Source organism: Hyunsoonleella flava (assembly GCF_004310325.1).
In the GTDB taxonomy this organism is placed as follows: Bacteria; Bacteroidota; Bacteroidia; order Flavobacteriales; family Flavobacteriaceae; genus Jejuia; species Jejuia flava.
Window position 1 is genome coordinate 1 of sequence record NZ_SIRT01000016.1, and the last position, 57,671, is coordinate 57,671.

Annotated in this window: 52 protein-coding genes and 1 tRNA gene (1 of these 53 running past the window's edge); 35 read left to right on the forward strand and 18 right to left on the reverse strand. The window is 35.6% G+C overall.

Annotated elements, in window-relative coordinates; genetic code table 11:
- Positions 1-304: 304 nt before the first annotated feature.
- A complete protein-coding gene (locus tag EYD45_RS15010) occupies positions 305-730 on the forward strand; it encodes a DUF2141 domain-containing protein (RefSeq protein ID WP_130965383.1) in 426 nt (141 codons plus the stop codon).
- 200 nt (positions 731-930) lie between these two features.
- Positions 931-1,869: a LysR substrate-binding domain-containing protein gene (locus EYD45_RS15015; RefSeq protein ID WP_130965384.1), complete on the forward strand. Its 939-nt coding sequence runs from the start codon at positions 931-933 to the stop codon at positions 1,867-1,869.
- 189 nt (positions 1,870-2,058) lie between these two features.
- Here EYD45_RS15015 and rpsT read toward each other — a convergent pair whose 3' ends face one another.
- The 3 genes from rpsT to proS all read right to left on the reverse strand — a co-directional run bounded on the left by rpsT (position 2,059) and on the right by proS (position 3,995).
- Entirely contained in the window at positions 2,059-2,310 is a 252-nt protein-coding gene (gene rpsT, locus EYD45_RS15020) for a 30S ribosomal protein S20 (RefSeq protein WP_130965385.1), read from the reverse strand.
- Between the two features lie 21 nt (positions 2,311-2,331).
- Positions 2,332-2,403 (reverse strand) — tRNA-Glu (locus EYD45_RS15025).
- Positions 2,404-2,516: 113 nt separating this feature from the next.
- Positions 2,517-3,995, reverse strand: coding sequence for a proline--tRNA ligase (proS, locus tag EYD45_RS15030; RefSeq protein WP_130965386.1), 1,479 nt, complete (start codon positions 3,993-3,995; stop codon positions 2,517-2,519).
- 100 nt (positions 3,996-4,095) lie between these two features.
- Here proS and EYD45_RS15035 point away from each other — a divergent pair, with 100 nt between their 5' ends.
- From EYD45_RS15035 to EYD45_RS15065, 7 genes are all read left to right on the forward strand, one after another.
- Positions 4,096-5,355 (forward strand): hypothetical protein, encoded by a 1,260-nt coding sequence (locus EYD45_RS15035; RefSeq protein WP_130965387.1) that lies wholly within the window; start codon positions 4,096-4,098, stop codon positions 5,353-5,355.
- Positions 5,356-5,483: 128 nt separating this feature from the next.
- Positions 5,484-7,085, forward strand: coding sequence for an OmpP1/FadL family transporter (locus EYD45_RS15040; RefSeq protein WP_130965388.1), 1,602 nt, complete (start codon positions 5,484-5,486; stop codon positions 7,083-7,085).
- A gap of 363 nt (positions 7,086-7,448) precedes the next feature.
- On the forward strand, positions 7,449-8,123 hold the full coding sequence (folE, locus tag EYD45_RS15045; RefSeq protein WP_130965389.1) for a GTP cyclohydrolase I FolE: 675 nt from the start codon (positions 7,449-7,451) through the stop codon (positions 8,121-8,123).
- Positions 8,124-8,193: 70 nt separating this feature from the next.
- Positions 8,194-9,675, forward strand: a complete 1,482-nt coding sequence (gene cysS / locus EYD45_RS15050) for a cysteine--tRNA ligase (protein ID WP_130965390.1) — start codon at positions 8,194-8,196, stop codon at positions 9,673-9,675.
- Positions 9,676-9,779: 104 nt separating this feature from the next.
- Complete coding sequence (yidD, locus tag EYD45_RS15055; RefSeq protein ID WP_130965391.1) at positions 9,780-10,004, forward strand: membrane protein insertion efficiency factor YidD; 225 nt, start codon at positions 9,780-9,782, stop codon at positions 10,002-10,004.
- A gap of 54 nt (positions 10,005-10,058) precedes the next feature.
- Positions 10,059-11,789, forward strand: a complete 1,731-nt coding sequence (locus EYD45_RS15060; RefSeq protein WP_233702669.1) for an amidohydrolase — start codon at positions 10,059-10,061, stop codon at positions 11,787-11,789.
- 138 nt (positions 11,790-11,927) lie between these two features.
- Positions 11,928-13,682, forward strand: coding sequence for a GmrSD restriction endonuclease domain-containing protein (locus EYD45_RS15065; protein ID WP_130965392.1), 1,755 nt, complete (start codon positions 11,928-11,930; stop codon positions 13,680-13,682).
- Between the two features lie 147 nt (positions 13,683-13,829).
- On the opposite strand, the gene EYD45_RS15070 is transcribed toward EYD45_RS15065, so the two are convergent.
- On the reverse strand, positions 13,830-15,290 hold the full coding sequence (locus EYD45_RS15070; RefSeq protein WP_130965393.1) for an aminoacyl-histidine dipeptidase: 1,461 nt from the start codon (positions 15,288-15,290) through the stop codon (positions 13,830-13,832).
- Positions 15,291-15,465: 175 nt separating this feature from the next.
- Between EYD45_RS15070 and EYD45_RS15075 the strand changes: the two genes are divergently transcribed.
- Positions 15,466-16,533: a DUF3810 domain-containing protein gene (locus EYD45_RS15075; protein ID WP_130965394.1), complete on the forward strand. Its 1,068-nt coding sequence runs from the start codon at positions 15,466-15,468 to the stop codon at positions 16,531-16,533.
- A gap of 62 nt (positions 16,534-16,595) precedes the next feature.
- On the opposite strand, the gene EYD45_RS15080 is transcribed toward EYD45_RS15075, so the two are convergent.
- Positions 16,596-17,384, reverse strand: coding sequence for a DUF6503 family protein (locus EYD45_RS15080; protein ID WP_130965395.1), 789 nt, complete (start codon positions 17,382-17,384; stop codon positions 16,596-16,598).
- Between the two features lie 83 nt (positions 17,385-17,467).
- On the opposite strand from EYD45_RS15080, the gene EYD45_RS15085 reads away from it, so the two are divergent.
- Together EYD45_RS15085 and EYD45_RS15090 are read left to right on the forward strand one after the other, a co-directional pair.
- Positions 17,468-18,262 carry a TrmH family RNA methyltransferase gene (locus EYD45_RS15085; RefSeq protein WP_130965481.1) on the forward strand — a complete coding sequence of 265 codons (795 nt, stop codon included), beginning with the start codon at positions 17,468-17,470 and terminating at the stop codon, positions 18,260-18,262.
- Positions 18,263-18,340: 78 nt separating this feature from the next.
- Complete coding sequence (locus tag EYD45_RS15090) at positions 18,341-19,573, forward strand: M48 family metallopeptidase (RefSeq protein WP_130965396.1); 1,233 nt, start codon at positions 18,341-18,343, stop codon at positions 19,571-19,573.
- Positions 19,574-19,579: 6 nt separating this feature from the next.
- On the opposite strand, the gene EYD45_RS15095 is transcribed toward EYD45_RS15090, so the two are convergent.
- Positions 19,580-21,190, reverse strand: coding sequence for a S41 family peptidase (locus tag EYD45_RS15095; RefSeq protein WP_130965397.1), 1,611 nt, complete (start codon positions 21,188-21,190; stop codon positions 19,580-19,582).
- A 166-nt stretch (positions 21,191-21,356) separates the two neighbouring features.
- Between EYD45_RS15095 and smpB the strand changes: the two genes are divergently transcribed.
- The 5 genes from smpB (at position 21,357) to EYD45_RS15120 (ending at position 25,472) form a co-directional block, all read left to right on the forward strand.
- Positions 21,357-21,815 carry an SsrA-binding protein SmpB gene (gene smpB, locus EYD45_RS15100; protein ID WP_130965398.1) on the forward strand — a complete coding sequence of 153 codons (459 nt, stop codon included), beginning with the start codon at positions 21,357-21,359 and terminating at the stop codon, positions 21,813-21,815.
- Positions 21,816-21,925: 110 nt separating this feature from the next.
- The gene (locus EYD45_RS15105; RefSeq protein WP_130965399.1) at positions 21,926-22,489 is read left to right on the forward strand and encodes a hypothetical protein; all 564 of its coding nucleotides are present in this window, start codon (positions 21,926-21,928) and stop codon (positions 22,487-22,489) included.
- An 8-nt stretch (positions 22,490-22,497) separates the two neighbouring features.
- Positions 22,498-24,315 (forward strand): Xaa-Pro dipeptidyl-peptidase, encoded by a 1,818-nt coding sequence (locus EYD45_RS15110; protein WP_130965400.1) that lies wholly within the window; start codon positions 22,498-22,500, stop codon positions 24,313-24,315.
- An 11-nt stretch (positions 24,316-24,326) separates the two neighbouring features.
- Positions 24,327-24,875: a pyridoxamine 5'-phosphate oxidase family protein gene (locus EYD45_RS15115; RefSeq protein ID WP_130965401.1), complete on the forward strand. Its 549-nt coding sequence runs from the start codon at positions 24,327-24,329 to the stop codon at positions 24,873-24,875.
- Positions 24,876-25,472, forward strand: coding sequence for a methyltransferase domain-containing protein (locus EYD45_RS15120; protein ID WP_130965402.1), 597 nt, complete (start codon positions 24,876-24,878; stop codon positions 25,470-25,472).
- A gap of 34 nt (positions 25,473-25,506) precedes the next feature.
- Here EYD45_RS15120 and EYD45_RS15125 read toward each other — a convergent pair whose 3' ends face one another.
- Together EYD45_RS15125 and EYD45_RS15130 are read right to left on the reverse strand one after the other, a co-directional pair.
- A complete protein-coding gene (locus tag EYD45_RS15125) occupies positions 25,507-25,734 on the reverse strand; it encodes a putative signal transducing protein (protein WP_130965403.1) in 228 nt (75 codons plus the stop codon).
- 101 nt (positions 25,735-25,835) lie between these two features.
- Positions 25,836-26,480 carry a protein-L-isoaspartate(D-aspartate) O-methyltransferase gene (locus EYD45_RS15130; protein WP_130965404.1) on the reverse strand — a complete coding sequence of 215 codons (645 nt, stop codon included), beginning with the start codon at positions 26,478-26,480 and terminating at the stop codon, positions 25,836-25,838.
- 176 nt (positions 26,481-26,656) lie between these two features.
- Between EYD45_RS15130 and EYD45_RS15135 the strand changes: the two genes are divergently transcribed.
- The 8 genes from EYD45_RS15135 (at position 26,657) to argE (ending at position 36,099) form a co-directional block, all read left to right on the forward strand.
- Positions 26,657-27,616, forward strand: coding sequence for a Gfo/Idh/MocA family protein (locus EYD45_RS15135; RefSeq protein WP_130965405.1), 960 nt, complete (start codon positions 26,657-26,659; stop codon positions 27,614-27,616).
- Between the two features lie 336 nt (positions 27,617-27,952).
- Complete coding sequence (locus tag EYD45_RS15140) at positions 27,953-28,843, forward strand: 3-hydroxyacyl-CoA dehydrogenase family protein (protein WP_130965406.1); 891 nt, start codon at positions 27,953-27,955, stop codon at positions 28,841-28,843.
- Between the two features lie 51 nt (positions 28,844-28,894).
- A complete protein-coding gene (locus EYD45_RS15145) occupies positions 28,895-29,557 on the forward strand; it encodes a YggS family pyridoxal phosphate-dependent enzyme (RefSeq protein ID WP_130965407.1) in 663 nt (220 codons plus the stop codon).
- Positions 29,558-29,631: 74 nt separating this feature from the next.
- Positions 29,632-30,999: an exonuclease domain-containing protein gene (locus EYD45_RS15150; RefSeq protein ID WP_130965408.1), complete on the forward strand. Its 1,368-nt coding sequence runs from the start codon at positions 29,632-29,634 to the stop codon at positions 30,997-30,999.
- Positions 30,999-32,963 (forward strand): DUF3857 domain-containing protein, encoded by a 1,965-nt coding sequence (locus tag EYD45_RS15155; RefSeq protein WP_130965409.1) that lies wholly within the window; start codon positions 30,999-31,001, stop codon positions 32,961-32,963. Before EYD45_RS15150 ends, EYD45_RS15155 begins: the two co-directional genes overlap by 1 nt.
- A gap of 24 nt (positions 32,964-32,987) precedes the next feature.
- Positions 32,988-33,836, forward strand: coding sequence for an ion transporter (locus tag EYD45_RS15160; protein WP_130965410.1), 849 nt, complete (start codon positions 32,988-32,990; stop codon positions 33,834-33,836).
- Positions 33,837-34,012: 176 nt separating this feature from the next.
- Positions 34,013-34,927 (forward strand): tRNA (adenosine(37)-N6)-dimethylallyltransferase MiaA, encoded by a 915-nt coding sequence (gene miaA, locus EYD45_RS15165; protein WP_130965411.1) that lies wholly within the window; start codon positions 34,013-34,015, stop codon positions 34,925-34,927.
- The gene (argE, locus tag EYD45_RS15170) at positions 34,924-36,099 is read left to right on the forward strand and encodes an acetylornithine deacetylase (RefSeq protein WP_130965412.1); all 1,176 of its coding nucleotides are present in this window, start codon (positions 34,924-34,926) and stop codon (positions 36,097-36,099) included. Before miaA ends, argE begins: the two co-directional genes overlap by 4 nt.
- A gap of 3 nt (positions 36,100-36,102) precedes the next feature.
- Here argE and EYD45_RS15175 read toward each other — a convergent pair whose 3' ends face one another.
- From EYD45_RS15175 to ychF, 6 genes are all read right to left on the reverse strand, one after another.
- On the reverse strand, positions 36,103-37,110 hold the full coding sequence (locus tag EYD45_RS15175) for an endonuclease/exonuclease/phosphatase family protein (RefSeq protein WP_130965413.1): 1,008 nt from the start codon (positions 37,108-37,110) through the stop codon (positions 36,103-36,105).
- On the reverse strand, positions 37,111-39,756 hold the full coding sequence (locus EYD45_RS15180; protein WP_130965414.1) for a DNA gyrase/topoisomerase IV subunit A: 2,646 nt from the start codon (positions 39,754-39,756) through the stop codon (positions 37,111-37,113). It abuts the gene before it with no gap.
- A 251-nt stretch (positions 39,757-40,007) separates the two neighbouring features.
- The gene (locus EYD45_RS15185; protein ID WP_130965415.1) at positions 40,008-41,858 is read right to left on the reverse strand and encodes a DNA topoisomerase IV subunit B; all 1,851 of its coding nucleotides are present in this window, start codon (positions 41,856-41,858) and stop codon (positions 40,008-40,010) included.
- Between the two features lie 280 nt (positions 41,859-42,138).
- On the reverse strand, positions 42,139-43,044 hold the full coding sequence (locus EYD45_RS15190; protein ID WP_130965416.1) for a DMT family transporter: 906 nt from the start codon (positions 43,042-43,044) through the stop codon (positions 42,139-42,141).
- A gap of 93 nt (positions 43,045-43,137) precedes the next feature.
- Positions 43,138-43,650, reverse strand: coding sequence for an SRPBCC family protein (locus EYD45_RS15195; protein ID WP_130965418.1), 513 nt, complete (start codon positions 43,648-43,650; stop codon positions 43,138-43,140).
- A gap of 77 nt (positions 43,651-43,727) precedes the next feature.
- Positions 43,728-44,822 (reverse strand): redox-regulated ATPase YchF, encoded by a 1,095-nt coding sequence (ychF, locus tag EYD45_RS15200; RefSeq protein ID WP_130965420.1) that lies wholly within the window; start codon positions 44,820-44,822, stop codon positions 43,728-43,730.
- A gap of 190 nt (positions 44,823-45,012) precedes the next feature.
- On the opposite strand from ychF, the gene EYD45_RS15205 reads away from it, so the two are divergent.
- Positions 45,013-46,485: a carboxypeptidase-like regulatory domain-containing protein gene (locus EYD45_RS15205; protein ID WP_130965422.1), complete on the forward strand. Its 1,473-nt coding sequence runs from the start codon at positions 45,013-45,015 to the stop codon at positions 46,483-46,485.
- Positions 46,486-46,563: 78 nt separating this feature from the next.
- Here the strand turns inward: EYD45_RS15205 and EYD45_RS15210 are convergent, their stop codons facing one another.
- The 4 genes from EYD45_RS15210 to EYD45_RS15225 all read right to left on the reverse strand — a co-directional run bounded on the left by EYD45_RS15210 (position 46,564) and on the right by EYD45_RS15225 (position 49,123).
- Positions 46,564-47,673 carry a glycoside hydrolase family 26 protein gene (locus tag EYD45_RS15210; RefSeq protein ID WP_165453951.1) on the reverse strand — a complete coding sequence of 370 codons (1,110 nt, stop codon included), beginning with the start codon at positions 47,671-47,673 and terminating at the stop codon, positions 46,564-46,566.
- Positions 47,674-47,830: 157 nt separating this feature from the next.
- On the reverse strand, positions 47,831-48,217 hold the full coding sequence (locus EYD45_RS15215; protein ID WP_130965426.1) for a polysaccharide lyase: 387 nt from the start codon (positions 48,215-48,217) through the stop codon (positions 47,831-47,833).
- Positions 48,198-48,716 (reverse strand): polysaccharide lyase, encoded by a 519-nt coding sequence (locus EYD45_RS15220; protein ID WP_130965427.1) that lies wholly within the window; start codon positions 48,714-48,716, stop codon positions 48,198-48,200. The genes EYD45_RS15215 and EYD45_RS15220 overlap by 20 nt, the downstream gene beginning before the upstream one ends.
- A gap of 53 nt (positions 48,717-48,769) precedes the next feature.
- Positions 48,770-49,123: a 4Fe-4S dicluster domain-containing protein gene (locus EYD45_RS15225; RefSeq protein WP_130965429.1), complete on the reverse strand. Its 354-nt coding sequence runs from the start codon at positions 49,121-49,123 to the stop codon at positions 48,770-48,772.
- 68 nt (positions 49,124-49,191) lie between these two features.
- Between EYD45_RS15225 and EYD45_RS15230 the strand changes: the two genes are divergently transcribed.
- The 9 genes from EYD45_RS15230 to EYD45_RS15270 form a co-directional block, all read left to right on the forward strand.
- A complete protein-coding gene (locus EYD45_RS15230; protein ID WP_130965430.1) occupies positions 49,192-50,250 on the forward strand; it encodes an acyl-CoA reductase in 1,059 nt (352 codons plus the stop codon).
- An 80-nt stretch (positions 50,251-50,330) separates the two neighbouring features.
- Positions 50,331-51,395 (forward strand): 3-phosphoserine/phosphohydroxythreonine transaminase, encoded by a 1,065-nt coding sequence (serC, locus tag EYD45_RS15235; protein WP_130965432.1) that lies wholly within the window; start codon positions 50,331-50,333, stop codon positions 51,393-51,395.
- 139 nt (positions 51,396-51,534) lie between these two features.
- Positions 51,535-52,485 (forward strand): D-2-hydroxyacid dehydrogenase, encoded by a 951-nt coding sequence (locus EYD45_RS15240; protein WP_130965434.1) that lies wholly within the window; start codon positions 51,535-51,537, stop codon positions 52,483-52,485.
- Between the two features lie 117 nt (positions 52,486-52,602).
- Entirely contained in the window at positions 52,603-53,238 is a 636-nt protein-coding gene (locus EYD45_RS15245) for a DUF937 domain-containing protein (RefSeq protein ID WP_130965435.1), read from the forward strand.
- Between the two features lie 213 nt (positions 53,239-53,451).
- On the forward strand, positions 53,452-53,895 hold the full coding sequence (locus EYD45_RS15250; RefSeq protein ID WP_130965437.1) for a DUF6146 family protein: 444 nt from the start codon (positions 53,452-53,454) through the stop codon (positions 53,893-53,895).
- 35 nt (positions 53,896-53,930) lie between these two features.
- Positions 53,931-54,425, forward strand: coding sequence for a DUF6787 family protein (locus EYD45_RS15255; RefSeq protein ID WP_130965439.1), 495 nt, complete (start codon positions 53,931-53,933; stop codon positions 54,423-54,425).
- The gene (locus EYD45_RS15260) at positions 54,425-54,757 is read left to right on the forward strand and encodes a hypothetical protein (protein WP_130965441.1); all 333 of its coding nucleotides are present in this window, start codon (positions 54,425-54,427) and stop codon (positions 54,755-54,757) included. Before EYD45_RS15255 ends, EYD45_RS15260 begins: the two co-directional genes overlap by 1 nt.
- 30 nt (positions 54,758-54,787) lie before the next feature.
- Complete coding sequence (locus EYD45_RS15265; protein ID WP_130965443.1) at positions 54,788-57,187, forward strand: TonB-dependent receptor; 2,400 nt, start codon at positions 54,788-54,790, stop codon at positions 57,185-57,187.
- A gap of 62 nt (positions 57,188-57,249) precedes the next feature.
- Positions 57,250-57,671 carry the 5' portion of a hypothetical protein gene (locus tag EYD45_RS15270; RefSeq protein WP_130965444.1) on the forward strand. Its footprint extends 157 nt past the window's final position, so 422 of the gene's 579 nt are visible here — the first part of the coding sequence; the start codon lies at positions 57,250-57,252; its stop codon lies off the right edge, out of view.

The following is a 57,671-nucleotide window of genomic DNA, read 5'->3' on the forward strand; positions in this document are numbered from 1 at the left end:
GACTAATACGCACGATAGCTCTTTTTAGCTAGTTAGGGATATAAGTTCACTCTGTCCTTTTTAAATGTAATAACAATTAATAGTATTTGCTAATCTAAAGGTTAGGGATTGTAGTGGCAGCTTTTGGCGAGGCGTGCATCGAGCCAAAACTACTAACGAAAAGCCCGACCCGCCAGGGTAACGCCCAAAAAATACAATTCATCATCCATAATTTACAATTCAGTCTATTACATTATAAAAACTTTTGGTTGTGTTGCATCTTTGAAGTGTTCAATAAAACATAACATCTAAAACACTATACATCATGAGAACACTAACAACATTATTTATCGCATTATTTTTAAGTATCAACTTTAGCAACGCACAAGAAGACACTACTGGACAAACAGTAACCGTTACAATCAACAACATTACTAATAATAATGGTCATGTTTTACTATCTCTACACACCAAAGATACGTTTATGAAAGGTCCTGGTATAAAAAGTGTAAAAAGCGAAATTGTTGATGGAAAGATTACAGCAACTTTTGAAAATATATCTCCAGGTACCTATGCTGTTATGGCATTGCATGATGAAAACGATAATAACACAATGGATTTTGAAGATAACGGTATGCCAAAAGAATCTTATGGAATGTCTAACAACCCAATGAGCTATGGCCCTCCACAATTTGCAACTGCCAAGTTTGATTTAGCCACGGAGGATTTAGAAATGAATATTAGATTCTAATTCATAACACTTTAGAATGCAAAAAGACGACCTTACAGTCGTCTTTTTTCTTTTAACTAAACTAAACTTAAACAAACTAAACTACTTTTTGTAGTAATACATCAATGTACTTTAGTACAACAAAAATACTTTATAATAATTCACTATTTCCATAAATATAATTGATAGTTTTTATATTTTTATAGCCTAAACTTATTCAAATGACTATCACCCAATTATACTATGTTCTGGCTGTTGCTGAACATCAAAATTTCACAAAAGCTGCAGAAAAATGTTTTGTTACGCAACCTACATTGAGTATGCAGATTCAGAAATTAGAAGATGAACTTGATATTTTGATTTTCGATCGAAGCAAAAAGCCTATAGAATTAACTGATGTTGGTAGAAAAATAGTTACCCAAGCTAAAAATATAGTAAACGAGTCCTACCGAATTAAAGATATTGTAGACCAACAAAAAGGATACATTGGCGGAGAGTTTAAGTTAGGCATTATACCAACGATAATGCCAACATTATTACCTATGTTTTTAAAAACATTTATAAAAAAGTACCCTAAAATTAAGCTTAAAATTGAAGAGCTGACTACAGAAGAAATTATTCATCGTATTAACGAGGGGCATTTAGATGCTGCTATTGCTGCAACACCACTTGAAAATGAAAATATAAAAGAACGTGTATTGTTCTTTGAACCTTTTGTTGCCTATATACCAAAGGGACATAAATTACATACTCAAGATAAAATTAAAGCCGATGAATTAGTGATTGAAGATATTTTGCTTTTAGAAGACGGACACTGTTTCAGGGATGGCGTTATCAATTTATGTAAAGCTTTTAAAAACCATGAAGAAGATAAATTTCAATTGGAAAGTGGTAGTATTGAGACATTAATTAAACTATCAAACGAAGGCTTAGGTATGACGCTTCTCCCATATTTACATACTTTGGACGTAAACGATAAGGCCAAAGAAAACCTACATTATTTTGAAGAGCCAAGTCCTGCAAGAGAAGTAAGTATTATTTACCATAAAAGCGAATTAAAAATGCAAATTATAGAAGCGATGCAGTCCGTTATTGCTGGAATTGTTCGTGGTGCAATTAAGTTTCAAGATGTAAAAATTGTAAGTCCATTACCAAAGTAAATCATTAACTCTAAAATATGGGGGTTAATGAACCAGTCAGTATTTAGTTTTTAAGATTCTAAAATAAATTCTATTCAAAAAAATCCAGTGGAAAGAATTCGCGCACAGATGTGAATTCCTTGCATTTTTAAACAAAAAAACCACTCTAAAAAGAGTGGTTTCAATATTATATAACTATTCTGCTACCTTTTATAGTGCAGCTATATGTTTTGCTAAACCAGATTTTATATTAGCCGCTTTATTAGCATGAATAATATTTTTCTTAGCTAATTTATCTAACATTGAAACAACCGAAGGAAACATCGCTTCTGCTTCTTTTTTATCAGTTAATTCACGTAACTTTTTGATTGCACTACGCGTTGTTTTGTGTTGGTATCTATTTAACACACGCTTAGCCTCGTTACTTCTAATTCTTTTTAAAGCTGACTTATGATTTGCCATTTATTTTTTCTTATTTAATTGTAGCCCGTAGGGGAATCGAACCCCTCTTACCAGGATGAAAACCTGGCGTCCTAGCCGATAGACGAACGGGCCATTTTTATTATTCAGTTTTTAGATGAACAACAATGTTTCCATTGCGGATGCAAAAATACAACTATTTTTAAATGATGCAACAGTAGATGAAACTTTTTTAAAAAAAAATTGATCTAATAAGCTTTAGCAAACAAAACACGCTTATTTGAAGGTTTCCCCGTGAAAACACATTTCCCTTCTTCCTCCTTAAAATCTAATGGAATGCAACGAATTGTGGCCTTTGTTAACTCTTTTATTTTGTCTTCGGTTTCATTGGTTCCATCCCAATGCGCCGAAACAAATCCTCCTTTGGTTTCAAGCACTTCTTTAAACTCTTCAAATGTATCTACCGCTGTGGTATGAGAATCTCTAAACTTTAGAGCTTTATCAAAAAGGTTTTCTTGAATCTCTTCTAATAAATCCTCTATTACAACAGTTATTCTATCTAAAATTACCGACTGTTTTGTTAAAGTATCTCTCCTTGCCACTTCAACCGTTTCATCTTCCAAATCTTTCGGTCCAATAGCGATACGCAAAGGCACACCTTGCAATTCATGTTGTGCAAATTTTGCTCCTGGACGAAGTGTGTCCCGCTTATCAAACTTAACGGAAATCCCTCTATCTCTTAAATCTTTCATGATGTCTTCAGCAACTTTAGCTATAGCATCAAACTGTTCCTCATTCTTGTAAATGGGTACAATTACTACCTGATAAGGTGCTAAGTTTGGTGGTAAAACCAATCCGTTATCATCACTATGCGTCATAATAAGTGCTCCCATCAAACGTGTTGAAACGCCCCATGACGTGGCCCAAACATAATCTTGTTTTCCTTCCTTATTAGCAAATTTAACATCAAAGGCCTTTGCAAAATTCTGACCTAAAAAATGTGATGTTCCCGCTTGTAACGCTTTTCCATCCTGCATCAAGGCTTCGATACAATAAGTGTCCTCTGCTCCTGCAAAACGTTCACTTTCAGTTTTTACGCCTTGAATAACTGGAATAGCCATAAAATTCTCAACAAACTTTGCATATACGCCATTCATCAATTTTGTTTCGGCAATCGCTTCTGCCTTAGTTGCATGTGCCGTATGCCCTTCTTGCCATAAAAATTCTGCTGTACGTAAAAACAAACGCGTGCGCATTTCCCATCGCACCACATTAGCCCATTGGTTTATTAACAAAGGTAAATCCCTGTAGGATTGGATCCAATTTCTGTATGTGTTCCAAATAATAGCCTCACTTGTTGGGCGAACCACTAACTCTTCCTCTAGTTTTGCTTGTGGATCTACTCTTAGTTTTCCTTCTTTATCAGGGTCAGATTGTAGTCTATAATGTGTAACCACAGCACACTCCTTAGCAAAACCTTCGGCATTTTTTTCTTCAGCTTCAAACAGGCTTTTGGGAACAAAAAGCGGAAAATATGCATTTTGATGGCCCGTTTCCTTAAACATTCTATCTAATTCTGCTTGCATTTTTTCCCAAATAGCATAGCCATAGGGTTTGATGACCATACAACCTCTTACTGCAGAATTCTCCGCTAAATTAGCCCTAACAACCAATTCGTTATACCATTTAGAATAATCTTCCGCCCTACTCGTCAATTTTTTTCCCATATCGCTTTTTTGGCACAGATATTGTGTCTATGTTAAATAAAAAAATAGTTGCGCAAAACTAACTATTTTTGCTATGTTCAACAATTAAATTATAAGAGATATGCAAATTAATAACTATTTAAAATCGAAAATGCAATTCGCGGCAATCCTTGGATTGTTTTTCGGATTAGTATCTTGCGGTTCCTATCAGTATGTAGGTGTTGACAATGATGGGATTTACGGCGGAACTACCGACAATACGCAAAATCAAGAAAGAGTTGTTGATGCAAGCAGAAATGCAGAAGGTAATGACTACTACGAAAATTACTTTAGAAATAAAGCGCAAGAATATGAAATAGCCACGGATAACGGGGCAATCTTCACAGATATAGATAGCTACAGCAGTGGTGAGGAAAACCTTGCGGTAAATGATACCATATACAATGATTATCAAGGATTTGCTGGATGGGGGCAGACGAATGACAATGTTACCATAAACTACATCGACAACGGTTGGAACAACTGGGGTTGGGGATGGGACCCATGGTTTAACGCTGGATGGGGCTGGGGCGGAGGCTTCGGTTGGGGCTGGAATAACTGGGGTTGGAACAATTGGGGCTGGAATAGATGGAACCGCTGGGGTGCTGGCTGGGGCTGGGGCGGAGGCTTCGGCTGGGGCTGGAACAACTGGGGCTGGGGAGGCTGGAATGCTTGGTGCCCTCCGGGATTCTATGGTAATGGCTTTTATGCAGGAAATAGATTTGGTAACAGATTAGCCTTTAGTAATACAAGGCGAGGTAGTGCCGCATTATTTGGCAGAAACACAACAGCAAGCAATACATTGCGACGAAGCAGTATAGCTAGTACAAGACGTTCATCTTCTACCACAGCTAGAACTTCAACGGCCAATAGAAGGTATAATAGTACATCTAGAAGAACCAGTGTAGCAAACAATAACACAGGATCAAGGTATAGTACAACTAGACGTAATACTACTTCTAGAATAAATAATGGCACGTCCAATAGGATAAACAATGGTACATCCAATAGAGTAAGACGCTCTAGTTCACCTACGACAATTAATAGAAATTCTACTGTGAGAAGAAGTAGCTCTAGGCAGCCGTCATATTCTCCTAACAGGTCTTCTACTTCCAGAAGTAGATACTCAACGCCTATCAGAAGAAATTCGTCATCTACATACTCAAGAAGTGGCTCTAGTCGAAGTTCAAACTACAGCAGAAGTTCATCAAGTAGCAGAAGTAGCGGATCTTATTCAAGATCATCGTCATCAAGAAGCTCTGGATCTGTCTCTAGATCATCAGGAGGTTCTAGAAGCTCTGGAGGTTCAAGAGGGTCTTCAGGAGGTGGAAGAAGACGTTAATATTTCAACAAAACAATAATTAGTATGCCTTATGAATGTTTAAAATAATCCAATTGCCCATAAAGCAGTGATTATTTTAAACAGGCTAAGGTTACCTTTGCCCAATTAATGAATAAAATAATGAACTTATGAAAAAGCTCCAATTATTTTGCATAGCGCTTTTATCGGCATCCACAATTTATGCACAGGATATCAGCGATGCTTTAAGATATTCTCAAGACAACATTCAAGGAACGGCGCGTTTTAGAGCCTTAAGTGGTGCGTTTGGTGCCCTAGGTGGCGACATGAGTGCCGTTAATATAAATCCAGCTGGTTCAGCGGTGTTTAGCCAGAGTCATGCTTCATTTTCTTTAGGTAATTCAGAAATGAATAATGACACGCAATACTTTAATGGCACAGGAAGCGTAAACGATTCTAATTTTGATCTGGCACAAGCAGGAGCTTCTTTTGTTTTTAGAAGTACAAGCAACTCACCTTGGAAGAAGTTTACCGTTGGTGTAGCTTATGATAGAACAAATAATTTTGATGATAGTTGGTTTGCAGTAGGAACTAACACCAACAGCAATAACTTTAATAATACTATAGGAAGTTATTTCTTTGATTTTACGGAAGGAACCCAACGTTCTGTGTTTACTCCTACTGGACAAGAGTTAGTCGATTATTTTGATATTAGAGACCAAACAGCTCTAAACGATCCTGAGTTATACTTTGACCAAAACCCAGGTCTGTATTATGAATTAGGATATCAATTCTTAGGTGATCTAGAGGGTTTTCAAGCCCAACAAGCATTTCTTGGATATCAATCTTTTATATTAGACCCTGAAAATCCAGATGCTGATGATAACACAAATTATCTGCTAAACGTCGCCGAAGGCAATTTTAATCACGATTATACATATACATCAACAGGATATAATGGAAAAATTGCTGTAAATATTGGTGCACAGTATGGGGATGATTTATTTTTAGGGGCAAATTTCAACTCGCATTTCATAGATTACGACCGTTCGACCCTATTGTTTGAAAACAATAATAATACAGGTTCTACAATAACCAGTGTTGAGTTTGAAAACAACTTATCTACAAGAGGCTCTGGTTTTTCATTCCAGTTAGGAGGAATCTTGAAGTTAAGCAACGAATTTAGAATAGGTTTAACTTATGATTCCCCAACATGGTATACCATTGAAGAAGAAACGTCTCAATTTTTAGACACCAGCGAACTCGCAAGCACAGACTTACCCTCAATTAATCCTCAGACAACTAATATCTATCCATCTTACAGACTACAAACACCTTCGAAAATTACTGGTAGTGCTGCTTATGTATTTGGTAAACAAGGTTTAATTAGCTTTGATTATTCTTCTAAAAATTATGGTGCTACAAAATTTAGACCTGACAATGATTTTACCGGCTTAAATGCTGATGTAAGTGATATTTTAACTACCGCTGCCACTTATAGGCTTGGTGGTGAATACAAGCACAAGCAATTTAGCTTTAGAGGTGGTTACAGGTTTGAGGAAAGTCCTTATGTTAATGGTGTAACAGTTGGTGACTTAACTGGTTTTTCCCTTGGTTTTGGATATAACTTCGGAAACACTAAATTGGATCTTACTTATGACCAATGGAAACGTACAGATGAAACATCTTTATACAATATCGGTTTAATAGACACTGCAACGATAGACAGGCAAAATTCTAATATTACGTTGACTTTAGGATTCAATATTTAAAAGCAATTGTAGTTACAAAATAACTTATAGCTTGGTCTCTTAAAAAGGTCAAGCTTTTTTTTGTAATTATTGCGAATAAAATAGGACAAATAAAAACATAGAAGCTTAAGCAGACGGATTGGATTGCGTTAGGGATTGAATACTTCGACTGCGCTCAGTACAGGCTTCATGTTGGAGCTACCGACCTAAGAAGGAGCGACTAGTGAAAGCCTGACGGCAGGCAGGCCCAACCCTTTGTGGGTAACGCCCAAAAAACAGGAGAGAAAACACGGATAATTTCTAATCGCTTATTATTAACATGGCTTTTGTAAGCTAAAATGGAGAAATGCTTATCTTTGCAAATTAAATTTTCAGTTATATATCATGAAATTTGACAATTTAGAAGAGTTTGATGCTTTGGGTGATGAACACGTTGGTTCTTCGGAGGATACGCCTTTGCGTAATGATGCCTTTGAACTAACAAACGAGGAGAAAATAGACATTATCAAAGATGATGTGCGCCACATCATGGAAACGCTTGGTTTGGATTTAACAGATGATAGCTTGAATGGCACACCAAACCGTGTGGCTAAAATGTTTGTTAATGAGATTTTTGGTGGTTTAGACCCTAAGAAAAAGCCTAGTGCATCAACTTTTGAAAACAAGTACAAATATGGTGAAATGCTGGTTGAGAAGAATATCACGGTATATTCTACCTGCGAGCATCACTTACTCCCTATCGTTGGAAGAGCACATGTAGCTTATATTTCTAACGGTACGGTTGTAGGCCTATCTAAAATGAACCGTATTGTAGATTATTTTGCTAAACGTCCGCAAGTACAGGAGCGTTTAACCATTCAAATTGTAAAAGAACTTCAAAAGGTTTTAAATACTAAAGATGTAGCTTGTGTTATAGATGCAAAGCACCTTTGCGTAAATTCTAGAGGAATTCGTGATATTGAAAGCAGTACCGTAACCTCGGAATTTGGAGGAAAGTTTAAAGATAGAGCGACGCGTCGTGAGTTTTTAGATTACATCAAACTGGACACTGAATTTTAAAATGTTAGTTATTTAGTCTGAAAAGCTTTAAAATAGAACTAGCACCCAACTGATTTAATTGAAGGCAATAATGCAGTTATACCAAACTAACCCCATAAAAATATACAATTCCCTTACTGGACAAAAAGAAGTTTTTAAACCCATAAACGAAGGTCATGTGGGCATGTATGTTTGTGGGCCAACCGTATACAGCAACGTACATTTAGGGAACGTAAGGACGTTTATGTCTTTCGACATGGTGTTTCGATACCTGAAACATTTAGGATATAAAGTCCGCTATGTTAGAAACATTACAGATGCTGGTCACTTGGAGAATGATGAAGATGCTGGTGAGGATAAAGTAGCAAAAAAGGCACGTTTGGAGCAAATTGAGCCTATGGAAGTCGTGCAGCGTTATACTGTAGATTTCCATAATATCCTTAATACTTTAAACTTCCTTCCTCCTAGTATTGAACCTACTGCCACCGGACATATTATTGAGCAAATTGAGTTGATAAGTAAGATTATGGATAATGGTTTTGCTTATGAGGTAAACGGTTCGGTGTATTTTGATGTACATAAGTTCAACGAATCCAACGAATACGGAAAATTAAGTAAGCGAAAGCTAGAAGACTTAATTCACAATACCCGCGCATTGGACGGACAAAGCGATAAAAAGAATCCACAAGATTTTGCCCTTTGGAAGAAAGCTGAACCGCAACATATTATGCGTTGGCCCTCCCCATGGAGTGATGGTTTCCCAGGTTGGCATTTAGAATGTACCGCCATGAGCACCAAGTATTTGGGAGAACAGTTTGATATACATGGTGGTGGTATGGACTTAAAGTTCCCACATCATGAATGTGAAATTGCACAAAACGAAGCTGCAAAAGGGGTTTCTCCTGTAAATTATTGGATGCACGCTAATATGCTGGAAATGAACGGACAGCGTATGTCTAAAAGTACTGGGAATATTATTAATCCCAATGAATTACTATCTGGGAATAATGATAAAATGAGTAAAGCCTATGCGCCTAGTGTTATTCGGTTTTTTATGGCACAATCCTCTTACAGAAGTGTGTTAGACTTAACTGATGATGGTCTTCTGGCTAGTGAAAAAGGATTTTACAGATTAATGGATGGTATGGAGTTATTGAACAAAATTCAATCCTCTGATAGCTCTACTATCAATGTTACCTCATGGAAACAGAAATGTTACGATGCGATGAATGACGATTTTAATTCGCCTATTCTTATTGCGCATTTATTTGAGGCTGTAAAATATATCAATCAAATAAAAGAAGGAGCTGCTAGTATTTCTTCAGAAGATTTAGAAGTATTAAAAACTACGATGTATGCCTTTGTGTATGATGTATTAGGTTTGGAGAGTACCGCAAAAGCTAGTTCTGGAAGTGATAGATTGGCAGGAGCTGTTGACGTTTTGATTAAACTAAGACAAGAAGCCAGAGCCAATAAAGATTTTGCCCTTTCGGATAAAATTCGTGACGAATTAGCCGAAGTTGGTATTGTTTTAAAAGACGGAAAAGACGGCACAACATTTTCGGTAAATTAGACCTAAGTGTTTCGCTATTATATCATTCCGTACTTGATGCGGCATCCGTTTTTTATCAGTTCTAAAATTAACAGGATTCTTGCCTAAGCAGGAAAGACAGCGAAATGCTAAAAAAAATTCTCATAGCGCCTTTTTTATTTTTGATAAAAGTTTATCAAACATTGATATCGCCTTTAACTCCTGCTACGTGTCGCTATCAACCTACCTGTTCTCATTATTCAAAAGAAGCGTTAAAAAAACACGGTGTATTAAAAGGCGGATGGCTTGCTTTAAAACGTATTTTTAGTTGTCATCCTTGGGGTGGTTCGGGTTACGATCCGGTCCCTTAAAAAACTTCATCAATTTTTATAATTGTTGTACCTTAATTCTTTAAAACATTCACTATGCACAAAAGGTACATTCAATCGCTATACTTTGTTTTTCTTTCACTAGCCATACTATCATGTTCTAAAAACACTAAAAAAGAATATGCAAATATGCTCATTCATGGCGGTACTATTTATACAGTAGATTCAACCCAAACCACCGCTGAGGCTGTTGCTATAAAAGACAACAAAATCATCTTTGTTGGTAATCTTGAAGAAGCTGAGTTGTATAAAAATGAAAACACGCAACTTATAGATTTGGAGGGTAATACCATGACACCTGGTTTTATAGAAGGTCATGGCCACTTTATGGGTTTAGGTTATAATGAGCTAAACTTAGATTTACTAAATACCACGAGTTATCAGGATGTTATTGATGCTGTAGCAGACCGTGTATCCACTTTAGAACCTGGAGAATGGATTGTAGGTAGAGGTTGGCACCAAAGTAAATGGGATTCCTTACCACAAAATATGGTCAAAGGATTTCAAACCCACCATAGGTTAAGTGAAGTATCCCCAGATAATCCTGTGTATTTATCGCATGCCAGTGGTCATGCTGGTTTTGCAAATGCCAAAGCTATGGAGATAGCAGGCTTACAAGCATTCGCTAAAGAAGGTATTAAAACATTTCATGTAGACGGTGGAGAAGTTATTGTGGACAAGAATGATAAACCAACGGGCATTTTCAATGAACGTGCACAAACGTTGATAACAAAACATATTCCAGAGAAAAATATAAATACCGATGTAAAAGCGTTTGAGTTAGCTGTAAAAGCCTGTCATAAAAACGGCATCACAAGTTTTCATGATGCGGGTATTCCTAGAGAAACCATAGCATTATACCAAAAAATGAAACGCGAAGGCAAGATGAAAACTAGAATTTACGCGATGCTTACGGGTTGGGATAAGACGCTACTAAATGAATGGTTTTCCAAAGGTATTATGGTTGATACATCTCATCTTTTCACCATTCGTTCGGTAAAATTGAATTGTGATGGTGCTCTTGGTTCTCGTGGTGCATGGTTGCTAAAACCATACAGCGACAGACCAGACCATTATGGTCATGAAACACTACCCATGGCATTTGTAAAAGAAACAGCGCTAAATGGATTGAAACATGGTTTTCAAGTCTGTTCGCACGCTATTGGCGATCGTGCAAATCGTGAAATTTTAGACCGATACGAATTGGCGATTAAAGAACTTCCAAATAAAGCAGATAACCATAGGTTTCGTATTGAGCATGCACAACACTTGCATCCAGATGATATACCGCGTTTTGCCAAATTAAAGGTTATTCCTGCGATGCAAGCGATTCATATGTCTTCTGATAGACCATGGGCTATTGATAGACTTGGTGAAAAACGTATAAAGGAAGGGGCTTACATGTGGCAAGCTTTATTAAAAAGTGGTGTACCTATTGTTAACGGTACTGATGTACCAGTAGAACCTATAAACCCAATTGCAAGTTTTTATGCCAGTGTAAGCCGAAAAACGCTAAAAGGCACACCAGAAGATGGCTATGAACCAGAACAAAAAATGACTCGCGAGCAAGCCCTAAAATCGTATACGCTAGATGCAGCTTATGGTGCTTTTGAAGAACACATCAAAGGTTCAATTACTGTTGGTAAACTGGCAGATTTCACCATTTTTAGCCAAGATTTGATGAGCGTTGATGAAAGCGCTATTTTAAAGACTGAGGTTGTGATGACTGTTTTTGATGGTGAAGTGGTGTATGATAATAAGAATTAGCGCACTTGATTTTGTAGAAAATTTCAGCTATCTTCGTTAACGGCGGATATAAGTACCCCGTACTGAGCTTGTCGAAGTATTGTCAACGACACATATCCGTAAACACGTTGGCAACAATTTGAAAAAAACAATAAGAAAATGAGTATCACACCTAGAGGAATGAGTTTACAAGAAGCCTATCGAAATTATTCGGAAGGTAAATTTTTAGTAAACAGAAAATATCAAAGAAAACTTGTTTGGACAGTTGATGAAAAAGAATATCTTATTGACAGTATTGTAAACGACCTACCTATTCCACTAATTTTATTGGCACAAACAGATGACGGAAAATTAGAAATTATAGATGGATTGCAAAGATTAAACGCAATAATTTCATTTATAGAAAATCGATTCCCAATAAACGGAAAATATTTTGACGTAAAACAATCTTCAAGGGCAAAACAATCTTCTGAAGAAGGCTTATTTACTGCCATAACAGACGAAAATGAATTACTCGACCCAAAAATTTGTGCTAATTTTTTAGATTACCAACTAGCTATTACAATATATCCCACTGATAATGAAGCGGAAATTACAGATATTTTTGGTAGAATTAATTCAGGTGGTAAACAACTAAGTCCCCAAGAAAAAAGACAAGCTGGTATGCTTGATGTATTAGCAGATACTGTAAGAAAAGTATCTTCTGAAATTAGAGGAGATTCCTCAAAAGATATTTTAAATCTAGCAGAAATGCCAGAGATAAGCATTGATTCCACTCGCGAAAAAATTGGTTATGGGCTTATAGCAGAAGAAATTTTTTGGTGCAAAAACGGAGTGATATGGAAAAAACAATTAAGAGATAGTGAGGATGAAGAAATGATTTTAGATTTAATTGCTACCATTGTTAAAGATGAACCTCTTGCAAAAAGTAGAGATTTATTTAATAAAATCTACACAAGTAAATCAGATGTCAATTTAGAATTCAACACATTATTGACAAAGTACGGAGTTGATAGGTTAATGCACGAAATTAAAGTAACATTTTCAATTATTGAAGATGTTTTTGAAGAGCAAGGAACAACTATTATAAATATCGTTAACCCTAAATCACGAAACCCGGTTAAAGAATCTTTTTTCTCGATTTTTATGGCATTTTTTCATCTTATTGTTAAAGAAGAAAAATCACCTGCTGACAATGCACAAATTGTTTTAGCATTAAAAGATTTACAGAAGAAAATGACATCAACTGCTAATTATTCTGTTACATCAGACAGAGAACAAAATATAAATCTTACAACTGGTTTAATTCAAAAACATTTCGTTAAAAAAGACCCACCTGTCTTGAGGCACGGTTCAGGTCTTGCGTTAGATTTTGAAAACTCAATTAGACGTGCAAAAATTGAATCAAACAGATATGAATGTAAACAAGGTTTCTTTGATTTATCAGACAAAAGAAAACTAAACGAAAAATTATATGATGAGATAATTGAAACGATATGTGGTATTGCAAATGTTGGACCAGATGAAGATGGCTTTTTATTTATTGGTGTTGCTGACAAAGAGGCTGACGCAGAGAGAGTGAAAGCATTAGATAAAATCGAATTTAAAACTGTTAATCAAAGGTACATTGTCGGAATTGACAGAGAGCTGAAATTATTGAAAGGAAACCTAGATGATTATATAAATAAATTAATGGGAAAAATATCAAAATCAGATTTAACTGAACCATTAAAAAGTCAAGTTTTAAGTCAACTTGATATTATTGATTATAAAGGAATGACTATAATTAGAATAAGAATTCCAAAACAAAAGGAACTTTCATTTATAGGTAAATCAAGTTTTACTAGAGAGAACTCTAAAACTATAGAATTAGATGGACCTAAGCTAATTTCAATAAGTAAATTATTTGATTAAAAACTGTCGCCAACAATAGATAAAAATAATAGCGGTTTAATCTCTAAAACGAAACAAAGTAAACATAAAAAAGGTCTGTGTTTAACTGAAAGGTTAGTGCGTAAAAACCCGCTACTTTTCATATACAATACCGTTAACGAAACCCTTCTAATTCTCAGGTATCGCCTTTAAAATCTCCAAAACAAACTTCCAATATTTTTGAACAGACGAAATTTGCGCACGTTCATCTGGAGAGTGTGCGCCTTTGATGTTTGGTCCAAAACTTATCATATCCATATCAGGATAGTTTTGCCCCAAGATGCCACATTCTAAGCCAGCATGACACGCCGCAACATGAGGTTTTTCCCCATTAAGTTCTTCATAAAGCTTGGTCATTACTTTTAAAATAGCCGAATCCATGTTGGGTGTCCATCCTGGATACGCCCCAGAGAACTCTACTTCACAACCTGTTAGTTCAAAAGTTGCTCTTAAGCTATTTGCCAAATCCAGTTTTGAACTTTCAACTGAGGAACGCGTTAAGCATCCCACTTTTATGTGTCCGTCTTTTACAATTACCCGCGCAATATTGTTTGAGGTTTCCACCAAATCTGGGATATCGGCACTCATGCGATATACACCATTTAAAGCGGCGTACATAGCCCTGGTAAAACCTTCTTGCACTCCTAAATCTATGATGTTTTTTGGCGTGTTGCATTTGGTAGCTTCTATTACCAAATCGGGCTCCATGGTGTTATATTCTTTTTTAATGCTTGCTGAAAGTTCACTTATTTTGGAGATAAAAGCATCTTCATGTATTACATCAATAGCAACTACAGCTTTACTTTCCCGAGGAATTGCATTACGTAAACTACCGCCATCAATTTCAGAAATGCGCAGACCAAACTTCTCAAAACCATCAAATAATACACGGTTCATAATTTTATTGGCATTCCCCAAGCCTTCATGAATTTGCATGCCTGAATGTCCACCCTGTAAACCTTTTACGTTGATTTCAAATCCAACTTTGAATTCTGGCGTCTCTTCTTCGTCATAGGTTCTGGTTGCTGTAATATCCACACCTCCAGCACACCCCACTCCTATTTCGTCATCTTCTTCGGTATCTAAATTCAATAGAATACCACCTTTTAGCAATCCGCCTTTTAAGCCCATAGCACCTGTCATTCCCGTTTCCTCATCAATGGTAAATAATGCCTCAATTTCTGGATGTGGAATATCTGTACTTTCTAAAATTGCCATAATCGTGGCAACTCCCAGACCGTTATCCGCACCCAATGTTGTGCCTTTGGCTTTTACCCAATCGTCTTCTATAAACATCTCGATGCCCTGTTTATCAAAATCGAACTCGGTATCGTTATTTTTTTGATGCACCATATCTAAATGCGACTGCATTACTACCGTAGTTTTATCTTCCATTCCAGGGGTAGCAGGTTTCCTTATGATAACATTACCTACTTCGTCCACAATGGTTTCCAAACCAAGGTTTTTGCCAAAATCTTTCATAAATGCGATGACGCGCTCTTCTTTTTTTGAAGGTCGTGGTACGGCATTTAAATCAGCGAATTTATTCCAAAGTACTTTGGGCTCAAGTTGTCTTATATCGTTGCTCATGCGGTTGTTTTTAACGAATACCAAAGATAGCAAAAATGCTACGACATTAGCAGCTACTCCTGATTGAAACGGCATCCTTTTTTAAGGCACGAGAAAAAGATATAGTGGAAAGCAGGAAGAAACTTTTGGGAAGCAGCACGAACGCTGCGGTACAAATTTTTAGTATTTTTGAGATATGCTGAAAAAGAAAAAAACGCTTCTTGCTTTAAGCTTAATCCCGCAGATATTGCTGGTAAAATGGCTCTCGAAGTACCCAGAACTTATTGAGCAGTACTATAGCGAAGGGTTGTACCAAACATTGTCAAAACTATTTCGGTTTGTTTTGGGTTGGCTGCCATTTTCATTTGGTGATTTGGTTTATGGATTGGGCGGACTTTACATGATTTGGTGGTTTTTAAAAAACAGAACACGGATTTTAAAGGACTTTAAACATTGGCTGGTGGATGTTTTTGCTGCGGTGTCGTTAATTTATTTTGCGTTCCACTTGTTTTGGGGGATGAATTATTATCGTTTACCACTGCACGATAACTTAAATTTGAATGCGGATTATACCACCGAACAGCTTGTGCATGTGATTGAAAAGTTGATTTCTGTTTCGAATGATTTGCATTTAAACCTCATGGAAAATGATACTTTAAAAGTTGATGTACCTTACGATAAAAATGAGGTATTTAATTTAATTCCAAAGGGTTATGACAATTTAAAAACAGTGTTTCCCAATTTGGAGTATCATCCTGAAAGCACAAAACAGTCTTTATTTAGTTATCCATTAACTTATATGGGTTTTAGCGGGTACTTAAATCCGTTGACTAATGAATCGCATGTAAATGGGCGGATTCCCATGTATAAATTTCCCACTACAACGTCTCATGAAATTGCGCATCAATTGGGATATGCCGCCGAAAATGAAGCGAATTTTATCGGCTTTATGGCAGCATCAAATAATGACGATATCTATATTAAGTATTGTGGATATACCTTTGGGCTTCGGTTTTGCCTTAATGAAATTTACAACCGGGACGCATGTCTTTTTGAAGATTTACTCGCTGATGTAAACAAAGGTATTTTAAAAAACTACGAGGAATCCAGAAAGTTTTGGCAGGCTCATGAAAACCCTTTTGAGCCTTTTTTTAAACTGTTTTATGGTAATTTTTTAAAGGCAAATAATCAAAGTAAAGGTATGGAAAGCTATAGCTATGTTGTGGCGCTTTTGGTGAATTACTTGGAGAACGAACCGCTTTAATTTAGTTACTCTTAAAGAGCGTAAGCCATAGATAATTTCTTTAAAAATTTTACTACAGGTGACTATTCTATAATTTTAGCGCCTTCTGAAACCTCAAAAATTTGAGGATTAGGTTTTTCTTTGGTTAGCTTAATATTTGTGAATTTTAAATCGTTGCGCTTTTCGGTTGGCAAATTATTCTCGTATTTATACCATGTAAGCGTTTCTGGTAATACCAGTCCGTTAACAGTTTGCCAATTGCTGTATTTAATAAAATGAAATTCTTTACTTTTTTCTTTTGAGAAGAATGTCACCGTATAACCTAACCATTCCATCTTGTGAGTTTCAGGGTTATAATATATGATATATTCATCTTCAGGTGACTCTCCCACTCCCGCTTCGTATGAAATCTTTATTCCTGGGTATGTTTCTCCTTCAAATTCTAAAGATGGTGCATCTTGATATATAATGCCGTCGTCCGCTAAAACAAAAGGCATCGCATAAAAATAGAACATCAAATTATAGTAAAACTTAGGGTTCTGTTTGTACTGGGTGGTGTCTTTGTTTTTTAACCAAACGTTTTCGCCATCAAAACCGATAGTGTGTTTTGGCATTTCTATGAGTGATTTTCTGTTTTTTAAGTCGGTTTTGGTCACCTCATCTCCATTTGGTTTTTGCATGGTAAACTCTAGAAATTGCATATCGTTCCATGTGTCAACACCACCATGCGCATCAAAAACTTTTATGATGTTTTCGGGATATATGCTTGTAGTAACATCTAGCTTTTCATCAGCGTAATTTGAGGTGTCTTTTTTATCATTTTTACATGACATTACAATAACGAACAATAACAATGGAAATAAGGTTTTCATATATGATAATTTTAAATACATCTGGTTTGACGAAGTTAAGGGAATATAATTACAACAAATCCGCTACATTTGCCTTACTATTTATGAAAACGATACACAGTATTCAAAATCCTACGGTTAAGCAACTAGTGCAGCTTCGTGATAAATCCCGCGAGCGCAAAAAAACTGGCTCATTTTTAATTGAAGGTAAGCGCGAAATTTCTTTAGCTATTAAGGGAGAATATGAATTAGAAACCATCTTATTTTATCCTGAATTGTTTTCAATTGATCAGCTAAACAATTTAACAAATCAACAAATCAACACTATTGAAATCTCAAAAGAGGTGTACCAAAAACTAGCCTATCGGGATACCACCGAAGGTGTTTTAGCAGTAGCAAAATCAAAACTAAACACCTTATCAGATTTAAAATTCCAATCTGAAAGCCCTTTAATTCTGGTAGCAGAAGCTCCCGAAAAACCTGGAAATATTGGTGCCATTTTAAGAACTGCTGATGCCGCCAATGTGGATGCAGTAATTATTGCTAACCCAAAAACCGATTTATACAATCCGAACATTATCCGCTCCAGTGTTGGCTGTGTATTTACCAATAACATTGCTAATGGAACTACTGATGAAATTATTGATTTTTTAAAGTCCCAAAACATTCAAATTTACTGTGCCGCTTTACAGGCTTCAGTTAATTATCATACTCAAGATTTCAAAAAACCATCTGCCGTTGTTGTGGGAAGCGAAGCCACTGGTTTAAGCGATATTTGGTTGGAAAATTCTAGTCAAAATATTATTATTCCTATGCAGGGTGAAATAGATTCTATGAATGTATCGGTTGCTGCTGGAATACTTATTTTTGAGGCAAAAAGACAGCGAGGTTTTCTTTAAAAAACTCGCAATTATCAAATAACAAAATACAAATTCCAAAAGTTAGTTGGAGTTTGAAATTTTTAAACATTAAAACTCATGAACTCACAGAGTTTATTTTACATCATCATCGGCATAATCATTATCAATTTTATAGTTGATAAAATTTTGGATGCCTTAAACGCCAAACATTTTAACGATACACTTCCCGAAGAATTACATGATGTATATGATAGTGCAGCATATAAAAAATCTCAAAACTATAAGGCAACCAAGTATAAGTTTGGATTGATAACTTCCACGTTTTCTTTTTTATTGACTCTTGGATTTTTATGGTTTGATGGGTTTGAATTTGTAGATAACATTGCCAGAAGCTACAGCGACAATCCAATTATGATTGCCTTGATTTTCTTTGGAATCATTATGGTTGGCAGTGATATTATAACCACGCCTTTCTCCTATTACAGCACGTTTGTTATCGAAGAAAAATTTGGTTTTAACAAGACCACCAAAAAAACCTTTGTTTTAGATAAAATTAAAGGCTGGCTCATGACGGCAATTATTGGTGGCGGTATTTTGGCTTTGATTATTTGGTTTTATCAAATTACAGGAAAACACTTTTGGTTATATGCTTGGGGACTGGTTGCGGTGTTCACCTTATTTATGAATATGTTTTATTCCAAACTTATAGTACCGCTGTTTAACAAACAATCTCCTTTGGAAGATGGTAGTTTGCGAGATAAAATTTCGGCGTATGCCAAGACTGTCGGGTTTAAATTGGACAAAATTTTTGTGATTGACGGTTCTAAACGCAGTACAAAAGCCAATGCCTACTTTTCTGGTTTTGGAAGTGAAAAACGAGTAACGCTTTACGATACGCTGATTAATGATTTAGATGATGAAGAAATTGTCGCGGTTTTAGCACACGAAGTCGGACATTACAAAAAGAAGCACATCATTTTTAATCTGTTTGCTTCAATTTTACTTACAGGATTAACCTTATTTATTCTGTCGCTTTTTATATCAGAACCTATATTATCACAGGCTTTGGGTGTGGAAAACCCAAGCTTTCATGTTGGATTGATTGCTTTTGGATTGCTTTACGCTCCTATTTCAGAAATTACAGGGTTGATTATGAATGTGTTTTCCAGAAAATTTGAATATCAAGCAGATGATTATGCGAAGAATACTTATAAAGGCGAACCACTAATCACTTCACTTAAAAAGCTCTCAAAAAATAGTTTAAGTAATTTAACACCACATCCTGCTTACGTATTTATGCATTATTCGCATCCTACGCTTTTAGAACGGATTAGGAATTTGAGAAGTTAAATAATTCTAATTACTCCTGTTTTTACTCTTTTGAATATCGTTTAAAATCCAATCCAGTTCTGGATCTCTTTGTTCTTGAATGTCTTGGATTGTTGGCAGAATTTCAACATCTGGCTTTATACCATAACCATTAGGCTCTTGTTTATAGGGTGCTTCAATTTGCATCAAGCCAATTCTGGTTGCCAACTTTGAATTTGGCAATTCGTATAGCTTATAAAACCCTGCCACGGTACCGTTGTATGCGCCTCCGGTTTCCTCACCAACGAAGGTTGCGCGTTTGGTAGCATGCAAATTTGTGGAAATGATGGAGGACGCCGAAAATGAATTACCGTTAATGAGCACATATACTTTTCCTTTAAAATTAAGCGGATTTGGTGCTTCTGGTTTGGCATACTTAAATTTGTAATACAGCGTACCGTCGCGCTTTTTAACTCGAAGCAAATTTTGCACTATTAGAATAGGAGACAATACACCTGACAGTATTTTAACCCCTGTGGGTGTCGTATTGCTCATTATAGATTTTAAAATGGGCAACCTGCTATTTACTTCACTTTCTGTGATAAATTGAAATTCTTTATCGGTTAAATAAGAATACAAACGTTCTATTTCCGATATACGTCCACCGCCATTATCTCGTAAATCTAAGATGAAGTGTTTTGCGTTGGCTGAATCTATTTTTTTAAAACTTTCCTCGTAAAACTTCTTGTAGTTGCCGTTTGAAAATCCTCTTATTTTCATGTAGACCACAGTACTGTCTTTGCCTATAAAACTGAAATTCCTAGTGTATTCCTTGGTTCTTGATATGTAGCCGTGTTTTTTATTGTACTTTTTTCGTTTTTTTGCTGCTGTCTTTAAGCTATCTTTTTGTTGTCTGGTTAGCTTTTTAGGTTTTGGTTTTTTAATGCTATCATTTTTTATAGCTGTAGAATCTATTTTCTTTTTTTCCTTTTTAGGAATCCGTTTAAACATCTTGAAAAATACAGAATCCTTGGTTTTAAAGGTAACTTCCAGACTATCCAAAAACCCCTTATCCCTTACATAAAACGCTCTAAACGCTTTGCTCACAAATCTATCATGTAAGGTGGTATTAAACCCATCTGATGCGAAACGGGTTTTATAGGTTTCCACTAATTTTGAAGCTGGTTCACCCGCTATTTCTATTACCTCTGCTCCAACAAATGACGAATCTTTTCCTACGGTACGTTCTACTAAAAGTTTACCGTCTACGTATTCAAAATCCAAGTCGTAAAACTCAAATTTCTTTTCTTTAAGTACTTTTCTTTCCTTTCTTTTAAATTGCTTTCCTGGTGGACGAACCGACACATGTCCCTGCCTTACATTCGTTAAAACTGGAGCTAGTTTTCTATAAAAATCACGCGAATTCATCGGCACTTTAATGGATTGTTTTAAGCTATCAAACTTAAAATCCATAGCGCTTTTTGGGGTATATTGATACAGTTTGGGATGGTGCTTTTGTAATTGATGATACAGCTTATCAACATCTTCTCTTAAATCTTCAACGGCGTGTAATTTCGCAATTTGTTCATTATGCTTTTTTACGCTGGCACAGGATGAAACCAAAAGGATGAAACCAAAGATTAGTAAAAATTTCTTCATACTCAAAAAGGATATTATGCTAAAATAGAAGCATTTCAAGAGATACAAAAACTGATTAGTTTTTATTTAACGTTTTAGGTTTCAAACATGATTATTTTTCATGTTTAAACTCTAAATTGAACTATTAAGGTCCTTGTTTTGCGGGAATTTATGTAGTTTTGCTCCCATGCAAAAAACCATTAACATACAGAATAAGAAAGCACGTTTTCAATATGAAATATTGGATAAATATACTGCTGGTATTGTGTTAACTGGTACCGAAATAAAATCCATTAGAAATAGTAAAGCCTCCATAGCCGAAAGTTTTTGTGAGTTTAATGACCGCGGTGAACTTTTTGTGGTGAATATGACGGTGGAAGAATACGCATTTGGTAATTATTACAACCATAAGCCTAAGGCTACAAGAAAACTTCTACTGAATAAGCGCGAACTAAAAAAGCTGGAAAAAGAGGTTAAAAATACAGGGCTTACAATTATACCGCTACGTTTATTTATTAATGATAAGGGTTTGGCTAAACTTGATATTGCATTGGCCAGAGGTAAAAAACTGTATGATAAACGTGAAACTATTAAGGATCGCGACAACAAGCGTAATCTTGATAGAATTAAGAAAATCTACAAGTAAAAATACTTTTGGTTTTCAAACCACGAAAAACTAAATCACAAAAAATTAAGAGTGTATTAACCTTAAAAAGGTTTCTATTTTACTAATTTGCCTTTTCAAATTTATTAAGAATGAAAAAATTAGCATGTCTACTTGTATTAAGCTGTTTTGCTATTTCTATCCAAGCTCAAAAAAAATCTAAAACAAAAGCAAAAACTGAAACCAAAGAATTTGCTATTGATAGTTCTAAAGTGCTTACGCTTGATAAAACCATAAAAACGCTTTATCAAGTGATTTCTGCTGAAAAAGAAGAAGAACGCAATTGGAAACAGTTTAAGTTTTTATTCTATCCTGGGGCCAAATTAATCCCAACCGGAATGAATCAGGATTACGTATACAAAGCTAAATATCTAACACCTCAGGAGTACATCAACAACTCCAAAAAATGGTTAAAAATGAATGGCTTTATTGAAAAGGAAATTAGTAGAAAAGTAAACGCCTTTGGTAATATTGCCCATGTATTTAGCACTTATGAAAGCTATCATAGTAAAGATGATGAAAAACCATTTATGCGAGGCATTAATAGTATTCAACTGGTATATGATGAAGACCGTTGGTGGATTGTGAATATATTTTGGGCACAAGAAACTGAAGAATATATGATTCCTAAAAAATACCTTCCTAGAAAAAAGTAAATCTAATTATGACAAACGTATCAAAATACTGCTTTAGCCTGTTGTTTTTCATTCAGGCTTATGCTGTTGCGGCACAAGAAACGACAACACCTATTTTTAAAGATGGAGAAGCACAAATAGTTGAAGCCTTTAATACACCTGAAAAATGGATTAGGCAAGATTTATTTGTTGAAACAGAATTTGATTCGGATGGTGACGGTAAATTAGACAGGATGCATGTAGATGTTACACGCCCTTACCAAACCAAAACCGAAGGATTAAAACTTCCTGTAATTTATGAATCCAGCCCGTATTATGCTGGTGTTGCTCCAGATGTAGACGGTGTGTTTTGGGATGTAAAACATGAGTTAGGCGAAATGGGACCTGAGCGCGTAAACCCAGAAGTTACACGTCTTGGAGAACGCCCAATTATTTCAAATTCCCAAATTAAAACTTGGGTACCGCGTGGTTATATCGTTGTGCATTCCGCTTCACCTGGAACAGGATTATCGCAAGGGTCACCAACAGTGGGTGGTGATAACGAATCTTTAGCCCCAAAAGCGGTGATAGATTGGCTAAACGGGCGCGCAAAAGGCTACACAGAACCTTATGGCGATGAAGAAGTGAAAGCATTTTGGAGTACTGGAAAAGTTGGAATGACGGGAACATCATACAATGGTACAATTCCATTGGCGGCAGCTACTACCGGTGTTGATGGTCTGGAAGTCATCATTCCTGTCGCACCAAACACGTCATACTATCATTATTACCGAAGTAATGGTTTAGTACGCTCACCTGGAGGTTATCTTGGTGAAGACATTGATGTGTTATATGACTACATTCATAGTGGCGATGAATCCAAACGTGCCGCAAATAATAAAAGAGTAAGAGATACCGAAATGAAAAATGGTATGGATAGAAAAACGGGAGATTATAATGATTTTTGGGCTGGCAGAGATTATTTGAATGATATGGCACCCATGAAAGCAGCCATGTTAATGTCGCACGGATTCAACGATTGGAATGTAATGCCAGAACACAGTTATAGAATATACAAGAAGGCTAAAGACATGGGGCTAGAAACAGCCATTTACTACCATCAATTTGGTCACGGGGGCCCACCTCCAGTTTCTATGATGAATAAGTGGTTTACGCATTATTTACATGGTGTGGATAACGGTATTGAAAATGAACCTAACAAAGCATTTATTGTGCGTGAAGGCGACAATATGAAAAACCCAACGGCTTACAAAGATTATCCAAATCCTGATGCTAAAAATGTAACGCTACACCTTACCGCTGGAGCTCCCAAAGCTGGCGGTTTAACACTTACTAAACCAAGTTCTCAAAAAACAGAAACACTTATTGATAATTATTCGTTTGATGGTGCAGCACTAGCAAAAGCAGATATCACAGAACACAGACTGCTTTATGTTACACCAAAACTGACTAAGGACATCCATATTTCTGGTGTCCCAAAAATCACAGTTACATTAGCAAGTAGTAAACCTGCAGCTAATTTATCGGTGTGGCTGGTATCTTTGCCTTGGAATGAAGGCAGACGTGTTAAAACAACAGATAATATTATTACCCGCGGTTGGGCAGACCCGCAAAACCACAAATCAATAAGTGAAAGTAAGCCCTTAAAACCTGGTAAATTTTACAAGGTTACTTTCGATTTGCAACCGGATGATCAAATTATAAAAGCAGGACAACAAATTGGGCTGCTAATTTTTTCAAGTGATAAAGAATACACCTTACATCCAGAACCAGGAACAGAACTTACAGTAGATTTAGATGAAACAAAACTAGTTTTACCCATAGTTGGTGGACTTGAAACATTCTAAAAAACAAAATAATGGCTAAATTTTATACTGAAATAACACCAGAGCTACAATCTTTTATTGAAGAACAAAAAATATTTTTTGTAGCGACGGCTGCTGCGAAAGGTAGAATTAATCTATCCCCAAAAGGACTAGCAGACACCTTCAAAATAATTGATGAAAACACCGTGCTTTGGTTAAACTTAACAGGAAGTGGCAATGAGACCGCAGCGCATGTTTTGCAAAATAATAGAATGACCATTATGTTTTGTTCCTTTGAAGGTAAACCCCTTATTCTACGTCTATATGGCACAGCAGCTGTGTATCACGAGAGAGATACCCAGTTTCAAAATTACAAACACCATTTTCCTGAAATTCCTGGTACCAGACAAATTGTTGAAATGACTATTGATAGCGTACAAACCTCTTGTGGCTATGCAGTACCTTTCATGGATTTTAAAGAAGAACGTCAGCAACTGAATTCTTGGGCTGAAAAGCAAGGAAAAGAACGTATTGAAAAATATTGGAAGGAGAAGAATGTAAAGAGTATTGATGGGTTAGAGACTAAAATCTTTAGAGAATAAATGGATATAACAGAAGACTACTGGTCCAAACGCTACCAAGAAGAAAATACTGGTTGGGATATTGGAGCACCTTCTACGCCATTAAAAACCTACATCGACCAACTAGCTGATAAAAGTTTAAAAATTATAATCCCAGGAGCAGGTAATGCCTATGAAGCTGAATACCTTTTTAAAAATGGATTTAAAAACATTTACATACTAGATATCGCAAAAGTACCTTTAGAAGCGTTTCAAAAAAGAGTTCCTGAATTTCCTTCAAAACATATCATTCACGATGATTTTTTTAAACACCAAAACACTTACGATTTAATTTTAGAGCAAACCTTTTTCTGCTCCTTTCCGCCATTACCTGAAACACGAAAAGCTTACGCAAAAAAAATGTTTAACTTATTGAAACCTAATGGGAAATTAGTTGGGCTTTGGTTTGATTTCCCACTGACGGGAGATATGGAAAAGCGTCCTTTTGGTGGCACAAAAGAAGAATACCTAAGTTATTTTAAACCGTATTTTAAAGTTATAACTTTCGAGCGAAGTTACAATTCTATTACACCTAGAATGAGTAATGAATTGTTTGGAATTTTTAAGAAAGACTATTAGTAATGTTTATTAATTTAGACAAAAATTGAATATTCTAGATTAAATTATCTTGACTGTTTTCAATTCCACTCATTATTTTTCTAACTTTTTCCAAATCTGATTCTCGTACCTGAAGTTCAATTTCAAATGTGGGTATATAATTCATTAATTGTGTTGTAAACTCGTTTTTCAAAAAACACTCTATGCCTTCCGATTCCAAACGACTTTTCAGAATAACTAAATCTGACTCAACACGAGCTTTTTTGATAGTTATTAATTCCATTATTTCTTATTGAGTTTATTAACTATAAAATTTTACTTCAATTAAATTTAACAAAATTACTTGATAACATGAAATAATTTCGCAACTTAATATCTGCAAGACTAATTCCTATCCTCCAACAAAGGCACAAACCGAAATTCCCCCAATTCATGCTTTTCAAATTCCTTAGGCCCTTTTCTGATAAAGAGTGTCATTACTTGCACATCATCACCAACGGGAATAACCAAGCGCCCACCATCTTCTTTTAATTGACTCAATAAAGGCTTTGGTACAAATGGCGCACCAGCTGTAACTATAATACTGTCAAAAGGAGCTTCTCCTGGCAAACCTTTATAGCCATCGCCAAATATTAATTTTTTAGCTCTGTACCCCAACTTTGGTAAGAACTTACTGGTTTTTTTAAATAGTTCCTGTTGGCGTTCAATACTGTAAACTTTTGCTCCTAGCAAACACAAAACAGCGGTTTGATAGCCGCTACCAGTACCTATTTCTAGTATTTTATCTCCAGATGTAACGTTCAAGAGTTCCGTTTGAAATGCTACGGTGTATGGCTGGGAAATAGTTTGATCTGCAGCAATAGGAAATGCCTTGTCTTGATAGGCGTGGTCTAAAAACCCAGAGTCCATAAATAAATGTCGGGGTATTTTTCCAATAGCTTCCAGCACCTTTTCGTCCTGTATACCCTTGGCCTTTACGATGCTAACCAATTGCTGGCGCATGCCTTTATGTTTAAATGTATCTTTCAATTGTTGGGAGGTTAATCTGGCTAAAATTACACAAACATTTTTAAGCGAAAAACAATTTTAGCAGAATTTAAATTTAGTATCTTTAAGCTGTAAAAAACAACGTTTTCTTTCTCAAGTAAAGACGTTTTTTTCAAATAGTTAAGTAGTAAAAATAGCTTCAATACAAAAATAAAATTATGCTAAAAGCTGGTGTGTTAGGTGCAGGTCATCTGGGAAAAATTCATTTAAGACTTTTAAAACAATCCGATAAGTATGAACTGGTAGGTTTTTACGATGCAGATACTGCAACTGCCCAAAAAGTTGCTGATGAGTTTGGGTATAAGCTTTTCAAATCCATTGACGAATTAATAGATGCGGTTGACGTTGTGGATATCGTAACACCAACACTTTCACACCATGATTGTGCCATAAAAGCCATTACCAAGGGTAAACATATTTTCGTTGAAAAACCCATCACCAATACCGTTGCAGAAGCCGAAGATATTAGAGCACTGGTAGCACTTCATAAAGTAAAAGGACAGGTAGGACATGTAGAGCGTTTTAATCCAGCCTTTCTTGCGGTAAAAGAAGATATTAAATCACCAATGTTTATTGAAACACATCGGTTGGCTGAATTTAACCCAAGAGGTACCGATGTTCCTGTAGTTTTGGATTTAATGATTCATGATATCGATATCATTTTAAGCATTGTAAAGTCTGAAGTTAAACATATTTCGGCGAGCGGTGTTGCGGTAATTAGTGATACGCCCGATATTGCCAATGCCAGAATAGAATTTAAAAACGGCTGTGTGGCAAATTTAACGGCCAGTAGAATTTCATTAAAGAAAATGCGTAAAGGCAGATTCTTCCAAAAAGATGCATACATCTCGGTAGACTTTTTAGAAAAGAAGTGTGAAGTAGTTAAAATGAAAGATGCGCCTGAAAACCCAGGAGATTTTGATATGATTTTACAGAATGCTGAAGGTATTAAAAAACAAATCTACTTTGATAATCCTAAAATCCTGGATGTAAACTCTATTCTTATGGAACTGGAAACATTTGCTGATGCAATTAATAATGACACTACTCCAATAGTAACTTTACACGATGGTACGGAAGCATTGCGCGTAGCCAATATGATTATCAATCAGTTTTAAATAGCCCCACCTAACCTCCCCAAAAGGGAGGAACCACAAGTGATACTTTTAGAAGTTAGAGTTTAAAAATTTGAAGTTAAAAAAAGCAAATAGCAGAAAGTCAACACCCAAGTTCGGACAAAATCCGAATTATCAATCTGCAGAAATAATGAGCATTATCGAAATTTAAAATATATTTTAAATGAAGATACAAACGCAGTTTAATGGAGACGCAAAGCGCAGCTTTAAGCGCGTAATTCTGAGAGCGAATGGTGCTTTAGCAATTTCCTAAGATTGATTTGATTTTTTGGTTCGTTTTGCATCAAGGCAAAATGAACATAAATAAAATATTAAAAAATGAAAGACATAGCAGTAATAGGCGCAGGTACCATGGGAAACGGTATTGCCCACGTTTTTGCCCAAAACGGGTTTAAAGTACAACTTATTGACATTAGTAAAAACGCTTTAGAAAAAGGAGTACAGACCATAACTAAGAATTTAGACAGAATGGTAGCCAAGGAAAAAATCACTTCATTGGATAAAGAAAATACACTTAATAACATCGCTTGTTTCACTAATATAAAAGACGGTGTTGCAAATACAGAATTAGTTGTTGAGGCTGCCACGGAGCGTCTAGATTTAAAGCTAAATATTTTTAAAACATTAGATGAGGTATGCAATAGTAAAACTATTTTGGCAACCAACACCTCCTCTATTTCTATAACAGAAATCGCTGCGGCCACGTCGAGACCAGACCGTGTTATAGGTATGCATTTTATGAATCCTGTCCCGATTATGAAATTGGTAGAAATCATCCGAGGATATAATACAAGTGGTGAAGTAACCAATATCATAATGCAACTCTCTAAAACCTTAGGAAAAGTTCCTGTTGAAGTAAATGATTATCCAGGGTTTGTTGCCAACCGTATTTTAATGCCAATGTTAAACGAATCCATCGAAACCTTGTACAACGGCGTAGCAGGTGTAGAGCAGATTGATACAGTTATGAAGTTGGGAATGGCACACCCTATGGGTCCTTTACAATTGGCCGATTTTATTGGTTTAGATGTTTGTCTGTCCATTTTGAATGTTATGTATGATGGGTTTAAGAATCCGAAATATGCACCGTGTCCACTATTGGTAAATATGGTTAATGCAGGAAAATTGGGCGTAAAATCTGGAGAAGGATTCTATGATTATTCTGAAAGTAAAAAGGCTAAAAACGTGTCTCAACAGTTTTTGAAGTGATGCATACATCCTTATTTGACTAAGACTTCCCTTAGTATTAACTTTGCAAACATGAGCATACAACAAAACTTAAAACATATACTTTCCGAAGTTCCCAAAAACGTCACCCTTGTTGCCGTTTCAAAAACAAAACCAGTTGCAACCATTATGGAAGCTTATAACGCTGGACATCGCTTTTTTGGCGAAAATAAAGTTCAAGAAATGGTAGATAAATATGAGGAAATGCCAAAAGATATCGACTGGCACATGATTGGGCATCTACAGCGAAACAAGGTAAAATATATGGCAGGCTTTGTGCGTTTAATTCACGGTGTGGATAGTTTTAAATTATTAAAAGAAATTAATAAACAAGCTAAAAAACACAACCGCATTATCGATTGCTTATTTCAAATTAAAATTGCTGAGGAAGATTCAAAATTTGGAATGAAAGCAGAAGATGTCTCAAATATTTTGTCTTCAAAAGAATTTTCAGAATTGCAAAATATTAGAATAACTGGTTTGATGGGTATGGCAACTTTTACAGATGATGAGGCTCAAATTAAAAAAGAATTCATGTATTTAAAACATACTTTTGATACCCTAAAATCGTTCGAAACCTTTAACTTTAAACCCGAAATTATCAGTATGGGTATGAGTGGAGATTATAAATTAGCTATTGATTGCGGCAGTAATATGATTCGTGTAGGTAGTAGTATTTTTGGTGCAAGAAATTAAAACACATAGTGGACAAAAACATATTATAACTTTTAACTTTTAACTTTTAACTTTTAACTTTTAACTTTTAACAAATCTACGCAGTATTAGACATAGAAACCACGGGTGGTAAGTACAATGAAGAGGGAATTACAGAGATTGCCATTTATAAATTTGACGGTCATGAAATTGTTGACCAGTTTATAAGTCTTGTTAACCCAGAGCGTGATATTCAGCCTTTTGTAGTAAATCTTACTGGTATAAATAGCAACATGCTACGCAATGCCCCAAAATTTTACGAGGTTGCTAAGCGTATTGTTGAAATTACTAACGACTGTATTATAGTTGCTCATAATGCACAGTTTGACTATCGCATTTTACGTACCGAGTTCAGTCGCTTAGGCTTCGAGTTTGAGCGTAAATCGCTTTGTACTGTCGAGCTTTCCAAATATCTCATTCCAGGACAAGCATCATACAGCTTAGGGAAACTAGTGCGTGCATTAGGTATTCCTGTTGCCGACAGACACCGTGCCTCTGGAGATGCTCAGGCCACGGTAAAGTTGTTTAAAATGCTTTTGGATAAGGATACTGAAAAAAAGATTATACAAGATGTAGTGCGTTTAAATCCAAAACGTCAATTAGAGCCCAAACACTTAGATATTATAGCAGAATTACCAGCCATAACAGGTGTATATTACATTCATAATGAGGAGGGAGAAATCATCTACATCGGTAAAAGTAACAATATAAAAAAGCGTATCAATCAGCATTTCACTAATTCTAATCCGAAATCAAAAAAATTACAAACTTTAGTTGCTGCGGTAACATATGAAGCTACTGGGAGCGAGTTAGTGGCACTTTTAAAAGAAAGTGAAGAAATCAAAAAGAATAAACCCATTCTCAATCGGGCCTTAAAGCGCACAAGTTTTACTCACGCGCTTTACAGTTTTATAGATAAAAACAATTATATCAATCTAAAAATTGATATTGCAGATGGAAGAAAAAAGCCCATTACCACATTTAGCAATCGGCAAAGTGGAAAAAGCTTCATTACTAGAGCAATTGAGGATTATAGCCTTTGCCAAAAACTTACGGGACTGTATCAAACCAAATCCAGTTGCTTTAACTATGAAATTAAAACCTGTGCTGGAGCTTGTATTGGCAAAGAACCCGTTGAAATATATAATAAGCGTGTATCATCTCTTATTAACAAAAATAGTTATGCCAATAAAAATATGGTAATAATTGATAAGGGAAGGGATATTGATGAACGCAGTGCAATTTTGATAAAAAATGGTGTGTTTCAAGGTTTAGGGTTTTTCAACCTTAACTATCAAATTAATAATCTGGACGTATTGGAATCAATCATTACACCGATGCAAAACAGCAGAGATACACAACACATTATTCAAAGTTACCTAAGACGCAATAAAAAAGTAAAACAACTAATCATTGATAGTTAATGAGACAAATTTTACAACTTCTAATAGTCTTAATAGGGGTTTCAATCTACTCACAGACCACCACTTCCAAAGACCCCGTTTATAGAGCTTCTCTAAGTGATTTAAAACTGGACAATTACCCAAAAGATTCTACTGCAAATGCACTCGTACTGTATGAATTTGGCAAAAGCTACGTTGATAGAAATGAATATGATTTGAGAACCGAAATAAAACGAAAAATAAAAATATTTAACAAAGAAGGTTTTGATAATGCAAACGTAACCATTTATCTGTACAAAAGTAACAGTAGCACTTATGAAAAAGTTGAAGATATATTTGCTTCCACCTATACACTAGAGAATGATAAAGTAGTACAAACCGAATTGGATCCAAAAAATATTTACCGAGAGGAATATGATGAAAATATCACCATGGTAAAGTTTACACTTCCAAACATAAAAGAGGGCTCAGTAATAACATATAGCTACAAACTTGAGTCCCCATACATGCGAAAATATCATGGATGGGAGTTTCAAGGACGTATTCCCAAGTTATATAGTGAATATAATACAAGTATTCCAGGAAATTGGCTATACCACATAAAGCTCGTTGGAGGTAAAAAACTAAGCACCAATACCATGGATATAGAAAAGCAATGTTTGCAAATGTACAATGGTGCTAGCGCTGATTGTTCTGTAGCAAAATATATAATGAAAGATATTCCTGCTTTTATTGAAGAAGACTACATGACTACTGAAAGTAACTACCTTGCAAGAATTGAGTATGAACTCGAGACCTTTAGAGGAATGGACGGCACCGTAAAACACTACACAAAAACCTGGAAAGATGTAGACAAAGAGCTTAGAACAGAAAAGGATATCGGTAGGCAATTAAGAAAATCTATCGATGTAGAAGAACTTCTTAGTGAAGATATTATAAATATGTCCGATCCGTTGGAAAAAGCCAAAGCTATTTATCATTTTGTCCAAAATGCGTATACTTGGAATGGAGAATATCGCATATTTGAAGATGTTTCAGTTAAGAATCTTATAAAAAACAAGTCTGGTAATATATCATCAATCAATATACTGCTTCACAGTCTCTTGAGAGACAGTGGTATTACCGTAAACCCCATACTTCTATCAACCAGGAATAACGGATTTGCAACAAAACTATTCCCGGTTTTTACGGATTTTAATTATCTATTGGTGGAAGCCTCTATTAACGACAAAAAGTATTTATTAGATGCAACGGACAAGTTTTTAAATTTTGGACTTGTGCCCTACAGATGCTTAAATGGCTATGGTAGGCGCATAGATTTTAAGAAGGGCAGCGAATGGATTGATATAAAGCCTCCATTAAAATCTTCGATGCTTTATATGGTTGATTTAAGTTTTGATGAGCAGCAAAATTTAGTTGGATCTGTAAAAGGTAAAACAACTGGTTATCATGCGTTAAACTCCAGAAAAGCTTATTTTCCGAATGAAGACGCTTATGTGCAAAATCTTCAAGATAAAACTATAGATATTGATATTTCTAACCATAGCGTAGAGAATTCCTCTAAAACAAGTCCTAGTTTTACTGAAAGTTACAATGTGCAATATGAAGCTGAAAGTATAAGCGAAACTATATATCTAAATCCCTTCCTTTTTCCGTTTTTTAAGGAAAACCCTTTTAAACTGCAAGAGCGAACGTATCCTATCGATTTTGGTTATGAAGATCGCTATATTTATGTTTTAAAATTTGACTTGGGTGATGAATATATTGTACAAGAAAATCCAGAGTCACTAGTAATGAGTCTTCCTAACAAAACGGGGTCAATCACGTTTTCTACCAAAGTGGTAGGCAACTTGGTAAACATGACATTTAATATAAGTTTTAATGAAGCTGTGTATACCCCAGAATATTATCCATACCTAAAGGAGTTTATGAATAAGGCCGTAAACATACAAACCAACTCGCTAATAGTCTTGAAAAAGAAGTAATAAAACTTTACTATTTTTGGTACTATGGAAAACACCAAGCAACAAAGTTGGCGCAGTAAACTGCATGATATAATTTATGAGGCAGATACCCCAGCAGGAAAACTATTTGATGTTATACTCCTGATAGCAATTATTGCTAGTATTATTTTAGTAATGCTGGAAAGCATAAAGAGTTTTGACGAAAAGTACCATACCTTTTTAAATGTTTCCGAATGGATAATTACTATCCTTTTCAGTATAGAGTACATTGCGCGCATCATTACGGTAAAAAAGCCATACAAATATATCTTTAGCTTTTACGGTATTATTGATTTACTGTCAACAATTCCAAAATATATCTCGTTACTATTTGGCGGCATTCATGCCCTGGCTGCCCTTAGGGCGTTACGCCTTTTAAGGGTTTTTAGAATATTAAAACTTGCGCGATATTTAGGTGCATCAAACCTATTGATGTCAGCCATAAAATCAAGCCGTGCAAAAATATCCGTATTCCTTTTTGCTGTGTTAATTTTGTGTATCATTTTTGGCACGTTAATGTACCTTATAGAAGGAGAAGAAAGTGGGTTTTCCAGCATTCCTGTAAGTGTATATTGGTGTATTGTAACCCTTACCACTGTTGGTTTTGGCGATATCGCCCCAGTTACACCGCTTGGGCAATTTATTGCGGCACTTATCATGATTTTGGGTTATGGCATTATCGCTGTGCCTACAGGAATTGTTTCGGCAGAATATACCGCCCAAGGAAAGGATAAAAATAACAATGACGTCACAAATCCTGAGCTCAACTCCAAATCTTGCGAAAACTGTCTCGCCGAAAACCATAAAGACAAGGCAGATTTTTGCTATAATTGTGGCGAAAAATTACATATTTAAGTTTTGGGCGCAACCACAAGGGTCGGGCTTTCACTACTCAATCCCTCCTTCGTCGGGGATTTCAAACATGCCGTTCAATCCCTTGCGCAATTATCTACAAAAATCATTTTCATTCCCATGCTTTGGTTCAATTTGTTTTTCATAGTACCTTTACTTTTTAATAAAAAATAAGACAAATAGAACAAAAACAGAAATACCTCATCACCATAGTTGGTCCAACAGCAATCGGCAAAACTGCTTTGAGCATAAAGTTGGCACAACACTTTAAAACAGAAATAATTTCTGCAGATTCGCGTCAGTTCTACAAAGAAATGCAAATAGGTACGGCAGCACCCTCGCAACAGGAATTATCTGCGGCTAAGCACCATTTTATACATCATAAATCTATAACAGACAATTACAGTGTTGGCAGTTTTGAAAAAGATGCATTGCAACTTCTAAAAACCTTATTCGAAAAGCATAATACCGTAATTATGGTTGGAGGTTCTGGACTTTATGTTGACGCTGTTGTCAAAGGTTTAGATCATTTTCCAGATATCGATCCTTCTATCAGAAAACAGTTAAATTTTGATTTGGAAACTAAAGGAATATCACATTTGCAAAAACAACTTAAGGCGTTAGATGAAAAAAGCTTTAACACAATTGCAGTGGAAAACCCTCATCGCATTATTCGCGCTTTAGAGGTATCGCTTGGTACAGGCAAACCTTATTCGTCTTTCTTAAATCAAGGTAAGCAACATCGCGATTTTAAAACAATCAGTATTGGTTTAACTGCAGACAGAGAAATAGTTTATCATCGTATCAACCAACGTGTAGATATTATGTTAAAAGAAGGCTTGCTTGACGAGATAAAAGCTTTGATACCTCATAAAGATTTAAACGCTCTAAATACGGTAGGTTACAAAGAGCTTTTTAAATATTTTGAAGGCGAGTGGACTTTAGATTTTGCCATTTCGGAAATAAAGAAAAATACACGGCGCTTTGCAAAACGTCAAGGTACGTGGTTTAGAAAAAATGAAAATACGACTTGGTTTAACTATCGAGATGATATTTCAAAAATTATCACATCCATAGAAATAGAAATGATATGAATACAGAAGATATTTTGGCTAAACTAGTTTCTTTTCCAGTTTTGGGTGGAGAAAGCAACTTATCAATCATCCATTGGATAAGAGAATATATTGAATCCTTTGGGTTTTCCTGTACATTGGTTCCTAATGCTGAAAATACAAAGGCATCATTACATTGCAGAATTGGTCCTTCTGAGGATGGTGGTATTATCTTATCTGGACATACCGATGTTGTTCCCGTTAAAGGTCAAGATTGGGATACTGATCCCTTTGTCTTAACAGATAAAGGGGATGGTAAACTCTATGGACGTGGTGCTTGTGATATGAAAGGGTTTTTAGCATGTTGCTTAAACATGCTTCCAGAGTTAGTAAAAGCAAATCTTAAAAAACCCATCTATTTTGCATTTTCATATGATGAGGAAATCGGTTGTCTATCTGCACCAGAACTAATAAGGCATCTTCAAAATCATTATCCTGAAACGCCAAAATATGCCATTATTGGCGAACCTTCACTTCTACAGCCTATTATTGGGCATAAAGGTATCTGTTTATATACCACAAGAGTAAACGGTTCCGCAGGCCATAGTAGTAGAATAAAGCAGGAAGTAAGTGCGATACATGAAGCGGCGAGATTGGTGCTTTGGTTAGAATCTAAAATGAACGATTTGGTTGCATTTGGAAATACCGACAAGCGTTTTTCCCCGCCACATTCCTCATTGCATACGGGTATAATTCAAGGTGGTATCGCCCCGAATGTAATTGCTGATAAAGCTTATTTCTCATGGGATGCCAGAATGATTCCCGATGACAATTTAGAAGAAGTTGTTAGCGCATTTAAGCAACATTGTAAAACAAGAATCCAGGAACTAAAACCTACATTTCCAGATTTTAAAATTGAAACGGAAGAAATTCATCCACCAGTTACGCCATATGACAGTAAAGCCGATAGTGACGTTGTAAAATTGATGTCAAAAATAAATTCTAATACTAATATTGGTACTGTCGCTTATGCCTCTGAAGCTGGACAATATAATGAAGCCGGTTTACAGAGTATTATCTGTGGTCCTGGATCTATTAAGCAAGCACATAGAGCAAATGAGTTTATTGCTAAACAAGAATTGAAAAATTACGAGCTATTCTTAAGTAATCTCATAACGTTATTTTCTTCGGAAGATGTTATGCTTGAACTATAAATCCTATAGTTTTATTTCTGCCATAATAGGCTCATGATCAGATAAACCAATCTTAAAATTTTTATGACTAATGACTTCTATTTCGTCATCAACTAAAATATGATCTATTTTAAAAGGATAGTTAAACAGCTCATACGTACCACCAAAACCACTACCAGCTTCAACAAATGTATCTTTCTTAGTATCTTTTAAAACAAGATACGCAGAAGAATATTGTGTGCAATTAAAGTCCCCAGTTATAATAATATTTCCTCCAAATCCTTTCATGTGTTCTTTGATCAAATGAGCTTGTTCTATTCTTTTTATTTCAGCATCACAGCTTCTACTAATTAAATTCGTATAACTATTTATGTTATATAATTCGGGCACACTATCCATTCTATTAGATTCAAGATGAATGTTATACAGTCGAACGATTTTCCCATTAAAATCAATATCAACAAACATTGCATTATTTCTGCTATCAAGAAACTCAACATACCCTTCGTTCAAAATTGGATATTTTGAAAATACTGATAACACTGATTTTTGCTTTCTTGTCATCAAATTAGTTTTCACCCAATGGGGATAGTCCTTTCTAAAAAGATGATATTTTATAGCCGAAAATTCTTGAAAGCAAACAACATCAGCATTCTGTTGCTTTATAAACTCTACAATTTTTTTGTCCTTATAGTCAATACCCCTGTGAGCGAAATTAGACCAATTAGCATTATATGATAAAATTGAAACAGAATTTTCTCCTTGTTTTTCATCAGAATAGAAATTGAATTGATAAAAGGAATCAAAAAAGAAAAAAAACAATACAAGGGAAAGGATATTCAAAAATGCATAACGTCTTCTTCTGTACAGCAAAAACAATAACTGCATGAAAGTGACAATAACTAAAAAAGGTAGAGTAATGGAAAAGGGAAAAGACCAGCGCCACTCAAAAAGTATTATCAAGATGCCAGTAATCAGCAAAATAGGAAACAGAATAGCGATTAAAGGTCTGAGCTTTTTAAAAAACTTCATTTAAAACAGTGTAATCTGTCCGTCATCATCCTTTTCTCCATTGGAATCTTCCTCTTCTGCCTTTCTATTTTCATTTGTTTCAGCAGGGACTTCTTTTTCGTCCACAACCTCTAAATCATCCGCATGCACTTCTTCCGGAGCTTCATAAGGCAGAGGATCCAATAAATTGATTTGGTTTACTTTATACTTAGTAAGCTGATTACCTTGGGCATTTACACCTTTTATATCAATAAACTCCTCAAGGTTTACTTCCAAATTATCCCTTCTATCTTTCCCTCGTTCCTTGGCAAAAACAATCTCAGCCATTGGTTTCCAATCGGTAGATACAACCTCTAATTGAGATCCCTGACTATCCGGCACAAAACTTTCTTCTCTACCTTCGTTTTCAATTAAAAAACGCTTTACGTAATACAATTCCTTTTCGCCATTAAAGTAAATTGCTGAAATTGGTTTTTTAGGCACCCATTTTTCAAGTACAATCATATCGCTATCAAAATGCATGGTTACCTCAGGGGTAACTGTTTTTGCTATACCAGATTGATTGATTATAAGCAACTTGTCTTCACCTCTAAATTCCCCAATAAGTTCTCCTCTGCCGTCCACATTGATTCTTTGTACCGTCTCATCAAACCATATCTTACGTGGTTTTAATGTAGATACACCTTTTTCTTTAAGTTCTACACGTTTCACAGGATATTTGGTTACCAAATTCCCTTTTGAAGCCCGTCCCTTAATTAAAATATCAGCAAAATCAATATCCCATTTTAGCTTTTTAATACTGCCAGCTTGTCTTAAATTAATAGAAACTATTTCGGCTTCGCCATTAGGGTTAGCGGAAAAATAGAGGACAACTGACCCTTTATTTCCATTTGTTAAATCGTATTCCCTATCCCTAGTGATGCTAGTAACGGCAAAACGCTTTATATAAGACGGCCCTTTCAGACCATCACGATAAATCATATTGTAAATGGTACGCTTGTCTTTCTTTTTAAAGACTGCAACATGAATAATGTCCTTACCAACAAAAGTTTTAGAATCAACTTTTGTTACCATCATTTTTCCTTCTTTAGTAAATACGATAATATCATCAATATCACTACAATCGCACACATATTCGTTTCTGCGCAAGGACGTTCCCACAAAACCTTCTTCTCTATTTACGTAGAGCTTAGTATTTCTAATAACTACTTTTGTAGCATCAACATCATCAAAGGTTCTAATCTCCGTTTTGCGCTCTCGTCCTTCCCCGTACTCTTTTTTAAGCCTTTGAAAATAGGCGATGGCGTATTCTATTAAATTTGCTAAATGATGCTTCACCTCAGCAATCTGTTCTTCTAGGGCATCAATTTTTTGCTGTGCTTTATCAATATCAAACTTTGAAATCCGTTTGATACGAATTTCAGTCAAGCGCACAATATCATCTTCAGTTACGGCTCTTTTTAGATGTTTGATGTAAGGTTGCAGTCCTTTATCGATAGCCGAAATAACACCTTCCCAGGTTTCCTCTTCCTCAATATCACGGTAAATTCTATTTTCAATAAAGATACGCTCCAAAGAAGCAAAGTGCCATTGCTCTTCAAGCTCACCCAATTTAATTTCTAGCTCTTGCTTTAACAGCTGAACCGTATTGTCCGTAGAGCGACGTAACATTTCAGAAACTCCAATAAACAGTGGTTTATTGTCTTCAATTACGCATCCTAATGGAGAAATGGACGATTCACAACTTGTAAAGGCATACAACGCATCTATAGTTTTATCAGGCGATAATCCTGAAGGCAAATGCACTAAAATTTCAACCTCAGCTGCTGTATTGTCTTCAATCTTTTTTACTTTGATTTTTCCCTTATCATTAGCTTTTAAAATTGAATCAATCAAAGATGATGTAGTAGTACCAAAAGGTAATTCGGTAATTACAAGGGTATTTTTATCTAATTGGGAAATTTTTGCACGAACACGAACTTTTCCTCCTCTATTGCCATCATTATAATTCGAAAAATCTGCTATTCCACCAGTTGGAAAATCTGGTACAATGGTAAACCGTTTGCCTTGTAAATGCTTTACGGAGGCATCAATCAATTCTATGAAATTATGTGGTAATATTTTTGTGGATAAGCCAACGGCAATTCCCTCTCCTCCTTGTGCCAAAAGCAGTGGGAACATTACAGGAAGATTTATGGGTTCTTTTCTTCGCCCATCATAACTGGCTTGCCACTCCGTAATTTTAGGGTTATAAACAACATCCAACGCGAACTTAGACAGGCGCGCTTCAATATAACGTGAAGCAGCAGCACTATCTCCTGTTAAGATATTCCCCCAGTTTCCTTGGGTGTCTATTAATAGGTCTTTCTGACCAATTTGCACCATGGCGTCCGCAATACTTGCATCCCCGTGTGGGTGATATTGCATGGTGTGCCCAACAATGTTTGCCACTTTGTTATAGCGACCATCGTCAAGGTCTTTCATAGAATGCATGATACGGCGCTGCACAGGTTTAAATCCGTCCTCAATGGCAGGAACAGCACGTTCTAGGATAACGTACGACGCATAGTCTAAAAACCAGTCTTTGTACATACCCGTAACACGGGTAATGGTTTCTTGGGGCTCTTCGTTATGTTCGTTATTTAAATCGTCACCTTCTTCAATCATTCAGCACTTTTATTTTTTCGGTTTCCCATTAAGCATTACCCTTCCTCTTCGCTGTAACCTATGCACTTGCTCACTACTTGTATGAATGTGAAAGTGTGCGTACGAACGTTTTCTAAATTCTTTTTCTTTACTATATAACATTTTAGTTTAGTTTTATGTGTGAAACAAATTCTCTTATCTAAAATAAGAATCTCTCGTATCTAAAACAAATTATCACAGCCTATAAATGATGAATTTTATTTAAAAAAACACTATTCAACAACATCCAATTCCACTTTCAAATTATCGATAATAAATTCTTGACGTGTTGGTGTATTTTTACCCATGTAAAAGGACAACAATTCTTCAATGGACATATTATCATCGAGCATTACAGGGTCCAACCTAATGTCGTCTCCAATAAAATGTTTAAACTCATCAGGGGAAATTTCACCAAGTCCTTTAAATCTTGTAATCTCAGGTTTTGGTTTTAGTTTTTCAATCGCCGCAACGCGCTCTTCCTCAGAATAACAATAAATAGTTTCCTTTTTATTTCGAACTCTAAACAGTGGTGTTTGTAAGATATATAAATGTCCTTCTTTAATAATCTCAGGGAAAAATTGCAAAAAGAACGTAATTAACAGCAAACGAATATGCATGCCATCCACATCGGCATCCGTTGCAATCACCACATTATTATATCTCAAATCTTCTAGAGATTCTTCAATATTCAATGCGGCTTGCAGTAGATTAAACTCTTCGTTTTCGTAAACTATCTTTTTACTTAAGCCATAGGAGTTTAATGGTTTACCCTTTAAACTGAAAACCGCTTGGGTATTTACATCTCTTGATTTTGTAATACTCCCAGATGCGGAATCTCCCTCTGTAATAAAAAGTGTGGTTTCTAAGTTTCTTTCGTTCTTGGTATCTCCAAAATGCACACGGCAATCACGCAATTTTTTATTATGAAGGCTGGCTTTCTTAGCTCTGTCCCTTGCTAATTTTCTTATGCCTGAAAGTTCCTTTCGCTCTCGCTCTGCTTGAAGAATTTTACGTTGTAATTTTTCGGCAGTTTCAGGATTCTTATGAAAATAGTTATCCAGTTTCGTTTTTACAAAGTCATTGATGTAAGTCCTTACCGTTGGGTAATCCCCTCCCATATCTGTGGAACCTAATTTCGTTTTGGTCTGACTTTCAAAAACGGGCTCCATTACCTTGATCGCAATTGCACTAACAATGGATTTTCTTATGTCTGAAGCATCAAAGTTTTTACCATAAAACTCTCTTACCGTTTTTACAACAGCTTCCCGAAACGCATTTAAATGCGTACCGCCTTGTGTAGTGTTCTGTCCGTTTACAAAACTATTGTACTCCTCGCTATATTGGGTTTTACTGTGCGTAAGTGCTATTTCTATATCATCACCATGTAAATGGATGATTGGGTAAAGTAAATCAGATTCAGCAATTTTTTCAGCAAGAAGATCCTTCAATCCATTTTCACTAAAATATTTTTCACCATTAAAAACTATGGTTAGTCCAGGATTAAGGTACACATAGTTCTTCAACATTTTTACTACATATTCGCTACGGTATTTATAGTTTTTAAAAATGGATTCATCAGGGATAAACGACACTTTCGTCCCTTTTCGTCTTGTAGTATCGTCAAGTAATTCTTGATTGGTAAGATTGCCTTGTTCAAATTCTGCAGCAGCGGATTTTCCGTCTCTATTGGATTCAACCCTGAAATAATTAGATAATGCATTTACTGCTTTAGTACCAACACCATTCAATCCAACTGACTTTTTAAAAGCTTTGGAATCATACTTCCCACCTGTATTCATTTTGGAAACTACATCAACCACCTTTCCTAAAGGAATACCACGACCATAATCACGAACGATAACCTTACTGCCTTGGATGGAAATTTCAATGGTTTTTCCCGCTCCCATAACAAACTCATCAATGGAGTTGTCTAACACCTCTTTTAAAAGGATGTAAATACCGTCATCTGGCGAAGACCCATCACCTAGTTTTCCAATATACATTCCAGGACGCATACGGATATGCTCTTTCCAATCTAGTGAACGTATATTATCTTCGGTATACTTGGTTTGTTCTGCCATAAATAAGGGTATAATACCAATTGTCACTTGAAATTACCGTAATAAAACGCCCTTTTTTCCTTTCTATTTCATTAAAAAAAGAAACCGTAACTAAGGCTATGCTTTATTTTTGTAATTCATATAAAGAAAAAAATCATCATTTTCTTTTACGGCAATTTCAAGTGACAATTGGTATAAGTTTTGTGATAGCACGCTAATATAGCATAACATATCAAAATATAAAACAGTGACGAAACAAAGTAATTAACAATAAAATTGCAATATTGTTGAGAACATTTCCCTATGTTTTACTTGACTTATGGAGTGATATGAATAAAACTCCTAAGACAACAATCAAAGCGCCAAATAATTGAAGGATAGTAAGGCGTTCTTCTAAAAAAATTACCGCCAAAATTATCGTAGAAATAGGCCCTACCCCAGCAACTACCGCAAAGTTTGATGAACTAATCATTTTAATTGAAGTAGAAACTAAAAACGAAGGTACAACTGTAGCAAAAACAGCAATTAAAAATCCGAGAAAATACACCTCCCATGGTAAATTTAATATATCTGTTTTATTTACCAAGGCATAATGAATAAATACACATATACAAGATACAACCATGGCATAGGATGTAAATTTCATTATACCAAATTTGGGAATTAACCAACCGCTACCAACCAAATAAGAGGCGTACGCAATAGCACTTAATAGAATAAAAGAACCTCCTAGAAGCGTACCTTCACCTGAAATATTTACCTCATCCCAAAAGGCTATAACAATACCCAAATACGTTAAGGTAATAGCTATTATTTGCGGTGTAGTGATGTTTTGTTTTAAAAAAAACCTGTTCAGCAATAACACAATTGTTGGATATAAAAAAAGAATAATACGCTCTAAACTGGCTTTAATATAAGTGAGACCTATAAAGTCGAAATAACTTGCCAAATAATAACCAACAAAACCAAAAAAAATGAGCCATAAATAATCTTTCGAACTAGTATGTATTGATGTGTTTTGGTGTCGATATAAATAAGCGATGATGATGTAAATCGGGAAAGAAAACGACATTCTAAGCAATAAAACACTAATAGCATCAACATCAAACTTATATGCAAGCTTTACCATCACCGCTTTTGATGAAAATAAAACCACGCCTAAAACACCAGTACCAATACCTAACCAGAAGTTCTTTTTTGAATTCATAAAACGAAGTTAAAAAGGTCGCTATTTTATGAATTTGCGTATTGATAGAAAATACGACGTTCAGCTTTATAAAAACATCACATTCTCAACTTACTAAAGTTGAAGTACATTGCCTGTTTTTACTAATTTATCGGAAGTATTATTTTTTTCTGCAAACAATACTTCTGCTTTATTCTTAATTACCGCATTTCTGGTCTTTAATAGCTTAAGCATATAGCGTTTAAGAAACAATGTATTGGCGGCATGCCCTAAAATACCAAGAGGTGACTCAAAATAAAACTTATCAATCATGATAGTACCGCTATCTTTCTCTTTGAAAATATGCTCATGTCGAAAAGATTTAAAGGCCCCAAAAACCATTTCATCCACAAAAAAGATAGGACTTTCAAATTCAGTTATTCTAGAAGTTAAGTGCTGAACAAAACCAAAATGTTTTGCTTCCCAACTCACCCATTCACCAAGTTCTATTAAACCTGTAATTTTACCTGCTATGGCTATTTCACCAGTGTGTTTTAAAGATTCTTTGTGAATATCAATGTCTCTGGCGACATCAAAACAAGTTTGTATATCGCATTCTATGTGCGTTTCAATCTCAATTAAAGGCATATTGCAAGATCTATAATAAACTTCTGTCGTGAAATAATTAAAATCTTACAATGTTGGTGAAAAAATTAAAAAAATAACTACACATTAAACAAGAAATGCATCACATCACCATCCTTAACAATATAATTCTTGCCCTCAACGCGCATTTTACCGGCTTCTTTAACTTTAGCTTCGCTTCCATAAGACACATAATCATCATAAGCGATAACCTCGGCGCGAATAAACCCTTTTTCGAAATCGGTATGAATTACACCTGCCGCTTGTGGCGCGGTGGCACCTATATCAACGGTCCAAGCACGTACTTCCTTAACTCCTGCAGTAAAATAGGTTTGTTGATTCAACAATTTATAAGCCCCTCGAATTAATTTAGCTGAACCAGGTTCGTCCAAACCAATGTCTTGCAAAAACATTTGGCGCTCTTCATAATCGTCCAACTCGTTAATATCCGCTTCAGTTCCAACAGCTAAAACCAAAACCTCAGCATTTTCATCCTTAACAGTCTCTTTAACTTTTTCAACATAGGCATTACCAGAAACAGCAGCACCCTCATCAACATTGCACACATACATCACGGCCTTATCGGTAATAAACTGTAAAGGTTTTACAAATTCATCATAATCTTCTTCACTAAATTCAACAGCTCTAATAGACGTACCAGATTCCAAAGCCTCTTTTATTTTCAGCAAAACAGCCTCTTCTTTTTGCGCTTCTTTGTTTCCCGTTTTTGCGGCACGCTTTACCTTATCCAACTTCTTTTCAGCAGTCTCCAAATCTTTCAACTGCAATTCCATATCAATGGTTTCCTTGTCACGAATCGGGTCTACACTACCGTCAACATGCACAATATTATCGTTATCAAAACATCTTAACACATGAAGAATCGCATCTGTTTCCCTAATATTTGCTAAAAATTGGTTTCCCAATCCCTCACCTTTACTGGCGCCTTTTACCAATCCTGCAATATCTACAATTTCAACAGTTGCCGGAATCACTTTTTCTGGATTTACCAAGCTTTCCAGTTTTTCCAATCTTGGATCGGGTACGTTTACCACGCCAATATTTGGTTCAATGGTACAAAACGGAAAGTTTGCACTTTGCGCCTTAGCATTTGATAAACAATTAAATAAAGTGGATTTTCCAACATTGGGTAAGCCTACAATACCTGCTTTCATAATTACTGTGATTTTTGCGAATGCAAATGTAATTAATAAAACAGAAAAACGGCCGTAGAATTTTAAGATGAATTTAGCAAAAACACTGTATTAGCATTAATTAAACGTTAAAACCGTTTTTTAAGGCATAAATGCCCTGTAACATTATTTATTTTGGCTCGTTGAATAGGCAAAACCATCAATCAGCAAAATGAAAATCAAATTTACATTGCTATTATTTCTGTTTAGTTTTTCTATAGTTGCACAGAGTGTCACGGCAAGACTTATTGACAAATCATCACAAAAACCCATTCCCTATGCCAATATTAAAACAGGAGAATATGCTGGGGTGATTTCAAACGATGAAGGTTTTTTTACCATTTCTTCTGAAGATGACTCCAAATCCATCATCATTTCTTGTATGGGTTATGAAAATAAAACGCTTACTGTAAAGGATATTAAAGCACTTAACTTCGTTATTGAATTGCAACAGGCCATTAATCAACTAGATGAAGTTTTTATTAGCAATAAAGCACCAAATGCCGATTCTATTATTGCTAGAGTGAAAGCAAAACTTGCCGATAATTATAATATTGATTTACAGCAATACCATATGTTTAAACGTACCACAGACTACGTGGATTTTAAAAGTTTAGAATTTGAAATTGATAAAGCATCAAACGTTAAAAAAAGACAATTAGAAGGTGTAAACAATAGTTTAACTGCTTTGGCTAATCAAGTAAAAAACAGCAATATGGTGCAATTTTCAGATTTTAAAGGCAAAGTATTTTCCTTAAATAAAGACAGTATTAAACTTGAGGTTGAAAAAGCTACAGAGTTATTAGATACTAAAAACAGTTTCTCTATTGATAACATCCAAGAGAAAATGCAAAACATCATACTTACCTATCTGGATACTACCAAAACGTATAAACTAAAAACCGGACTGTTTAAAATTGAAGATTCATTGGCCTTAAATGATGAGGATTTTAAAGAAAATGATAAAAACGAATACACGGTATCCTATTTAAACAATGAAACCAAGTCTTTATTGAAGCGTGCACAGTTTTACGACAATGCATTTTTAAGCAAGATATTAGATAACGATTTATACGAATATAACTTTGAGGATATGGGCTATAACAATGGCGAACTTACCTATATTATTTCCTATATACCAAGAAAAGGTAAAGCCAAATACACTGGGAAGCTTTATGTTGTAGATGATATCTATGCCATTACAAGGGCAGATTATGGCTATTACAAAAGAAGACGCGGGCAAAAATTTAATCTACGTTTACTTTTAGGTGTAAAATACATTGAAAATGTAAGTGAGGGCACCATTATTTTTGAAAAAGACAGTAGCAGTCTATATCATCCAAAATATATAAAGCGCACCTACGGCAGTTATTTTTATGTGAGCAGGCCTTTAAAGTTTATTGAAAATAGCAGTGAACGCAACAAAGTAGCTTTTGATTTTACAATGGAAGGTGATAATAGAACTAAAGAAGAGCTTTTAATTACCAAGCACAATAGCATAACTTTTTTAGACTTTCAGGCTGAAAAACAAGTTGAAAAAATCCCATTCATAAAGTTGAGTAAGTACCAGAACACCATTTGGGACAGTGAAGGTGTTTTAGAACCGTCTTTGGAGATGAAGGCTTTTGAGGGTTCTGAAAAATAAACCGAAGTTGAAATTTGTTATAGTATAAATCTTTTTAAGGTTGAAGATTAGCGTGGTATAAAAAATCTACTAAAACTATCATTCATACCCCAATTGTTCAAAAAGGTCATCGCTCGCTTTTAAATATTTGTCCTTGCCCGTTTCCTTAAACCATGCTTTGGAAACCAATTCATTATTGTACAGGCGTGCATCTTTCCAATGGGAGATGCCTTCAATATTCGTGCTCGTCCAATCTTCGTTAATAAAACACACCGCTTTTATGTTTTTATGGTAAACCAGGGAAAAGAAGTTTACAAACCAATCGTCCCAAACTTTAGGATTGTTTTTATCAACGCCGAAAATAGGGTTAGCCTCAGAAATCATCACTGGCTTTTTATGGGCTTTGGCAAAATCCAAAACGGTAATACCTTCCTTACCGATACCCGCTTCGGCGTAAGCATGACCAAAAATGGAAATGCCTACCCAATCCACATAATCGTCACCCGGGTACCAATCGGATACAGGATAATTCTTGTATGGCATTGAGGCATAGGAATGCCACACGTACGCCACATTATCCACACCTTCGGCGCGTAAAATATCCACAATATGTCTGTATGCCTTAACATAAGCATCTGGCTCCAAAACATTATGCGGACCGTCAAACTCGTACCCAATACGCAAATACACGGGGCGCTTTACTTTTTTTATCCATTTTGCATAGCGTTTGATGACCTTATCGTTGATGCCAAGTATGGTATTTTGGGTAACATTCCACTTCCCTACCATCCACATGGCACTGTGTAATACGGCATTTGGAAATGTATCCACCAGCATTTGATGGTTTTGGCTGGTGCCCGTACTGTTAGTATGCTTTTCTTTAACCCCAGTAAACTCTGTAACAGCCCAGTAAGCTGACCAACCGCCAGGGTTAGGCTGTTTGGGAAACGCTTTTTTATATTCATTAATACGCTCCACCGTTTGCCCCATCACCAACAAGGTTTTACCCGCAGGTGGTACAAATTTACTGTTTTCATAAGGATAAACATAGTTGGAGTCTACACTAGTTTTTATTTTGAAAACCATATCCGCCACCTCTTGGTCATGTTGGTTGGTTTGGTCCTTTTGAGTGTAGGCTGTTGATGTAAGCCCAAGTGTAATTACGATAAAACTAAATGGAAATAGACTTTTATTCACCAACGTATTCATAATCATTAATTTAAAACTGAAGATACAACTTAAATTATTATAAATCTGGGGGTTTTGGTTTAGCTGTAGTAATATTTATAAGTTAATGCTAACTCGTTTGGAGAAATAAGTAAAATCAAACAAGCGTAAGCATTTTTTTAGGGTGCATTGTAAAAAATTAATTCTTACGTGCAACAACATGTAAACCTTCGTAAACTTCAAAATCATCAAACCAAGCGTAAACAGTAGTATAACTACCATTACTGTCTTTTGGTGCAAAATCTGAGGAATTACCACCATGAAAAGTTGAAAAAAGAAAAGTATTAATTTCAGTATCTTTCCCTTCAACTGCTCTTAATTGCAAACCTTTATAAGATGATATTTCCTTTCCATTGGCATAAATTGTCACTTCACCATTTGAGGCAGAAGCTGGCATATTAATTTTAACGTAAAGAGCCATTTGATAATACCTTCCTTTTTTAAAACAAAAGTCTGGTGATGGTTTACCCTCGCCATATTTTCCTTTCAAGTTTTGGTGGTAAATATTAGGAAGTAATAACCCCATCTTTTTTGAAACAAATACGAGCACTCCATCCATCTTTTTGCATTGGTTTACCCCCTGTAATTCTATTTACTGGGGCGAGACCATGCAATTTTCCACCTCTTGGAAATTGAAAATCTTGGTCAAAAGTAACAGCATAATTAAGAGTTGCTTCATGAAATGAATCTGGCAGTCGGATATGATTTACCATGCGTTCACTTCCTTTATCGAAACCAACATAACTAGCTCTAATACCAGTTGACCCGTCTATACCTTTACCCTCTGCAATTTCAACATTTTTAAGATTAACGATAGCCTTATATTCTTTTGAGTTAGTATTATCATCAAAGTTTATCCTTAATATTGGCTTAGAATTTTTGGTAGATAGGTTTGATTGTGAAAAATTAAAACCAAAATATAATAATGCAAAAAGAGTTAAATACTGTTTAAGTTTCATGGTAGTGATGATTTTAAAACGCATGGTTATTTTAAAGGTAGTGAATTCAATTGAAATCTTATCCAAAAAACCCCAAGCTTTCGCTCAGGGTTTCCATATTCTTTACTGTCGTTTATCAATTATCCGTCTGGATGCATAAAGCGTTGTTTTGCCAACAATTCTTCTTCGGTTTCCACAACATCTTCATCTGGTACACAACAGTCCACAGGGCATACCGCCGCACATTGTGGCTCGTCATGAAAGCCTTTACATTCCGTACATTTATCTGGTACAATATAGTATAGTTCGTCACTTACGGGTTCTTGGGCTTCATCAGCATCCACTTCCCTACCGTCAGTAAGCACTACCTTACCTTCCAAACTGGTACCATCTTTATAGCGCCAATCGTCGGCACCTTCATATATAGCGGTATTGGGGCATTCTGGCTCACAAGCACCGCAGTTTATACATTCGTCTGTTATTATAATTGCCATAGCGTTTTTTTCTTTCTAACTTTGCAGTCGCAAAAATAGAGCCAAAACCATTCATAACCAAATTCAGGATGCAATTACAAGAAAGAATTAACGCTTTTGTAAAATTAGGAGATTTTATACGGCAATTTTCTAATACAAACATCCGGAAAGATGAAAAAGTGGAACATAACGCGTTGTTCTTCGACGGTTTTAAACATCAACTAAAATTAGCAGAAGAACATAACGGCTGGTTTACCCTAGAAAACATAACATTCGCCTTAAACTCTTGGGCTGATGCGCTAACGCCCGAAAATCTTTCAAAGTGGGTGCAACCTTATGATTTTTCTAAAGTAACACCAAAAACCGTCGCTATAATTATGGCGGGCAATATCCCGTTGGTAGGATTTCACGATTTTTTGGCGGTACTCATCACGGGGTATCAGGTGCTGGTAAAGCAATCCTCAAACGACAAGCATTTATTACCATTTTTAGCAAAATATTTGGAATATGTAGCACCAAACTTCAAAGGAAACATCCATTTTTCAGAAGAAAATCTTGAAGATTTTGATGCTGTAATCGCCACGGGAAGTAACAATACGGCACGCTATTTTGAATATTATTTTAAGGATAAACCTTCCATCATAAGAAATAATCGAAATTCGGTAGCAGTATTAACAGGAAATGAATCCACCGAAGATTTGCAACAGCTTTCAGAAGATATATTTCGATATTACGGTTTGGGCTGTAGAAATGTTTCCAAGTTATTTGTTCCGAAAGGTTATGACTTCAATCCTTTTTTTGAAGCTATTTACCATTGGCATCCTATCGTAGAAAAGGCAAAATACGCCAACAATTACGATTATAACAAGGCGGTATATTTAATGAGCGAATTTGATATGCTAGAGAACGGATTTTTCATGATAAAGGAAGATGAAAGCTACAGCTCGCCTATCGCTACGGCGTTTTACGAGTATTATGATAGTTTGGATGCACTTCGAACTAAATTAAAAGCTGAATCGCATCAAATTCAATGTATTGTTTCCAAAAATTTTATGGAAAACGAAGTGGCTTTTGGGCACACTCAAAAACCTCAACTTTGGGATTATGCGGATAGTGTAGATTCTGTTGAATTTTTGTTAGCAATTTGATAAAAAAAATATTGAATTCTTAATAAAAATTACTCAATTAATTAGCAACTTTGCATCTTTAAATTTCACTATATAAAAAGATGAAAAAACACAACTTTAGTGCAGGACCAAGTATTTTACCACCAGAAGTATTATTAAAAGCTTCTCAAGGTGTTGTTGACCTTGACGGCAGCGGATTGTCTGTTTTAGAGATTTCCCACCGAAGTAAAGCTTTTGTTGATATTATGGAAAACGCTAGATCATTAGCTCTGGAGCTTTTAGGTTTAGAAGGCAAAGGCTATAAAGCATTATTTTTACAAGGTGGTGCCAGCACTCAATTTTTGATGGTGGCGCTTAACTTATTAGAAAAAAGAGCAGGGTATTTAAACTCTGGTTCTTGGGCAGCTAAAGCAATTAAGGAAGCTAAAATTTACGATGATATTTACGAAGTAGGGTCCTCTAAAGACGCTAATTACAACTATATTCCAAAGGGTTATGAAATTCCTGACGATTACGATTATTTTCACTGTACCTCAAACAATACGATTTACGGTACGCAGATGAAAGCATTTCCTAACTCTCCTATCCCAATGGTGTGTGATATGAGTAGTGATATCTTTTCGCGTTCTTTAGATTTTTCTCAATTCGGGATTATCTATGCTGGTGCTCAAAAAAATATGGGACCTGCTGGTACAACGCTTGTTGTAGTTAAAGAAGATATCTTAGGAAAAGTATCGCGTAAAATTCCATCGATGATGGATTACAAAGTGCATATCGATAAAGGCAGTATGTTTAATACGCCTCCTGTTTTTCCAGTATATACATCGATGTTGACTTTAGAATGGCTAAAGGAACAAGGTGGTATAGCTGCTATTGAAAAGGAAAATGAAAAGAAAGCGAGGTTGATGTATTCTGAAATAGATTTGAATCCGTTATTTAAAGGATTTGCTTCAAAAGAAGACCGTTCTACAATGAATGCTACATTCACTTTAGAAAATGAAAACCTTAAGGAAACTTTTGAGACCATGCTTAAAGACGCTGGTATTAGTGCAGTGAACGGACACAGAAGTGTTGGCGGTTATAGAGCGTCAATGTACAATGCTTTACCAATTGATAGTGTAAAGGTTTTGGTGGAAGTTATGAGTGAATTAGAGAGTAAAGCTTAAAACAGTTTGCAGTGGGCAGTTGCAGTTTGCAGTGCTTACTCAAACATAGTGGTCATTCCTGCGAATTCGGGAATCCACAAAATAAACTAAATGTAAATTATAGATTCCCGCCTTTGCGGGAATGACAAGAAAAATAAAAATGAAAGTATTAGCAAACGACGGTATCTCTCAAAGTGGTATCGATGCATTAGAAAAAGCAGGTTACGAGGTAAGTACAACTACCGTAGCGCAAGAGCAATTGATCAATTACATTAATGAGAACGATATTAGCGTACTTTTAGTAAGAAGTGCGACTACGGTTCGTAAGGATTTAATTGATGCATGTCCAAATCTAAAGATTATTGGTCGTGGTGGTGTTGGTATGGATAATATTGATGTGGAATATGCTCGTGACAAAGGTCTACACGTAATTAATACACCAGCTGCTTCATCACATTCGGTAGCAGAATTGGTGTTTGGTCATTTATATGGTTTAGCACGTTTTCTTCATAACTCCAATAGAGAAATGCCATTAGAAGGTGATAGCAACTTTAAAGGTTTGAAAAAAGCTTACGCTAAAGGTACCGAGCTTAAAGGTAAAACTTTAGGTGTTCTTGGTTTTGGACGTATCGGTCAAGCCACTGCAAAAGTAGCTTTGGGTGCCGGAATGAAAGTGGTTGCTTTTGATCCGTTTTTGGAAAAAGCAAATTTAGAGTTGGACTTTTTCGATGGTCAAAAAGTAAACTTCGATATTGAGACTATTTCCAAAGAAGACGTTTTAAAACAGTCTGACTTTATTACACTTCACGTTCCAGCTCAAAAAGATTATGTAATCGATGAGGCTGAATTCAACATGATGAAAGATGGTGTGATTTTAGCGAATGCAGCGCGTGGCGGTGTGGTTAACGAAGTGGCCTTGGTAAAAGCTATTGAAAGCGGAAAAGTAGCAAGAGCAGCTTTGGATGTTTTTGAAAAAGAACCTAAGCCGGAAATTCAATTATTGATGAATTCGGCATTATCACTAACTCCGCATACTGGTGCTGCGACTAATGAAGCACAAGATAGAATTGGTACGGAACTAGCATCACAAATTATTAGTATTTTGGGATAATCATCCTGAATGTGACCTAATTATAAATTTTGAGTCCTAACTGTAGAAGTTGGGACTTTTTTTGTACATTAAGCTTCCAAATTTTGACTCTTATTAATTAAAAACACATAAAAAAACATGTCTGGAATTTTAGATTTATTAAACAGCGACCTTGGAAAAACTATCATAAGTGGTGTTTCAGGATCAACAGGAACTGATCAAAATAAAACAAGTAGTGTACTTACTATGGCACTACCGGTATTAATGAAAGCGATGGAGCGTAATGCATCCACGCCTCAAGGAGCTGAAGGCCTTATGGGCGCTTTGAGCGGTAAACACGACGGCAGCATTTTAGAAAACCTTGGTGGTTTGTTTGGTGGTGGTGTAGATGAAGAAGTGAAAACTGATGGAGATAAAATTTTAGGTCATGTTTTAGGACAAAGAAGACAAGGTGTTGAGCAAGTTATCGGGCAAAAATCTGGACTAGATGCAGGTTCTGTAGGGAATATTTTAAAAGTTGCCGCACCAATATTAATGGGTGTTTTAGGAAAGCAAGCACGTCAAAACAACGTAAGTTCTCAAAATGATTTAGGAGGTTTACTTGGAGGCTTGTTAGGTGGTAGCTCTGCTAAAAAAGAGCAAAGTTTCCTTGAAGCTATCTTAGATGCTGATGGTGACGGTAGTGTTGTTGATGATGTAGCAGGTATGGTTTTAGGAGGCAGTAAAAAGAAAGGTGGCCTTGGTGGGTTACTTGGAGGTTTGTTCGGAAAATAAATCTATCATAATAATTATATTAAAATGCCAAATCTCACGATTTGGCATTTTTTATTTGCCTTAAATCAAGTACACCATACTGTTACGGAATGATTTTTGTATTTTTAAAGAAGCGTGTTAAGCAGACTAAACGAAAAGGCCTACTCACTCATTCATACTTGATAACAGTAGATGTTAAACCTACTTTTGAGGTATAAATAAAAATATAAAATCATGAAAAACACGATTTACGTCCTACTGTTGGTGGTAATCTCATTCCTTTTTAACTGCAATACGTCAAAAAACCCTGCATCAAAAAAAGATGAAAAACAAATTGCGACCACCCAAAACGATACCGTAAGAATAGCAAACGAAGAACTGGAATATGAAATTATCATTATAGACCCAGGTTTTAATTTTTGGTTAGCATCCAATGCGAGACCAAGAGGTTTCTTTTCACAACAATATATGGAGAATAGAAACATTATTTATGTTATTGAATGGAATCAGCGCGTTTTACAGCCACAACGTTTTAATCCAAATCTATACGAACTTCAAATTGATTATCAACAAAATATCGATTACGGTTACGAGGTAAATTATATGTTGTACAACTATTTTATCTACTTTCAATTAAAATACAATCAAAGATTAGGACCGTTTGTTCCTCGAATTTAATTTGGTTTTCATAATTTTGCGCTTAAATTGCAAATGTGAAGAAATTAAAAGAGCGCTGGGAAATTCATAAAAACTGGCAACTTATTTTTCCCTTTTTGGGAATAGTAGGTTTAGGCTACTCAGCTTATCGCTTATCTTCTCTATTCTTACAAGATTATCACATTGCTTTAAATATAGCATTAGCAATTGGCATTTTCTTTTTATTGTTGAAATTAGTTCTATTTATTTTTAAGAAGCTTGAAAAGAAATGGGACTTTACATACCGTTGGGAGCTGATAAGCATTTTCATAGTATTTGCCCTTACAGGATCTTCTTCCGTTTTTGTCGGGAAGCCCATCATTAAATTTATGGGTATAACCAAAGAAAACCTCCCTTCTTTTGCATACTGGGTGTTATACATATTGATTGGCTTTATTTTCTATCAAATTCTTTTGGTTGCAATAGGATGGCTTTTTGGTCAATATAAATTCTTTTGGAATTTTGAGAAGAAAATGTTGAGCAGACTTGGTTTAAAACGATTTGTTGAATAGTGCATAAGCTTAAGCAACATATCGCCTTTAGAATTTTTTCCATTATTTTGGCAGCTGCACTTCTTGTACCTGCAGCACTAAAATTTGCTCATGTTTTTGAGCATCATAAGCACATTGTTTGTAAGGGAGATAACTCTACACACATCCACCAAGTTGATTTAGAGTGTGAATTTTATAAGTTTCAATTAAACCATCACTTTTTATTACCTATTGAAAACGATAGTTGGTTAGACGGTTCTTACCAATATCGAGTTTCTTCATTAACATACAAATTCCTTTATAATCATCGGCAATTATCTTTTTCTTTAAGAGGTCCGCCAGTTTTAGTTTAAAGTTCCAATTTTAAACTAAAACACAATTAGATGAAACATTTCTTATGGATTGTGGTGCTTAGTATATTTAGCTTAGCCCACTCTCAAAACTGTACATACACTTTTATAGGTGAAATAGTGGATTTCCATGATGGTACGCCTATGTCTGGAGCAACTGTATTTAACGAAAACAATAGTAGTTATACAGCCGCAGACATCAATGGTAAATTTTCTATTAAAAATCTATGTAACGGCAAATTAGTGCTGGTGATATCCCACATTGGATGTGAAACCAAACGCATAATAGTAGACATCGTTGGTGACTCCTATAAAAAAATAGTAATGGAGCACCACGCTGAAGAGCTAGAAGAGGTTGCTGTAACATCCAAAGGAATTACAAAAACCACGGTAACAGCTCAGGAAAGTGTTATTAAATCTGAAACTTTAGCACAGTATTCAAGCCTAAGTTTGGGTGATGCTTTAAAAGAAGTCTCTGGTGTGTCGTCAATAAATACAGGAAGCACTATTGTAAAACCCATTATAAATGGTTTGCATAGTAGCAGAGTTTTAATACTTAATAATGGGGTGCGCTTGCAGGACCAGGAATGGGGCATTGAACATGCACCAAATATTGACATTAATAGTGCAAACCAAATTTCTGTAATTAAGGGATCTGGCACATTGGCTTACGGTGGTGACGCCATTGGCGGGGTTGTTGTTATTAAACCTACCAGAAGTATTCGTAAAGACACGCTTTACGGACGCACAATTCTTGGTGCACAAACCAACGGAAGAGGGTATAATATAACGTCAACCCTTAATAAGAATTATAAGTCAGGATGGTTTGCACAAGCTCAGGCCTCTTTTAGAAAGAATGGCGATTTTAAAGCCCCAGAATATTATTTAACTAATACGGGCAGTGATAGCAAAGGGTTTTCAACCCGATTTGGCAAACACACATTCCAATCTGGTTTTAACGTGTATTACAGTTATCTAAATAACGAAATAGGCATTCTTGGAGCATCGCACATAGGAAGTATTTTCGACTTGCGACGCGCCATAAACTCAGGAGAACCCAGTCTTGTTGAAGCATTTAGCTATGATATTAACCCACCTAAACAGGACGTTACACATCATTTAGCGAAACTAGGTTACTACAAACGGTTTCAAAATTTTGGTAAGGTGAGTTTGCAGTACGATTATCAAAATAATAGACGTTTGGAGTTTGACGTGAGAATTGGAGATAGAAGGAATATTCCTGCTGTTGATTTAGAGTTGCAAACCCATACCGTTTTAGTGGATTTAAATTTAGATTCCAATCTTAAACGAAAGTGGAATTTTGGAATGATGGGGCGATATCAAGATAACTTTGCAAATCCTGACACAGGTGTAAGGCGTCTAATTCCCGACTATAACAAATATGATTTTGGCATATACACAACAACCGAGTGGAAACTGCAAGACAATTTGGTTGTTGATGCCGGTTTACGTTATGATTTCAATAGAATAGATGCTAAGAAGTTTTACCGAAAATCAAGATGGGAAGAACGAGGTTATGATGCAGAATTTTCTAATCTTATAATTGATGAAACACCCACGCAGTTTTTAACAAATCCTGTTTTTAATTATCACAATGTTTCAGCTTCCATTGGCTCAAAATTCTTTTTAAATGATAAGAGTTATGTCATCGGCAATTATGCCTTGGCTAGCAGGCCTCCAAATGCTTCAGAATTATTTAGTGATGGTTTACACCATTCTGCAGCAAGATTCGAATTGGGAGACATTAGATTCAACAAAGAAGTATCTAATAGAATTTCTGGTTCTTTTGTGCACGACACTCCTAGATTTAATCTGGAAGCAGAGGTATTTTATAATACCATCAATGACTTTATGTATATAAGACCTGTTGATGATATACTTACCAATAGAGGCCCATTTCCTATATGGGAATACCAACAAACCGATGCTGAATTATATGGTTTTAATTTAAGTACTGCTTATAATTTTACATCTAGTTGGCAATGGCAAAATAAAACAGCATTTGTAAAAGGGTACGACCGTGTTGAGAGTTTACCATTGATAAACATGCCTCCCTTTAACACTTTTAATCAAATAACCTACAGTAATGAGGCTTGGAACCAGTTTTCAGTGAGCTTAAAATCTGAGTGGTTTTTTGAACAGAACGAATGGCCCAATTTTAATTATGTAGTACAAAATCAACTGACGGACGAGGAACTGGAAATAAAAATCAGTAATCCCCCACCTGCATATCACTTATTGCATTTTTATAGTGAAGCTACCTTTAGTTTTAGTGAAAAAACAAGTTTAAATGTCGCCTTAGGTATTAACAACTTATTGGATACATCTTATAGAAATTATCTTAACCAATTACGCTTTTTTGCCGATGATTTAGGGCGTAATATAACATTACAATTACGATTCAATTATTAAAAAATAAATACAATACATTAAATTTTAAAAAAATGAAAATCAAATATTTAAATTCAAATCTCATGAAATCTACTAAATGTTTACTTGCAGCATTATTTTGCTTAACACTAGTTACATCTTGTGACAATGATGATGACACGCCAGCACCAGTTCTTGAAGAAGAAATAATTACGAATGTTACATTGACGTTTGTGAATGATGCAAATGCATCAGACGTTGTTGTTATGAGTAATGTAGCTCCTGATGGGCAGGATGGTGCTTCTACCAGCCAAGTAACTGGAGCTTTTACAACTGGTGCAACGTATTCTTTAAGCCTTTCCTTAGTGAATGCGGAAGACCCTAATGCCCCTGAAGATGTATTGAATGAAGACATTATACAGGAAGCAGACGAACACTTTTTTGCGTATGCCGTGAGCGGAATTAATTTAACTATGACAAGGGACGCAAACGACGTTGCTGGTCCTGACGGAAGTAAATTAGGCGT

Coding starts and splice junctions, on each gene's coding strand:
- EYD45_RS15210 (WP_165453951.1), bottom strand. CDS start 47,673: ATGAATACGTTGGTGAATAAAAGTCTATTTCCATTTAGTTTTATCGTA.
- EYD45_RS15085 (WP_130965481.1), top strand. CDS start 17,468: ATGAAAACGATACACAGTATTCAAAATCCTACGGTTAAGCAACTAGTG.
- EYD45_RS15125 (WP_130965403.1), bottom strand. CDS start 25,734: ATGGAATTAATAACTATCAAAAAAGCTCGTGTTGAGTCAGATTTAGTT.
- EYD45_RS15075 (WP_130965394.1), top strand. CDS start 15,466: ATGCTGAAAAAGAAAAAAACGCTTCTTGCTTTAAGCTTAATCCCGCAG.
- EYD45_RS15185 (WP_130965415.1), bottom strand. CDS start 41,858: ATGGCAGAACAAACCAAGTATACCGAAGATAATATACGTTCACTAGAT.
- proS (WP_130965386.1), bottom strand. CDS start 3,995: ATGGGAAAAAAATTGACGAGTAGGGCGGAAGATTATTCTAAATGGTAT.
- EYD45_RS15175 (WP_130965413.1), bottom strand. CDS start 37,110: ATGAAGTTTTTTAAAAAGCTCAGACCTTTAATCGCTATTCTGTTTCCT.
- EYD45_RS15250 (WP_130965437.1), top strand. CDS start 53,452: ATGAAAAACACGATTTACGTCCTACTGTTGGTGGTAATCTCATTCCTT.
- ychF (WP_130965420.1), bottom strand. CDS start 44,822: ATGAAAGCAGGTATTGTAGGCTTACCCAATGTTGGAAAATCCACTTTA.
- smpB (WP_130965398.1), top strand. CDS start 21,357: ATGCAAAAAACCATTAACATACAGAATAAGAAAGCACGTTTTCAATAT.
- EYD45_RS15145 (WP_130965407.1), top strand. CDS start 28,895: ATGAGCATACAACAAAACTTAAAACATATACTTTCCGAAGTTCCCAAA.
- EYD45_RS15070 (WP_130965393.1), bottom strand. CDS start 15,290: ATGAGCAACGATATAAGACAACTTGAGCCCAAAGTACTTTGGAATAAA.
- EYD45_RS15155 (WP_130965409.1), top strand. CDS start 30,999: ATGAGACAAATTTTACAACTTCTAATAGTCTTAATAGGGGTTTCAATC.
- EYD45_RS15065 (WP_130965392.1), top strand. CDS start 11,928: ATGAGTATCACACCTAGAGGAATGAGTTTACAAGAAGCCTATCGAAAT.
- EYD45_RS15140 (WP_130965406.1), top strand. CDS start 27,953: ATGAAAGACATAGCAGTAATAGGCGCAGGTACCATGGGAAACGGTATT.
- EYD45_RS15265 (WP_130965443.1), top strand. CDS start 54,788: ATGAAACATTTCTTATGGATTGTGGTGCTTAGTATATTTAGCTTAGCC.
- folE (WP_130965389.1), top strand. CDS start 7,449: ATGAAATTTGACAATTTAGAAGAGTTTGATGCTTTGGGTGATGAACAC.
- EYD45_RS15090 (WP_130965396.1), top strand. CDS start 18,341: ATGAACTCACAGAGTTTATTTTACATCATCATCGGCATAATCATTATC.
- EYD45_RS15240 (WP_130965434.1), top strand. CDS start 51,535: ATGAAAGTATTAGCAAACGACGGTATCTCTCAAAGTGGTATCGATGCA.
- EYD45_RS15180 (WP_130965414.1), bottom strand. CDS start 39,756: ATGATTGAAGAAGGTGACGATTTAAATAACGAACATAACGAAGAGCCC.
- rpsT (WP_130965385.1), bottom strand. CDS start 2,310: ATGGCAAATCATAAGTCAGCTTTAAAAAGAATTAGAAGTAACGAGGCT.
- yidD (WP_130965391.1), top strand. CDS start 9,780: ATGCTAAAAAAAATTCTCATAGCGCCTTTTTTATTTTTGATAAAAGTT.
- EYD45_RS15230 (WP_130965430.1), top strand. CDS start 49,192: ATGCAATTACAAGAAAGAATTAACGCTTTTGTAAAATTAGGAGATTTT.
- EYD45_RS15120 (WP_130965402.1), top strand. CDS start 24,876: ATGGATATAACAGAAGACTACTGGTCCAAACGCTACCAAGAAGAAAAT.
- EYD45_RS15060 (WP_233702669.1), top strand. CDS start 10,059: ATGCACAAAAGGTACATTCAATCGCTATACTTTGTTTTTCTTTCACTA.
- EYD45_RS15190 (WP_130965416.1), bottom strand. CDS start 43,044: ATGAATTCAAAAAAGAACTTCTGGTTAGGTATTGGTACTGGTGTTTTA.
- EYD45_RS15035 (WP_130965387.1), top strand. CDS start 4,096: ATGCAAATTAATAACTATTTAAAATCGAAAATGCAATTCGCGGCAATC.
- EYD45_RS15010 (WP_130965383.1), top strand. CDS start 305: ATGAGAACACTAACAACATTATTTATCGCATTATTTTTAAGTATCAAC.
- EYD45_RS15205 (WP_130965422.1), top strand. CDS start 45,013: ATGAAAATCAAATTTACATTGCTATTATTTCTGTTTAGTTTTTCTATA.
- EYD45_RS15015 (WP_130965384.1), top strand. CDS start 931: ATGACTATCACCCAATTATACTATGTTCTGGCTGTTGCTGAACATCAA.
- serC (WP_130965432.1), top strand. CDS start 50,331: ATGAAAAAACACAACTTTAGTGCAGGACCAAGTATTTTACCACCAGAA.
- EYD45_RS15105 (WP_130965399.1), top strand. CDS start 21,926: ATGAAAAAATTAGCATGTCTACTTGTATTAAGCTGTTTTGCTATTTCT.
- EYD45_RS15095 (WP_130965397.1), bottom strand. CDS start 21,190: ATGAAGAAATTTTTACTAATCTTTGGTTTCATCCTTTTGGTTTCATCC.
- EYD45_RS15225 (WP_130965429.1), bottom strand. CDS start 49,123: ATGGCAATTATAATAACAGACGAATGTATAAACTGCGGTGCTTGTGAG.
- EYD45_RS15110 (WP_130965400.1), top strand. CDS start 22,498: ATGACAAACGTATCAAAATACTGCTTTAGCCTGTTGTTTTTCATTCAG.
- EYD45_RS15195 (WP_130965418.1), bottom strand. CDS start 43,650: ATGCCTTTAATTGAGATTGAAACGCACATAGAATGCGATATACAAACT.
- cysS (WP_130965390.1), top strand. CDS start 8,194: ATGCAGTTATACCAAACTAACCCCATAAAAATATACAATTCCCTTACT.
- EYD45_RS15215 (WP_130965426.1), bottom strand. CDS start 48,217: ATGGGGTTATTACTTCCTAATATTTACCACCAAAACTTGAAAGGAAAA.
- EYD45_RS15115 (WP_130965401.1), top strand. CDS start 24,327: ATGGCTAAATTTTATACTGAAATAACACCAGAGCTACAATCTTTTATT.
- EYD45_RS15160 (WP_130965410.1), top strand. CDS start 32,988: ATGGAAAACACCAAGCAACAAAGTTGGCGCAGTAAACTGCATGATATA.
- EYD45_RS15080 (WP_130965395.1), bottom strand. CDS start 17,384: ATGAAAACCTTATTTCCATTGTTATTGTTCGTTATTGTAATGTCATGT.
- EYD45_RS15135 (WP_130965405.1), top strand. CDS start 26,657: ATGCTAAAAGCTGGTGTGTTAGGTGCAGGTCATCTGGGAAAAATTCAT.
- EYD45_RS15245 (WP_130965435.1), top strand. CDS start 52,603: ATGTCTGGAATTTTAGATTTATTAAACAGCGACCTTGGAAAAACTATC.
- argE (WP_130965412.1), top strand. CDS start 34,924: ATGAATACAGAAGATATTTTGGCTAAACTAGTTTCTTTTCCAGTTTTG.
- EYD45_RS15040 (WP_130965388.1), top strand. CDS start 5,484: ATGAAAAAGCTCCAATTATTTTGCATAGCGCTTTTATCGGCATCCACA.